56 protein-coding genes (1 of these 56 running past the window's edge) are annotated in these 57,671 nt (G+C 44.0%); 24 read left to right on the top strand and 32 right to left on the bottom strand.

Going from position 1 to position 57,671, the window contains the following annotated elements:
* Together AACU59_RS08030 and AACU59_RS08025 are read right to left on the bottom strand one after the other, a co-directional pair.
* Positions 1–385, bottom strand: partial view of a putative bifunctional diguanylate cyclase/phosphodiesterase gene (locus AACU59_RS08030; RefSeq protein WP_094145085.1) — the 5' end (the start) only. 1,448 nt of this gene lie to the left of the window's left edge; 385 of the gene's 1,833 nt are visible here — the first part of the coding sequence; it begins with the start codon at positions 383–385; its stop codon lies beyond the left edge, outside the window.
* Between the two features lie 215 nt (positions 386–600).
* On the bottom strand, positions 601–1,485 hold the full coding sequence (locus tag AACU59_RS08025) for a LysR family transcriptional regulator (RefSeq protein WP_176428532.1): 885 nt from the start codon (positions 1,483–1,485) through the stop codon (positions 601–603).
* 134 nt (positions 1,486–1,619) lie between these two features.
* On the opposite strand from AACU59_RS08025, the gene AACU59_RS08020 reads away from it, so the two are divergent.
* From AACU59_RS08020 to AACU59_RS08010, 3 genes are all read left to right on the top strand, one after another.
* Positions 1,620–2,816, top strand: a complete 1,197-nt coding sequence (locus AACU59_RS08020; protein WP_094145087.1) for a multidrug effflux MFS transporter — start codon at positions 1,620–1,622, stop codon at positions 2,814–2,816.
* Between the two features lie 124 nt (positions 2,817–2,940).
* Positions 2,941–3,291 carry a hypothetical protein gene (locus tag AACU59_RS08015; protein ID WP_094145088.1) on the top strand — a complete coding sequence of 117 codons (351 nt, stop codon included), beginning with the start codon at positions 2,941–2,943 and terminating at the stop codon, positions 3,289–3,291.
* 103 nt (positions 3,292–3,394) lie between these two features.
* Complete coding sequence (locus tag AACU59_RS08010; RefSeq protein ID WP_013868100.1) at positions 3,395–3,529, top strand: hypothetical protein; 135 nt, start codon at positions 3,395–3,397, stop codon at positions 3,527–3,529.
* A gap of 199 nt (positions 3,530–3,728) precedes the next feature.
* Here the strand turns inward: AACU59_RS08010 and AACU59_RS08005 are convergent, their stop codons facing one another.
* The 3 genes from AACU59_RS08005 to AACU59_RS07995 form a co-directional block, all read right to left on the bottom strand.
* Positions 3,729–4,298, bottom strand: a complete 570-nt coding sequence (locus AACU59_RS08005; protein WP_094145089.1) for a glutaredoxin domain-containing protein — start codon at positions 4,296–4,298, stop codon at positions 3,729–3,731.
* 59 nt (positions 4,299–4,357) lie between these two features.
* Complete coding sequence (locus AACU59_RS08000; RefSeq protein WP_094145090.1) at positions 4,358–5,242, bottom strand: DMT family transporter; 885 nt, start codon at positions 5,240–5,242, stop codon at positions 4,358–4,360.
* 462 nt (positions 5,243–5,704) lie between these two features.
* Positions 5,705–6,700 (bottom strand): porin, encoded by a 996-nt coding sequence (locus AACU59_RS07995; protein WP_026029056.1) that lies wholly within the window; start codon positions 6,698–6,700, stop codon positions 5,705–5,707.
* Between the two features lie 284 nt (positions 6,701–6,984).
* Between AACU59_RS07995 and AACU59_RS07990 the strand changes: the two genes are divergently transcribed.
* Positions 6,985–7,599 (top strand): fumarylacetoacetate hydrolase family protein, encoded by a 615-nt coding sequence (locus tag AACU59_RS07990; protein WP_094145091.1) that lies wholly within the window; start codon positions 6,985–6,987, stop codon positions 7,597–7,599.
* Positions 7,600–7,657: 58 nt separating this feature from the next.
* On the opposite strand, the gene AACU59_RS07985 is transcribed toward AACU59_RS07990, so the two are convergent.
* The 8 genes from AACU59_RS07985 to AACU59_RS07950 all read right to left on the bottom strand — a co-directional run bounded on the left by AACU59_RS07985 (position 7,658) and on the right by AACU59_RS07950 (position 15,023).
* A complete protein-coding gene (locus AACU59_RS07985; protein WP_094145092.1) occupies positions 7,658–7,978 on the bottom strand; it encodes an AzlD domain-containing protein in 321 nt (106 codons plus the stop codon).
* Positions 7,975–8,706, bottom strand: a complete 732-nt coding sequence (locus AACU59_RS07980) for an AzlC family ABC transporter permease (RefSeq protein ID WP_094145093.1) — start codon at positions 8,704–8,706, stop codon at positions 7,975–7,977. Before AACU59_RS07980 ends, AACU59_RS07985 begins: the two co-directional genes overlap by 4 nt.
* Positions 8,707–8,782: 76 nt before the next feature.
* A complete protein-coding gene (locus AACU59_RS07975; protein WP_029388160.1) occupies positions 8,783–9,616 on the bottom strand; it encodes an AraC family transcriptional regulator in 834 nt (277 codons plus the stop codon).
* 201 nt (positions 9,617–9,817) lie between these two features.
* Positions 9,818–11,521: a phospho-sugar mutase gene (locus AACU59_RS07970; RefSeq protein WP_094125384.1), complete on the bottom strand. Its 1,704-nt coding sequence runs from the start codon at positions 11,519–11,521 to the stop codon at positions 9,818–9,820.
* A gap of 158 nt (positions 11,522–11,679) precedes the next feature.
* The gene (locus AACU59_RS07965; RefSeq protein ID WP_176428533.1) at positions 11,680–12,594 is read right to left on the bottom strand and encodes an amino acid ABC transporter permease; all 915 of its coding nucleotides are present in this window, start codon (positions 12,592–12,594) and stop codon (positions 11,680–11,682) included.
* 32 nt (positions 12,595–12,626) lie between these two features.
* Entirely contained in the window at positions 12,627–13,409 is a 783-nt protein-coding gene (locus AACU59_RS07960) for a transporter substrate-binding domain-containing protein (RefSeq protein WP_088721593.1), read from the bottom strand.
* A 97-nt stretch (positions 13,410–13,506) separates the two neighbouring features.
* Positions 13,507–14,304: an amino acid ABC transporter permease gene (locus AACU59_RS07955; RefSeq protein ID WP_094145095.1), complete on the bottom strand. Its 798-nt coding sequence runs from the start codon at positions 14,302–14,304 to the stop codon at positions 13,507–13,509.
* Positions 14,304–15,023, bottom strand: a complete 720-nt coding sequence (locus AACU59_RS07950; protein WP_029189978.1) for an amino acid ABC transporter ATP-binding protein — start codon at positions 15,021–15,023, stop codon at positions 14,304–14,306. Before AACU59_RS07950 ends, AACU59_RS07955 begins: the two co-directional genes overlap by 1 nt.
* Before the next feature lie 299 nt (positions 15,024–15,322).
* Between AACU59_RS07950 and aroG the strand changes: the two genes are divergently transcribed.
* Positions 15,323–16,375: a 3-deoxy-7-phosphoheptulonate synthase AroG gene (aroG, locus tag AACU59_RS07945; protein ID WP_013868087.1), complete on the top strand. Its 1,053-nt coding sequence runs from the start codon at positions 15,323–15,325 to the stop codon at positions 16,373–16,375.
* A 94-nt stretch (positions 16,376–16,469) separates the two neighbouring features.
* Here the strand turns inward: aroG and AACU59_RS07940 are convergent, their stop codons facing one another.
* Entirely contained in the window at positions 16,470–16,913 is a 444-nt protein-coding gene (locus AACU59_RS07940; protein ID WP_026027942.1) for a DUF2850 domain-containing protein, read from the bottom strand.
* 369 nt (positions 16,914–17,282) lie between these two features.
* Between AACU59_RS07940 and ppnP the strand changes: the two genes are divergently transcribed.
* Entirely contained in the window at positions 17,283–17,564 is a 282-nt protein-coding gene (ppnP, locus tag AACU59_RS07935) for a pyrimidine/purine nucleoside phosphorylase (RefSeq protein ID WP_026027338.1), read from the top strand.
* A gap of 28 nt (positions 17,565–17,592) precedes the next feature.
* Here ppnP and AACU59_RS07930 read toward each other — a convergent pair whose 3' ends face one another.
* Positions 17,593–18,339: a substrate-binding periplasmic protein gene (locus AACU59_RS07930; RefSeq protein ID WP_013868084.1), complete on the bottom strand. Its 747-nt coding sequence runs from the start codon at positions 18,337–18,339 to the stop codon at positions 17,593–17,595.
* A 97-nt stretch (positions 18,340–18,436) separates the two neighbouring features.
* Positions 18,437–19,285: a pirin family protein gene (locus AACU59_RS07925; RefSeq protein ID WP_094144658.1), complete on the bottom strand. Its 849-nt coding sequence runs from the start codon at positions 19,283–19,285 to the stop codon at positions 18,437–18,439.
* Between the two features lie 148 nt (positions 19,286–19,433).
* Between AACU59_RS07925 and AACU59_RS07920 the strand changes: the two genes are divergently transcribed.
* Positions 19,434–19,724 carry a hypothetical protein gene (locus AACU59_RS07920; RefSeq protein WP_013868082.1) on the top strand — a complete coding sequence of 97 codons (291 nt, stop codon included), beginning with the start codon at positions 19,434–19,436 and terminating at the stop codon, positions 19,722–19,724.
* On the opposite strand, the gene AACU59_RS07915 is transcribed toward AACU59_RS07920, so the two are convergent.
* Positions 19,705–20,880 (bottom strand): GGDEF domain-containing protein, encoded by a 1,176-nt coding sequence (locus AACU59_RS07915; protein ID WP_013868081.1) that lies wholly within the window; start codon positions 20,878–20,880, stop codon positions 19,705–19,707. The two genes, AACU59_RS07920 and AACU59_RS07915, sit on opposite strands and share 20 nt — an antisense overlap.
* Before the next feature lie 325 nt (positions 20,881–21,205).
* A complete protein-coding gene (locus AACU59_RS07910; protein ID WP_088733514.1) occupies positions 21,206–22,114 on the bottom strand; it encodes a LysR substrate-binding domain-containing protein in 909 nt (302 codons plus the stop codon).
* A gap of 90 nt (positions 22,115–22,204) precedes the next feature.
* Here AACU59_RS07910 and AACU59_RS07905 point away from each other — a divergent pair, with 90 nt between their 5' ends.
* Positions 22,205–23,131 carry a DMT family transporter gene (locus tag AACU59_RS07905; protein ID WP_064626453.1) on the top strand — a complete coding sequence of 309 codons (927 nt, stop codon included), beginning with the start codon at positions 22,205–22,207 and terminating at the stop codon, positions 23,129–23,131.
* Between the two features lie 11 nt (positions 23,132–23,142).
* Here AACU59_RS07905 and AACU59_RS07900 read toward each other — a convergent pair whose 3' ends face one another.
* Positions 23,143–24,234, bottom strand: a complete 1,092-nt coding sequence (locus tag AACU59_RS07900; protein WP_161437804.1) for a DUF3541 domain-containing protein — start codon at positions 24,232–24,234, stop codon at positions 23,143–23,145.
* A gap of 328 nt (positions 24,235–24,562) precedes the next feature.
* Between AACU59_RS07900 and AACU59_RS07895 the strand changes: the two genes are divergently transcribed.
* Entirely contained in the window at positions 24,563–25,939 is a 1,377-nt protein-coding gene (locus tag AACU59_RS07895; RefSeq protein WP_161437803.1) for a diguanylate cyclase, read from the top strand.
* Positions 25,940–26,211: 272 nt separating this feature from the next.
* Here AACU59_RS07895 and AACU59_RS07890 read toward each other — a convergent pair whose 3' ends face one another.
* Positions 26,212–27,729: a DUF3612 domain-containing protein gene (locus AACU59_RS07890; RefSeq protein WP_161437802.1), complete on the bottom strand. Its 1,518-nt coding sequence runs from the start codon at positions 27,727–27,729 to the stop codon at positions 26,212–26,214.
* Between the two features lie 161 nt (positions 27,730–27,890).
* Between AACU59_RS07890 and AACU59_RS07885 the strand changes: the two genes are divergently transcribed.
* A complete protein-coding gene (locus AACU59_RS07885; protein WP_161437801.1) occupies positions 27,891–28,469 on the top strand; it encodes a hypothetical protein in 579 nt (192 codons plus the stop codon).
* Positions 28,470–28,587: 118 nt separating this feature from the next.
* Here the strand turns inward: AACU59_RS07885 and AACU59_RS07880 are convergent, their stop codons facing one another.
* Entirely contained in the window at positions 28,588–29,604 is a 1,017-nt protein-coding gene (locus AACU59_RS07880) for a GGDEF domain-containing protein (protein WP_161437800.1), read from the bottom strand.
* A gap of 236 nt (positions 29,605–29,840) precedes the next feature.
* Here AACU59_RS07880 and AACU59_RS07875 point away from each other — a divergent pair, with 236 nt between their 5' ends.
* Positions 29,841–30,218, top strand: a complete 378-nt coding sequence (locus AACU59_RS07875) for an MmcQ/YjbR family DNA-binding protein (protein ID WP_019281769.1) — start codon at positions 29,841–29,843, stop codon at positions 30,216–30,218.
* Here the strand turns inward: AACU59_RS07875 and AACU59_RS07870 are convergent.
* Complete coding sequence (locus AACU59_RS07870) at positions 30,215–31,132, bottom strand: chemotaxis protein (protein ID WP_094145671.1); 918 nt, start codon at positions 31,130–31,132, stop codon at positions 30,215–30,217. The genes AACU59_RS07875 and AACU59_RS07870 overlap by 4 nt on opposite strands.
* 185 nt (positions 31,133–31,317) lie before the next feature.
* Between AACU59_RS07870 and ppiC the strand changes: the two genes are divergently transcribed.
* A complete protein-coding gene (gene ppiC / locus AACU59_RS07865; protein ID WP_026027858.1) occupies positions 31,318–31,596 on the top strand; it encodes a peptidylprolyl isomerase PpiC in 279 nt (92 codons plus the stop codon).
* Positions 31,597–31,970: 374 nt separating this feature from the next.
* Positions 31,971–32,642 carry a LuxR C-terminal-related transcriptional regulator gene (locus tag AACU59_RS07860; RefSeq protein ID WP_094145458.1) on the top strand — a complete coding sequence of 224 codons (672 nt, stop codon included), beginning with the start codon at positions 31,971–31,973 and terminating at the stop codon, positions 32,640–32,642.
* Between the two features lie 56 nt (positions 32,643–32,698).
* On the opposite strand, the gene malK is transcribed toward AACU59_RS07860, so the two are convergent.
* Positions 32,699–33,817 (bottom strand): maltose/maltodextrin ABC transporter ATP-binding protein MalK, encoded by a 1,119-nt coding sequence (malK, locus tag AACU59_RS07855; RefSeq protein ID WP_017045996.1) that lies wholly within the window; start codon positions 33,815–33,817, stop codon positions 32,699–32,701.
* A gap of 657 nt (positions 33,818–34,474) precedes the next feature.
* On the opposite strand from malK, the gene malE reads away from it, so the two are divergent.
* The 3 genes from malE (at position 34,475) to malG (ending at position 38,210) form a co-directional block, all read left to right on the top strand.
* Positions 34,475–35,656 (top strand): maltose/maltodextrin ABC transporter substrate-binding protein MalE, encoded by a 1,182-nt coding sequence (malE, locus tag AACU59_RS07850; RefSeq protein WP_094145456.1) that lies wholly within the window; start codon positions 34,475–34,477, stop codon positions 35,654–35,656.
* 76 nt (positions 35,657–35,732) lie between these two features.
* On the top strand, positions 35,733–37,307 hold the full coding sequence (gene malF / locus AACU59_RS07845; RefSeq protein ID WP_094145455.1) for a maltose ABC transporter permease MalF: 1,575 nt from the start codon (positions 35,733–35,735) through the stop codon (positions 37,305–37,307).
* Positions 37,308–37,319: 12 nt separating this feature from the next.
* Positions 37,320–38,210, top strand: coding sequence for a maltose ABC transporter permease MalG (malG, locus tag AACU59_RS07840; RefSeq protein ID WP_010317575.1), 891 nt, complete (start codon positions 37,320–37,322; stop codon positions 38,208–38,210).
* Positions 38,211–38,530: 320 nt separating this feature from the next.
* Here the strand turns inward: malG and AACU59_RS07835 are convergent, their stop codons facing one another.
* Positions 38,531–38,776 (bottom strand): hypothetical protein, encoded by a 246-nt coding sequence (locus tag AACU59_RS07835; protein WP_094125098.1) that lies wholly within the window; start codon positions 38,774–38,776, stop codon positions 38,531–38,533.
* A 93-nt stretch (positions 38,777–38,869) separates the two neighbouring features.
* Positions 38,870–39,355, bottom strand: coding sequence for an acyl-CoA thioesterase (locus tag AACU59_RS07830; protein ID WP_010317579.1), 486 nt, complete (start codon positions 39,353–39,355; stop codon positions 38,870–38,872).
* A 300-nt stretch (positions 39,356–39,655) separates the two neighbouring features.
* On the opposite strand from AACU59_RS07830, the gene AACU59_RS07825 reads away from it, so the two are divergent.
* A complete protein-coding gene (locus AACU59_RS07825; protein WP_017046000.1) occupies positions 39,656–40,237 on the top strand; it encodes an acyl-homoserine-lactone synthase in 582 nt (193 codons plus the stop codon).
* A gap of 3 nt (positions 40,238–40,240) precedes the next feature.
* Here AACU59_RS07825 and AACU59_RS07820 read toward each other — a convergent pair whose 3' ends face one another.
* The 4 genes from AACU59_RS07820 to AACU59_RS07805 all read right to left on the bottom strand — a co-directional run bounded on the left by AACU59_RS07820 (position 40,241) and on the right by AACU59_RS07805 (position 44,007).
* On the bottom strand, positions 40,241–40,963 hold the full coding sequence (locus AACU59_RS07820; RefSeq protein ID WP_013868064.1) for a helix-turn-helix transcriptional regulator: 723 nt from the start codon (positions 40,961–40,963) through the stop codon (positions 40,241–40,243).
* Between the two features lie 139 nt (positions 40,964–41,102).
* The gene (locus AACU59_RS07815; protein ID WP_013868063.1) at positions 41,103–41,864 is read right to left on the bottom strand and encodes a DeoR/GlpR family transcriptional regulator; all 762 of its coding nucleotides are present in this window, start codon (positions 41,862–41,864) and stop codon (positions 41,103–41,105) included.
* A gap of 196 nt (positions 41,865–42,060) precedes the next feature.
* Positions 42,061–42,978, bottom strand: a complete 918-nt coding sequence (locus AACU59_RS07810) for a GGDEF domain-containing protein (RefSeq protein WP_017047195.1) — start codon at positions 42,976–42,978, stop codon at positions 42,061–42,063.
* A gap of 129 nt (positions 42,979–43,107) precedes the next feature.
* Positions 43,108–44,007, bottom strand: a complete 900-nt coding sequence (locus tag AACU59_RS07805; protein WP_013868061.1) for a DMT family transporter — start codon at positions 44,005–44,007, stop codon at positions 43,108–43,110.
* Between the two features lie 99 nt (positions 44,008–44,106).
* On the opposite strand from AACU59_RS07805, the gene AACU59_RS07800 reads away from it, so the two are divergent.
* The gene (locus AACU59_RS07800; RefSeq protein ID WP_026028665.1) at positions 44,107–44,895 is read left to right on the top strand and encodes an AraC family transcriptional regulator; all 789 of its coding nucleotides are present in this window, start codon (positions 44,107–44,109) and stop codon (positions 44,893–44,895) included.
* 133 nt (positions 44,896–45,028) lie between these two features.
* Here AACU59_RS07800 and AACU59_RS07795 read toward each other — a convergent pair whose 3' ends face one another.
* Complete coding sequence (locus AACU59_RS07795; protein ID WP_094144701.1) at positions 45,029–45,940, bottom strand: M14 family metallopeptidase; 912 nt, start codon at positions 45,938–45,940, stop codon at positions 45,029–45,031.
* Positions 45,941–46,257: 317 nt separating this feature from the next.
* On the opposite strand from AACU59_RS07795, the gene AACU59_RS07790 reads away from it, so the two are divergent.
* Positions 46,258–47,169, top strand: a complete 912-nt coding sequence (locus tag AACU59_RS07790; RefSeq protein WP_094144699.1) for a DUF808 domain-containing protein — start codon at positions 46,258–46,260, stop codon at positions 47,167–47,169.
* Between the two features lie 88 nt (positions 47,170–47,257).
* Complete coding sequence (rlmC, locus tag AACU59_RS07785; protein ID WP_176428510.1) at positions 47,258–48,406, top strand: 23S rRNA (uracil(747)-C(5))-methyltransferase RlmC; 1,149 nt, start codon at positions 47,258–47,260, stop codon at positions 48,404–48,406.
* Between the two features lie 73 nt (positions 48,407–48,479).
* Here rlmC and pyrC read toward each other — a convergent pair whose 3' ends face one another.
* Complete coding sequence (gene pyrC / locus AACU59_RS07780) at positions 48,480–49,508, bottom strand: dihydroorotase (RefSeq protein WP_094144697.1); 1,029 nt, start codon at positions 49,506–49,508, stop codon at positions 48,480–48,482.
* Positions 49,509–49,716: 208 nt separating this feature from the next.
* Here pyrC and AACU59_RS07775 point away from each other — a divergent pair, with 208 nt between their 5' ends.
* The 4 genes from AACU59_RS07775 (at position 49,717) to AACU59_RS07760 (ending at position 55,849) form a co-directional block, all read left to right on the top strand.
* A complete protein-coding gene (locus AACU59_RS07775) occupies positions 49,717–51,534 on the top strand; it encodes a hybrid-cluster NAD(P)-dependent oxidoreductase (RefSeq protein ID WP_094144696.1) in 1,818 nt (605 codons plus the stop codon).
* A gap of 586 nt (positions 51,535–52,120) precedes the next feature.
* Positions 52,121–53,329, top strand: coding sequence for a NupC/NupG family nucleoside CNT transporter (locus AACU59_RS07770; protein WP_094144695.1), 1,209 nt, complete (start codon positions 52,121–52,123; stop codon positions 53,327–53,329).
* Between the two features lie 198 nt (positions 53,330–53,527).
* The gene (gene pepT / locus AACU59_RS07765; protein WP_088729747.1) at positions 53,528–54,760 is read left to right on the top strand and encodes a peptidase T; all 1,233 of its coding nucleotides are present in this window, start codon (positions 53,528–53,530) and stop codon (positions 54,758–54,760) included.
* A gap of 210 nt (positions 54,761–54,970) precedes the next feature.
* Positions 54,971–55,849, top strand: coding sequence for a mechanosensitive ion channel family protein (locus AACU59_RS07760; protein ID WP_094144694.1), 879 nt, complete (start codon positions 54,971–54,973; stop codon positions 55,847–55,849).
* 93 nt (positions 55,850–55,942) lie between these two features.
* On the opposite strand, the gene norR is transcribed toward AACU59_RS07760, so the two are convergent.
* On the bottom strand, positions 55,943–57,529 hold the full coding sequence (gene norR / locus AACU59_RS07755; protein WP_176428509.1) for a nitric oxide reductase transcriptional regulator NorR: 1,587 nt from the start codon (positions 57,527–57,529) through the stop codon (positions 55,943–55,945).
* Positions 57,530–57,671: the final 142 nt, after the last annotated feature.

The following is a 57,671-nucleotide window of genomic DNA, read 5'->3' as shown; positions in this document are numbered from 1 at the left end:
CGAGTATTTCGCCATTCTTGGCACGTAGGGGAATACCGATATAGGCATCAATCTTATTTTCAATTAGAAACTTGTCATCAGGAAAAATTTTGGTCACTTGTGATGGAAACAGGCAGTATTCCTGTTTTGATTTCCACACTTGCTCACACGGTGTTCCCCTGAGCGGATAACCCGTGTCGTTGTTGTCTGGCGTCTCACCAGCATGAGATAAGGTGTGAGCTCTGTAATGCCATTTGTCTAACTCGACGATGCATGTACAGCAGGTTTGAAAATGTGTATGCAGCACCAATGTGGCTCGATCATGTAACTCAGAGCCATCGAGCAGCATGAGCTCGTTAATGGTGTTTAGACTAACTGCATCCCTAGCCAATGATGTTTTAGTCATATGTCGTACTCTGTTTTTTTAGAATATGCACTTAGTGACTATGGTCGACATTGCGCAGTTTTGCCACTCGCAATGATGAGTACTTGAGACGCAAAAAAATAAAATATTGGTTATTCAGCGGCTTAGTTGCAGAGTTTTATGAGTACTTTTTTGTCTAGGATAAATTTGCTCTGGTGGACAATTGTGTGATGGAAATAGACGTAATCCCAATTTAGTTACCTAGCTTCATTCGTTAATTTTTCTTTTAAGTAGTTGAGAAATAAATGAGTTCGAGTGTGTTGATAATCAAGTTTAGGGTAATAAGCGTAAACCGTTGCTTGATCAACGGTGATATCGGGTAGCAAACGTACCAGATTGCCCAAACGTAGCTCTTCTTTGACCATCACGTCGTTGGTGACAATCACTCCCATGCCATTTTTGCCTGCATAGAAAAGTGCTTCTGGATTGGTTGTCGCGAAATTACCCGATACGGATAGGCGTTTGCCCGTTGAGGTTTTTAATTCGCGCGTTGTGTGTTCTCCCCAAATCAAGACATTGTGCTGTTGAAGCTGTTCGGCATATTTGGGCATGCCATATTTCTCAATATAGTTGGGAGAAGCATAAAAGCCGGCTCTATGTTCAAACAGTGGCGTGGCTTTAAAACTGAGGGAGTTGAGTTGGTCAATTTCTCGGCTGATGAATAAATCAAGGTGAAGTTCGGGCAATTGCCCCGGAGTTGTTGTGGTCAGTTGGATTCGAATGTCAGGGTAGCGCTGTAGAAATTCATCTAAATACTGCACCAAAAATTTTGAGCCCACAGAGAGTGTCGCCCCAATTTTTAGCAGGCCAGCGGGAGTTTGGCTGACAGATCGTGTTTCATCAACCACCGATTGCCAACTTTCAAGTTGTGCTTTTGCTCGCTCATAAAAGAGAGCACCCGCTTCGGTTTGTGTCACCGTTCGTGTGGTGCGCTTAAGTAACTGCACGCCAATTTTCTCTTCCAGCCAATGTACTCGTTTACTGATGGCTGAGCTGGTGGTATTGAGCTTACGTGCCGCGCCGTTAAAGCTGCCTTCTTCAACCACACGCATGTATGTTTTAACATTTTGTATCCAATCCATTGTTACCCTACTCATTCCTCATTGGAACTAATTCATTTCCTGAGTGCTTTATTATCAAATCTGAGTTGCCAATATATACTGAAAACGTATTTTGACACCACATCTACCGACGATAAGAGCTCACTTAGCAACCCATGAAAACTCTCGCTAGCACACCATTTAAAAAGACGCCGATGTTATTGGCGATGATGATCATTGCCACGGGCCAAGTTGGGGTGAGCATCTATTTACCTGCACTGCCGTTGATCAGCCGAGACTTAATGGTTGACCAAGCCAGTATTCAATGGCTCGTCACGCTCTTTTTAGTGGCGTTTGGAATGTCACAGCTTTTTTACGGGCCATTGTCTGATGCGGTTGGTAGACGCCCGACATTTTTACTCGGGCAGGGGATCTACTTGGCCGGTACAGTATTGTGTGTCTGTTTTTCGGATAATTTTCATGCGTTGGCTGCTGGTCGCCTACTGCAAGGGCTTGGCGCGGGAAGTGCTTCTGTTCTTGGCCGCAGTGTGCTGCGTGACAGTTATGATGGTCTGCAATTAACAAAGGCGCTTTCTTACATCGCCATCACCGCCTCAATTATGCCAATTATTGCCCCTGTGCTCGGTGGGTGGCTTGCCTTTCATTTAAGTTGGCAGTCCGTGTTTGTGTTCGTATTAGTGTATATCTGTACCATTTTTATTTTAGGTTGGTGGATATTGCCAGAAACGTTGCCATATGCGAAACATCGGTTTCAACCGAAGGCCGTATTGCATAACTACTTGCTACTCTTGAAAAATTCCCAAGTGCTGACCAGCGCCAGTTACAACTGGATCAGCTATTTATCTAGCTTAGTGACTCTGTCGGTGCTGCCTTTTCTTTTGCAAAACAAGTTGGGGTTAACGGCCGCCGATTATGGAACCGTAATGATCGTCCCTTCCGCGGGTTTGATGATAGGCAGTGTTGCCGTTAACTTACTCAATGATCGTTTTTCATCCCAACGTTTACTTGCTTTGGCGATTGTCATTATGGCTTTTGCCGGTGTTTGGTTACTGATAACACCGATGAGCGTGTTCAATTTAGTGTGGGGATTTACTTGGTTAACGATTGCGCAAGGTATCTCATTTCCATTATCCACCAGCATGCTGCTCGGGCCACACAAAACTCAAGCGGGCTCCGTGGCGGCTTTATCCGGCTCTATTCAAATGTGTTTAGCTGGATTCTTAGGGGGATACTTGGTGGAAAGATGGATCACGAGTCAAATGTCGCTAGGCTGGTTCTATTTAGCCACCAGTTGCGCTATGTTTCTGGTGTTGTGTTCTTCCTATCGTTTACATCAAAGCAAATTCGCTTGATGCTGCTTATGCCCTTCCGGTTTGAAGCGGTTTAAGTCTAGTTGTGCATTTGCATCGTACATGTCGGCACAAGAGAAATAATTTGAGGTATAATCTCGGTGACATTAATTCGACGGAAAAATCAATGCAACAAGATGAATTTCAAGCATTAGTCAAAAGCTTGTGCGAGCAAAAAACACTTCCTCAAGCGTTAGACATGCTGAAAGTATTTGAAGATCAAGATATTGCTGAAGCAGCCTTATCGTTAGTGGGCCAGTTCGCTTTAGCCGAAGTGGATGGAGAGCAACGCATTTACCACGTCGTGTTGCAAGAAAATGAGCAAGGTGAAGAAGAAGAGTTTGTCGAACACATTATGAATGAAGGCGATGACGTTATTAAGTTTGTTGCTTGGTTTTTTGAAACCATGTTTGAAGTTAAGCAGAAAGAGACTTACTTGGCTGCCGGTAAAACCTATAAGCAGCCTAAACGCGATTAACTGAAAATTAATTACTTAATTTTGTGACTCAAATCTTGTTTTTGTTCTTTTTTGGACTAATATACACCTTGTCAGGTAAATAAATTACATGTTGAGGTGACTCATGGGTTATGAATTAGGTGGTGCTTACGTTGGTCAACTGATCGCAAAAAAAGCGATGTATGATGCAATGCATGGCAAACCACAAGCAAAGAAAAAGTCTTTCATTAAAACGCTAGTGAAGAAATTCAGCAAATAGTGAATGCCTAAGAATTAAAAAGCCCTAGCTTGGTAACAAGCTGGGGCTTTGCTTTATTTACTGGGGTAAAAATGGCTGTGCAAATTCGTCCACCATTCGTCCACAAAGAGCCCGTATACCATTACTGACTAAAGAGTCGGCGGTTTCTGAGGCGTCAGTACTTTTTCTTATAAAGTAACCAGATACTCAGGGGGGGGCACTACTGACTTTTTTTGGTTAGCCAATCTTCCAATTTATCACACCCGCCGATATAGCGGCTTTCTAGCCAAATTTGTGGCACGGTGACGGGCGTTTTTTGACCGATGATGGCTTTAACTTCTGGGATCATCCGGTACAGCGCCGCACTTTCTTTGACGACATCATGATAGGTGTATTGAATTCCCGCTTCATCCAGCAATTTCTTTGCTTTTACGCAGTACGGGCAAGTGGCTTTTCCATACACAATATTGCCAGTTAACTCGTCACGTTGTGCCCACTCTTTGATCACCGATTGAACCAAAACACCTCGATTTAACGCTTCTCCTTGGCTGATCACTTTACCTTCAACGACCAATATTGGGGCGTGCCATGCGCCAAGTTTCAAGGGTTCCCACCAGTACGATAGCCAGTCTTTGACTTCTAACTTGATGGGAATGCCCTCCAGTTCATTGTTGAAGGTGTCAGTCAAAATGTCCTTGGTGAGCGTACACTCGCCGCAAGGGATGGTGACTTTAAATGGGCCCCAACTTCCAGCCCATCGGTATAGTGTGATTTTTATCGGTTTTGCCATCGTGTTTTCCTCAAGAAGCATTGCTTAGAGAATAGGAAAGGTTTGAGTGACTTTTTATTTCAACGCGAAGATTTTTTTGTTTCCCAGTGAGTAATAAAGGCCACTGAAGCGATAATGATGGCAGCGCCAAGCCATAATCGCCCGGGTGGTGCCCAGCCAAACACTAACCAACCCGCCAAAACATTCAGTGGCAGCTTCGCGTGATCAAAAGGTTGCACAAAAGATGCATCTGCCACCGCATAGGCTTTAACTATCGCCCATTGAGCCAGTGCTGTCATCGCACCCGCAAAAAGCAATATGAGCCATAGAGTGCTCCCTTGAGGTGTTTGCCAATCTGGTAAAGCGAGCAGTAGATTGAACGGTGTGATCAGTACTAAAAGGTAGACCACCATAGTAGACGGTGAGTCATGGGCAGACAGTTTTTTCACCATCAAAGAGTAACAAGCCCAAAAAAATGCCGCGCCAACAGGCAGCAACGATGCCCAGTTGAAATCGTCAGCCCAAGGTTCAAGGATGATCATCGCCCCGATAAAGCCAGTTAATGTTGCTCCCCAGCGTGCTGTACCCACTTTCTCTTTTAAAAAAAGGCCTGAGCCAATCGTTGCAAACAAAGGAGAGGTCATCAGCAGTGCAATACCTTGCCAAATGGGTACGGGATAGGCGAGTGCCCATAACCAGAGTTGTATGCCAATCACAGATAAAAACACACGGAAAATATGCATGCTTAAATGCTCGGTGCGCAGCGAGTAGCGGATCCCTAACGTTGATAAATACGGCAAAATAACGACTAACGCGATGGCATATTGAACCAGCGCCACCGTGGTAGATGACAGGCCATAATTGATACTGGCGACTTGAGCAAGGCTATTGACTATCGCAAAGGCGAGGCCTGCGATTAGCATCCAACTTGCCCCTTGGATTGGGTGGTGAAGTATTTTGGTCATAGAGAAGAGGGTTATAGAAAAAGTCGTTGAATCATACTGACTTATCAGCGTTAAACCAATCTTTGAAATGAATGGAGTGGTTCAATAAATTTGAGCAAGTGTTATCCCTGCTGATTTCCACTTGTCTGAAACGCCAAAAAATTTTGCGTATGGGCTGTGGTGATGGGATAAAAAAAGCCCCCTAAAAAGAGGGCGAAAGAACATGAACGGCCAGTGCTCTGCCTTAGCACTGAAAAGAAGCACAAACGCTGCCATGCATTTGTACTTATTACATAGCAGGTTGTGTGCCACATTTAACTTATTGAAAAATAGTGAAATTATATTTTTGGCTCTATGAAGAATGGTCTAGCCTAGTGCAATGTGTTTTATCGTGGTGCAATGCCGTCAAATAAAAAAGGCCAAGCGAGTGCTTGGCCAAAAGGATGATATCCTTAGGGAGTATATGCGTTCGTATAATTAAAATTAGAAGTTGTAACGTAGGCCTAGGCGAATAGAGTCTTTTGCATCATACGCAGTGCCGAGGTCTTTTTTATCTAGGTTGTTCATTTTGTAGGCAACGTAAGTGTAGATTGATTTATTGAAATCATAACGCCCTGTCAACTCAGCAAAATCACTTTTCGTCGTTGTGACGTTTGCAGTTTCATTTTCCGTTTTTTGATACACACCAATCAAGCGGAAGTTACTTGTGATTTTGTATTGCGCAGCAAATTCAATCCCGTTGAATTCGCTCTTCGCTTTATCGTCCAAATCCCCTTGTGTATAGGTCAGGCCTAAGTACAAATCGTCCAACGTGTAATTCACACCGGCAATAATTTGATTCGCCGCACCTTGGCCTGTGCCATTATCGTTGCTTGCGTAGCCCAAGCCTAAACCAAGGCCGATAGGTAAGTTATAAATTGCAGAAAGACCGAAGCCATCGGTGTCTTTTTCTTCGCCTGCAATAAAGCTTGCTTTCACATTGAGGGCATCAAATGTACCTGCGTAGAGGAAAGTGTTGTTGATTTGCTCATTACCTGCGTTGATGAACTCTTTTTGAGCGCCAGTATAAGTACCGATGTCTGACATTTGAGAAATTTGCACGCCAGCCGTATCTTGGCGGCCGACAGAAATAGCACCAAAATCAGCTTGTAAACCTGCAAATAGGTAACGTTGGTTGAAATCAGAATTTTTATCGTTGCTGGCGGAGGAATTAACCGTTTGCTCTGCTTCATAGGTTGCAAAACCTTTCAAAGAGTCAGAGATTTCTGTTGAACCTGTAATGTTCAAACGCGCACGGCTTTTGTTTTTCATCGTGCCTTCAATTTCTTTGCCTTTGTCATCACCACCGAAATCGCCACGAAATTCTGCACGTCCACCAACTTTAAGCTCATTTCCATCCGCTTTGTAAACAGTCGCAGCAAAAGAAGAACCTGATACCAATGCTGTAAGAATTGCGGTTGCGATTGTTGCTTTTTTCATTTTATTTACCTTATCCATAATCAATGAGCTTCAGTGCTCGAACGGTTTGATGTGAGTAAAGTAGATGTTTTAAATGAATGTTTAATTACTGATTCATGATGTTTACATGTTGTTCTTATTGATGATTTATTAAAGAGAATGTTATGTAGTGATGTTCAAAATAATCAAGGTGCCATGAATTTTGAGTCGAAGATCTTACTTTTATCTAATGAAGATGCAAATCCATTCACTCGCGCTGTAGATGAGGTAAACTCGACGATCTTAGTCATCTCAAGGAAGAGTATATGTATTCGGTTCGTTTGGATAAACAGAAGATAACCCCGTCTAAAGTGTTGTGTGTTGGTCGGAACTATATTGAACATATTCAAGAGCTTAATAACACAATGCCAGAACAAATGGTGGTGTTTAATAAACCCAATACGAGCATTACAACCACTCTATCCTCGTTTCACCAAGAGACGCTTCACTATGAAGCTGAAATTTGTTTTTTGATCAAAAAAGGTCAATACAGCGCGGTTGGTTTGGGGTTAGATCTGACTAAGCGGGTACTGCAATCTCAGCTTAAAGCAAAAGGTTTACCTTGGGAGCGGGCGAAAGCATTTGATGGTTCAGCAGTACTTAGCCGATTTGTGCCACTGCATGGTATCGACATCAATAAGTTGCAGTTAGAGCTATTCATCAACTGTGTTCGGGTTCAGTGCGGCGGTGTCAACCAAATGATCTATTCACCCGCCACCATTTTAGAAGAGCTGAAATCTTACACATCGCTGCGTGATGGTGACGTTGTGATGACCGGAACGCCACAAGGCGTTGGAGAAGTGCATTGTGGCGATCTCTTTTTAGGGCGTCTTAAATGTGGAGAGCAGACCTTAATCGAGATTGAATGGCTAGCGCAATAAAACTGATTTGCGCGATTCGGGCTGCGGTTATTATCAGTATTCACCGCAGCCTCTGTCTTTAATGGGCTAAGAGCGTTAAATTTAGCAAAAAGAAAGTCGCCATGCTGATGATCGTGGTCAGCAGGACATTCTTGGTTTTCCATGCAATCAGTCCCGCTAATGCTGCGGCCCACAAGTAGGGATTATGGCGATCAAGCCAAAGTGTTTGCTCTGACAGGAACACAATCGGAGCCCAAATAGCAGTTAATACAGCAGGGCTAGAATAAGTGAGTAAGCGCTGGATAACTGGGTTGAGACGCAGCGGTAATTTAGGCTCTAAGAACAGATAACGGCTCATAAAGACCAAAGCGGTCATGGCGAGGATAGAAAGCAGAATCATCGTTGGTTCCTCCTGCTAGAACAGAGTAAAACTTCAGAAACATAACCTGCACACATTGCGCCAATGCTTGCTAGCATTAAGCTACCTTCAACTTGCCAAAGAGTCAGGCTTACCGATAACACTAGGGCACTGATGACAGCAACGAGTATCGGTATGCTTTTAATGTTCGGAATGACAATGGCGATAAAAGTAGCCGCGACTGCGAATTCCAACCCCAACTCGTTTAAAGCGGGAATGTAGCTGCCAGCAATAATACCGACCAGTGTGGCCAAATTCCAAACTAAATAGAAGCTTAAACCTGCACCAAGCGCGTACCAACGGTTAAACTGTTTTTCATTTTGTTGTCCGCAGACCGCAAACAGCTCATCAGTGAGCAGAAAACCCAGAATTAAACGCCAACGTGTCGGGAGTGGGCTGATTTTGCTGCGCATGGAAACGCTGTAGAGAAAATGGCGAGAAGTGATGAAAAATGTGGTGATCAGCAGAGTCAACAGCCCTGCACCTGTTTTAAACATCCCCGTGGCGACGAGTTGCGCTGAGCCTGCAAATAAAACCGCAGAGAGTGCTTGGCTCTCTAATATGGTCAGGCCACTTTCAATCGCAAATGATCCTGCCAATAAGCCCCATGGTAAAACGGCAATGCTCAGCGGTAGCATGGCCAGTGCGCCTTGCCCAAAGAGGCGACCTCTAGGTTCCAAATGTACGTGGTTCAATAGTGTGCTATCCATAGTAATTCCTTTGCTGGAAGTGATGAATCTATCAAGCCACAAGGTTGGGTCAAGCGATTGTACAAAATTGCGCTTGCTATTTGGCTAAGAACTGTTTTGGCGTTAAGCCCATTGCACGCTTAAAGTGGCGATGTAGATGACTTTGGTCATGAAACCCAGATTCTTGCGCAGCATCTGAAATGGGATGACCACTTCTCAATAGTGTTTTAGCATAACGCAACCGCGCTTGAATTTGATAGGCATGCGGTGGGAAGCCATACATTTTTTGAAATGAACGAACCAAATGATAGGGGCTAACTCCAGCTAGTTTTGATAAATCTTCTAATGAGACATCGGCCTGAGGGAAGTCATCTAAGAATTCTTTAACCGTATAGAGCGACTGCTGAATTTTAGTTTTAGGTAGTGAGATAGGAGGACTTTTGGCATGACGTGCTACCAGTTTGGTTAGGGTCGCGTAAACTAATGTTTCGCGTAATAGACGGTTACTCGACTGCTCTAACGTATCAAAAACTAAACGAAATTGGTTTGCTAATTCAGGATCGTAGACTACGGGTTCTGGAAAATAAGGAGCGCATGAGTTAGAAGAACCTAACTCTTGAAGCACGGTACTAAATTGTTCTGGAAGTGGGTACATGGCTTTATAGGCCCAACCACCTTCTACAGCAGAATGGCCATTATGGACTTCTTCGGCATTAACCAAAATAATGCTGTCTTGTGGAGCAATATGATGACCACCGGTGCGGTAAAATCGTTGAGCACCGCGTTCAATAACTCCCACCGTGTACCCTTCGTGGCTGTGGCGCGAAAAGTTTTGTGTTTCGTATTGTGCATCGAGAAGCTCAATTCCGCCAAGTTCATTAGCGATATGAAACTTGGCTAGTTCTCTCTTTTTGCTTTTCTGCTTGGGCATTTCATATCCTACCTTTTTGCAACAACCAGTGTAGCCGATTTATTCAGAATGGTTTTGTACAAAATTGCGCATATCAGTGTTATCCACTGAAGGCAAAAGAGTGTCGCGATAGTGCGCAACCTAAACAGATGAAATAAAAATGCCGCCAACAATGAACTGAAGACGGCCTGTTATTTCGCTGTGCTTGTCCGGCAATCAGCGCTACAAGCTGTGTTGGTGTTCTGCGATGAGCATCGCCATTTGCTCGTCGGCTTTTTTCTCGGCGCTGGCGAAATCTTCTTCTGCTTCGAAGGCTCCGACGACCTCGTAATAGCATTTCAATTTAGGCTCAGTGCCCGACGGGCGCACAATCACTCTCGCTCCGCCTTCCAAGTGATAGGTCAATACATCGCTAGCAGGAAGTTGAATCGCTTGCGTTGTTCCATCGGCAATATAACGTGTGAGTGATTTGAGATCGTCGGTCATGAGCACTTTTCTAGCGGCGATTTCCGTTGGTGGTGTGGCGCGAAGCTTGTCACCGATCGGCGGTGAGTTAGGGTCTAACTTAATGCTACGTTGTGCATTAATGTAAAAACCGTGCTGACGGTAAATGGTTTCGAGTTGATCCCAAATAGTCTTACCTTGGCTGTATAATTCGGCCGCTAGTTGTGCAAATGCCACCATGGCCGAAAGGCCATCTTTATCCCAAACGGTTTGCCCTATGGTGTAACCCAATGCTTCTTCATAGGCGAATAAGAACTGCTGTTCATCGCTTTGTTGTTGCATCGCCACGTTGGTCAACCATTTAAAGCCAGTCAAGGTTTGGTAGTATTTTGCACCTTTCGCCTGCGCAATATTACCGAGTAAACTGGATGAGACGATGGTGTTGCCAACCAACTGCTTTGAGGCATCGGTTTTGGAGAGCAAATAGTCCCCAAATAGTGTGCCAACTTGATCGCCAGTCAGCATTTGGTATTGACCATCCGCGCGTTGTACGGCAACGGCAAATCGGTCGGCATCTGGGTCGTTGGCGCAGGCCAACTGGGCATTTTGGGCATGGGCTAACGCGATAACCATATCCATCGCCCCCGGCTCTTCAGGGTTCGGGAAGTTGACGGTCGGGAAACGGCCATCCGGCTCTCGTTGTTCCTTTACACTGATGACATGGGTAAACCCAGCGTCATGCAGCAAAGTCTCAGCCATCTCAGCGCCGACACCATGCATCGCGGTATACGCAATGGTAAGGCATTGCGGATCAGTGTGGTGGTTTAACAATGGGCTTTGATTGAGGGTACGACGGTAAGTTTGGTAATACTCTTCTGTTAGCCATTGCAAAAGGCCTTGTTGGTGCGCGTTATCTAACGGCATCAGAGAAATAGCTCGCGTTGCCGCTAAGTCGATTTCTGCTGCAATGCCTGAATCGTGAGGAGGAATAATTTGTGCGCCATTTTCCCAGTACACCTTAAAGCCATTATATTCGGGTGGGTTGTGACTGGCGGTGACTACGACAGCGGCGGCGGCATTAAAGTGTTTTACCCCAAAAGCGACTACTGGGGTCGGTGCCACTTTATGCGTGAGATACACTTTGATCCCCAGCGCGGCGAGTACTGAGGCGGTATCGTGTGCAAATTGCTGAGAATCTGGCCGGCCATCATAGCCAATCACCACCCCACGTGTTTTGGCATTGCTGACTTGTTGAATGAGGTAGTGCCCTAAACCCGTCGCCGTTTCTTGAATTACCAGGCGGTTCATACGATTAGGGCCGCATCCCACCATGCCGCGTAAACCCGCGGTGCCGAACTCAAGACGTGATTGAAAGCGAGCTTTTATCTCATCTAACTGATGCTGATCGACTAGTGCTTGTAGTTCTTGGCGAGTTTTAGGATCGGGATCTTTTTCTAACCATTCGGAAACGTGTTGCATCATGGTTTCACCTTCTTACATTCATGTTGAATTAATTCTAACTGATATTCATTCTCAATAATGGGGGCGCAATCGCTAAACATCGTTCTTATTTTGTTTCTCATCACGTGTTGCTTCTCTTTGATTGGTTGCGCAACTGACGCTGACAAATTCAGTGTTATCTAGTTAGAGTGATGAAGCGAGAGATGGCGTAAACTGCGTAGCTCGAGCCGCCTAAACAGTAAAGAGAGGCTTAAACATAAACCCAAGTATGCACCGCCCACTAACAACCATATTTCAAAAATAAGCCCAGAAGAGTTAGCGATTTCTGTGCCAACAAACGTCATTTCTTGAATTGAAATTAGCGATACAATCGAAGAATCTTTGACCAAAGAAATCGCTTGCCCAGCTAAAGCCGGCGTGATCGCCGCCAATACTTGAGGGGCAATGACGTATCGGTATTTTACCCATCGAGACAGCCCTAAAGAGTGCGCTGCTTCCCACTGACCTTGAGCGATTCCGGCCAAACCTGAACGAACAACTTCAGCGATGTAGGCCGATGAAAGCATCCCAATACACACAATTCCAGAGAACAAATTTTCCCATAGATGAGAAGGACCAAACAGCCAATGCTGAATGACATTGGTTGGCTCATGGTGTTCCCGTAGTAGGTTTTCTAGGCCCAACAACGGGATCAGTTGATTGGAGACAAAAAAATAAAAAATGAACACGAAAACCAGCGGCGGAATGTTCCTAACTAATTGCACAAAAGCGTTAGCCGGAATTCTGAACCACGAAAACTGAGAGTGGCGTGCTATGCCAAGCAGTGTGCCTAACACAAGGGCCAGCACCATCGCCCAGACACTTAAGCGCAAAGTAGCAACTAACCCCTGAAAGAAATAAGGGATAGCACCATGGCTCGTTGGGGTGAAAATCAGAGCAAAAGCTTCTTGCCAACGCCAATTATAATTCACCCCAAGCTCGGCTCGGTGTGTTAACCAAATAACAAAGCCTAACAGTACTACGAGTAACGCATAATCGAGCTTATTGAGCGATAATCGTAGCCATGGTTTAAGGTTCCGTTTTTCATACAGCATGGTTTTTGTTCTATTCACATCCGCCCCTCAGGCTATTGCCCTGAGACGATTTGGTTTTGCCAATCTAGCGTTGAGAACCAATATTCGTAGCGTTCACTTAACCAGCCGTCATTGGTTCGTTCAATAATCCATTGATCAAAAAAGGCTTTTTTATCCTCTTCACCTAAGCGAACGGCGAATGCTTCGTTCCCTTTGGATAACCGTTCATTAAAAGGAATGAACAGTTTGTCACTGTGTTTCACTGTTTCATGCTCAGGTTTAGGGCTTGATGCAATCACGGCGTGTGCTTGGCCGTTTAATACTTCTTGAAAGGCTTGTGCATCGTCATCAAATTGCAGAATTTTGGCTTTGGGGAAGGTTTCACGGGCGACTTGTACGGTGAATGCTCCGCGTCGCGCTGCGATAGTCACTCGACGAGAGTTGAAGTCTTCAATGGTGGAAAATCCTTTAGCGAGGGACTGATTAGCGGCAAGTTGTACTCCTGAATGTGAATAGGGAGCAGTGAACAGGACACTTTTCGAGCGCTCAGGAGTGATGGACATGCCACCGATAATGACATCAAATTTCTGTGCTAAGAGTGCTGGAATAATGCCATCCCACGCGGTCGGTACAAATTCCACTTTCCAACCTGAATCTTCAGCAAGACGTTTGGCAACATCAATTTCAAAGCCAATTAGGTCGCCTTGCTTGTCGCGCATTGCCCAAGGCACAAACGTAGACATACCCACACGCAATGTGCCTCGTTCAGTGATTTTATCAAGGCTAGGCGTTTCACTGGCAAAGGCGGGTATGGAAATGGTTATCCCTAGTAACATAGTCAACCCGAGCGATAGAGCGGCGATAGCCTTCAATCCAGCGCGTTGCCACGTTTTTGGTGCAGATTGCTGCATGATGTTCTCCTTTTAAGGATGATTATTGAGTGCGCCATTGCGCCCCGAGTTTGTGTTCTAACCATGCTGAAAACCCTGATAAAGACAGAGTTAACAGTAAATAAATTGCAGCGACGGTAAACCATATTTCAAATGGCATCGCCGTTTCTGAGACAATATTTCTACCTTGAGTGGTTAAGTCAAAAATAGCCATCACACTGACGATAGACGAGTTTTTAATTAATGACACGACTTCATTGGTCAGTGGAGGTAATGTACGTTGGATAAGTTGCGGTAAGATCACATCAACATAGGTATAAAAACGAGAAAGCCCTAATGTTCGTGCCGCTTCAAACTGTCCCTTCGGAATGCTGTTTAAACCACCACGAAACACTTCGGCAGTATAAGCGCCTTGAAACAGTGCCAAAGCTAAAATGGCAGTAGAGAAGCGATCTAAGCCCAGCACTGGGCCAAACACAAAATAGAGCAGGTATATCTGCACCAGTAGCGGCGTGTTGCGGATAAGCTCAATATAAATATTGGCCAGCCAACGCCCTACCACTGAATTGGAAAGCTTCAACAAAGCGGTTGTTAAGCCAATGACCAGCGTAAAAAATAGGCTGACCGTTGAGATTTGCACCGTAACGGCTAACCCTTCGAGCAGTTCCGCGGGCCACCATTCACCCTCGTCGTAAAAAGCGATGAAATCAGGCACACGATACCATTGCCACTGGTAACCCATAGCATGTGCGCCAGAATCAAGTAGCCATACCATCCCCGCAAGCAATAGAACTATCTGTACTAGAGCGGAGAAGATCGGTTTTATCATTACTTTTATCATCAATGGCTCAATATTTGGTTGAGAAACTGTTGAGTTCTTGGGTGTTTTGGTTGGCGAAATATCTCTTCCGGCGTAGCGATCTCGAGAATTCTTCCTTCATCCATAAAAATGACGCGATCCGCTACTTTTCGGGCAAAACCCATTTCATGAGTGACGCACATCATGGTGATGCCATCTTGAGCAAGATCTACCATGACATCCAGCACCTCCTGGATGGTTTCAGGATCGAGAGCTGAAGTGGGTTCATCAAACAATAAAATTTCTGGTTGCATACAGAGTGAGCGTGCAATGGCAACACGCTGTTGCTGACCGCCAGATAATTGCACTGGATATTTGTCAGCTTGGTCAAGAATATTCACTCGCTGTAAAAAATGGCTCGCTCTTTGTCTTGCGGCTTGCTTACTCAATTTCAGTGTACGAATTGGAGCTAAAATAAGGTTTTCAATCACCGTCAAGTGAGGGAAAAGGTTGAAATGCTGGAAAACCATACCGATTTTTCCCGCAGGCTGTGTGATGTCGGAATGGTTGGATTTCAGGGTGATCTTGCCCGCGGTGATAGCTTCTAACCCATTGACCGTTCGGATTAATGTTGATTTCCCTGAGCCTGAAGGGCCACAAACGACTAAAATTTCCCCTCGACGAACCTGAAGAGTAATGTCTTTCAAAGCGTGAAAATTATTGTACCACTTGTTTACTTTTTCAAACTCTATCGCATTCATGGTTGAATATCTTGTTGCTATTTTGTTATCACCTACCTTAGCAATATCAACGAGATAATGCACCTACGAAGCTCATATTAGCGTTAATTTGTGGGTTCCAGCATAAAGGTGTAACTATTTTTTTACGCAATGATAATTCTGTAAAAAAGTAGCCAATATTGCCTTTTGTTGAAAATAATGATTGAAGTTGTGGTTTTTAGTAGATAAGTTACAGGGGAGAGCCGAAAGCAAGGCTGCGTATAGATCCAACCTGTCCGTTGTTCGGTAGGCAGTAGAAAAGAATAAGGAAGAAGTAAGCAATGTTTCAGACTGATGATGTAAAAATTAAACGAGTTAAAGAGTTATTACCCCCTGTTGCGGTTCTAGAGAAGTTTCCAGCAACAGAAGTTGCTTCTTCAACCACATTTCAGGCTCGTGAAGCCATTCACAATATTCTACAAGATAAAGATGACCGTTTATTGGTGATCATTGGCCCATGTTCAATTCATGATCCTCAAGCGGCTGTTGAATATGGAAAACGTCTTAAAGTGTTACGTGATGAACTAGGTGATCGCCTTGAAATTGTCATGCGTGTCTATTTTGAAAAACCTCGTACGACCGTCGGATGGAAAGGGCTCATTAACGACCCTTATTTAAATGATACCTATAAAATTAACGATGGTTTACGCATGGCGCGTAAGTTACTGCTTGATTTGACCGATATGGGGATGCCAACAGCGAGCGAATTTTTGGATATGATCACACCGCAGTATGTGGCTGACCTTATCAGTTGGGGTGCTATTGGTGCTCGTACAACAGAATCTCAAGTTCACCGTGAGCTCGCATCGGGTCTATCTTGTCCGGTTGGGTTCAAAAATGGGACAGATGGCAATATCAAAATCGCTTCTGATGCGATTCGCTCTGCCAGTGCATCGCACCATTTCTTGTCGGTCACTAAGTATGGTCATTCGGCCATCATTCAAACGGCAGGCAACCCTGATTGCCATATCATTCTACGAGGTGGTAAAGAGCCAAACTACAACGCTCAACATGTCGCGGCTATCAAGCAGGAACTAGAAATCTCCGGTTTACCACAAAAAGTGATGATTGACTTTAGCCACGCAAACAGCTCTAAACAGTACCAGCGTCAACTGGTGGTATCACAAGATGTGAGTGAGCAGATTGCATCGGGTGAACATGCTATTTTTGGTGTGATGATTGAGTCTCATCTCGTTGAAGGACGTCAGGATCTCGTGGATGGTTGTGCGGCCACTTATGGTCAATCGATTACGGATGCATGTATTGGCTGGGATGACACTGAAGTGGTATTGCGTCAGTTGGCTGGTGCGGTAGAGGCGCGTCGCGCACGCTAAATATGGCGTCACTCTATAATATAAAGTATCAACAGAGCTCCCGATTCGGGGGCTTTTCTATTTAGACTCAGCTCTGATCGCGTCACTTTAAGCGCTATGGTTGTGAAAAGTGCTCAGATAATGCTGAACGACGATTTTTACTTGGGTCGCCGTTTTCATCGTTTTCTACCGTGCTTTCATAGCCTTGTTTGATAAAGCGTTGTAAAGGCATGACAGGTTCAATGCGCTTGAGTTGAGGGGAGTTTGTTGTCCCAGCAAGTTGGTAAATGGTCACGCCACTACCAGTGTTAATCACAATTTTATCCCCATCATATTCAAACTGAGTGCTGACTAAGCGATTATTTCGAAACACGCCATTTGAATTGAGAGTGAGAACCTCAGTGCTATAACTGGGTGTACCGATTTCGATCCATGAACCATAGACATTTTTGGGGCTTGTATACTCTTGATAGCTCACTAAAAGTAAAGTGGCAAAACTAGCTGCGATAGTGAACAGCACTATCCAAAAAAGACTTTTTAATACCCACTTTTTTTTCATAGGGTGACCTGAAGAGGCTTTATTTGCATGCGTGAAACCCTTAACTGCCATTCCCACTCCATAACGTAAGCAATCAGCGACTAGTACCGGTAAGGCTAACCAATTAAAACAAGGTTAGAGAGTGGAATATGTCGTGTGGTTTAGCAAATGTCACACTGGAAAATATGATCTTTTTTCCAAAACTAGTACTAATGGATGACAAGATGAACATTGCATCATGAATTTTGTTGACTTACCGATCAGTATAGGTCGCGTTTCACTATTTGTTTAATCCCAATTGCCACTTGTGTATTTTTACGATTTCAGATAAAACGGCTTACAAACGTGTTATTCACCATATTTTGGTGGTTTATTTTACAAGGAAGAGAAATGATCAAAGAAAACACATACTTCGATGGGGCTGTTAAATCTTTAGGTTTTGCTCACCAAAGTGGTGACAGTTCGGTGGGCGTAATGGCTCCTGGCGAATACACCTTTGGCACGGCCGCTCCTGAGCGTATGACAGTCATCAAAGGTTCGTTAACGATAAAGCGTTTAGGGGATGAACATTGGTCTACATTTAAAGCGAATGAATCTTTTGAAGTCGCTGAGAATTCGTCCTTTGATTTGAAAGTTGCCGAAGCAACAGCTTATTTGTGCGAATATTTGTAGTTGAAATAGGGCTTAAAAGCCCTATTTCTTATTGAGCTGTTAAGCCAAATTTTGCATAGATGGCTTCGATCCTTCCACTTTTTACCATTTCAGACAGAGCGTTTTGTAATGCATCCGCTTGTGGATGGCTTTTAGGCATACCGTAATAGTTGCCGATAGTGTTTGGATAGTAGTAGGTTGCTACTTGGTAGTTACTAAAATTGATTGTTTTTAATTCCACTTCTAGCGCAGGTAAATCCAATACGATAACGGTATCTATTCTCTTTGCCTCTAGCATTCTTGCTAGGTTGAAGTCATCATTAACAACCGTTCTATTTATCTCTTTGTCTTGATCAAACGCTTCGAAATAAGCGGTACCTCTTTTCACACCGACATTCAGCTCTCGTAAATCTTGATAATTGTTGATTGCTGGCCCATCACTGCGAGTGACAAAAACAATATTCCGTGTTTGCTCACTTATAGGACCGATAAAGCGAACAAATGCTTCTCTGTCTGCTGTTCGTATGACACGTGGAACAATGTCAACAGTACCATTTTCTAAAGTAGCAAGGCTGCGAGGAAATGGAATGTTTCGCCACTCGATATCGAAGCCTATATTTTTTGCTGCTTCTTCAATGATTTCCTTTAATGGACCGCTGATTTTTTGACCATCTGGACTGATCACCATTTCTGGTGGTCGATGCCTAAAATCAGCTTTAAGGGTGTTAGCAAAAAGCGTTGAGCTGATCAGCACTGCTGCCAATGAAATGAGAATATTTCTAGTCAATACCCACATATTTCGTGCCTCTCGTCAAATTTACTACTTGAGTATAGGCAAACTTTCTGAGAACCCCAAAATGACACTTAAGATCAGCCGGATGGCTACCCTATGATTAATACTGTTCAAACAGACCTGAGTTGTAGTCTTTAATTGCTTGTTCTATCTCAGAAAATGAGTTCATTACAAACGGCCCATAATGCACTACAGGTTCATCAATGGGTTGCCCCATTAGCAACAATACTCCGCTCGTATCATTGGCTTTTAATGTTAAGAACTCACCTTTTGAGAGCAACGCTAGCTCGCCTTGCTTCAACACTTTACTGCCTAGCTGTGCATTGCCTTTGTAGGTAAATGCCATGACATTAAAGTGATTTGGAGTGGCGATCTCTAATTGGCTACCCGGTGTTGCTCGCCAGTCGGCCACGCTCAATTTAACGCCCGTTTTTGTTAATGGGCCTGTTACTATCTGGTTGCCACAAGTGACATCACCTGCAAGTACTCTCAGCAGGCCTGCCTCTTGGGAGTGGTATTCGGTAATGGTTTCGGGTTGAAAGTCGTGGTATTGCGCTGGCGCCATTTTTTGGCTAGCAGGCTGATTGATCCAAATCTGAAAACCGTGCAACTGACCTTCATTCATGATTGGCATCTCGCTGTGAATAACACCTCTTCCTGCGGCCATCCATTGGGCACCACCAGAGCGTAATTCACCGACATTACCCATATGATCTTGATGTTGGAAATGCCCATTTAGCATATAAGTGAGGGTTTCGATTCCTCGGTGTGGATGAGGAGGGAATCCGCCAATATAATCGGCTTTTTGATCAGATTCAAATTCATCGAGCATTAAAAATGGTGAAAAATTAGCGTTGTTAAAGCCAGCAACGCGGCTAATTTTTACGCCATCTCCATCCGAAGTGGGTTGTGCGGGGATTATCTGTTTTATTTCACGTTGCGTTAGCATAATGATTCTCCTTGTCGGTATAACATCAGTCTAAGACAAGGTGCTGATAAAGAAGAGCGCTGTGTTTTGAAGGTCTTCATCGAGAAATTCGAACATATCTTGAGGGGGGCTATAATTAAAGTAGGTTGGATCACGAGGAGGATGCCCAATGTCTATGTTGCCCAAACATGAAGATCAGAATCCGCATTATGATCCCAAAGAGGATTTTACGCTTGAGCAGATGCACCGATTTACCAAGGTGGCTAATCAAGCGCAGAAAAATCGCGATACGCTTGAACAGCTCAGTGATAAAGACGTTTCCATTGTTGAAGCAGCAAGGCGTGCGGCAATGAGGCCGGTGATTCACCCTAAACCAAATAAACCTAATACAGCACGCTACGCCGCATGGATGGTGGTGGTATGTGCAGTAGGTTTGTGGATTATGTATATGACTCGCTAGCTTTCTTTATTGGTGTCACTGTTGCTGAATGGGTTGCAGTAGATGCTTCAGTATGGTCAAGTGAAATATGTTGGTAATACTGATATTGATTTTTGCCGTTGTGTTTTGCTGCGTACATCGCTTTGTCTGCGCACCGAGTCAGCTCGGCCAAGTTATCAGCATCGGAAGGAAACAAAGCAGCGCCGATGCTGACGGTGAGGTTATTGATCATTTCTGACCCTTGATATTTATCCTCAAACAGATAACAAATCCGGTTGAGAACGCCATCCAAATCCTTAACCGTTTTGATATCGTAAAGTAGTAGCACGAACTCATCTCCGGCAAATCTCGCGATGGAGTAATCGTGTTTATCGGTCTTCCGGTCTTTATTTCGGACGTTGTTTTTTAAACGATTGGCGAAATATTGCAAGACTCGATCCCCGACCTCATGTCCGTAGCTGTCATTAATGGATTTGAAATTATCAATGTCTAGAAAAACGAGTGCGGTGATGGTCTTTTTATCAGTCTGCTGGGAGAGCTTTTCCCGTGCCCAAGTTTCGAAACTCCAACGATTGGCGAGCCCAGTCAGTTGGTCGGTGTAGGCAAGGTCTTCAATTCCCTCTTGATAAAGATGCTGGATATAGCAAACCGCTTTGTTGTAGTAGTAAGAGGAAATATGACACATGCAACAGAGTGCGATGAGACTGAGAAAGAACCGATCTATGGGGAGATATTGAGGAAGAATATCGGCTCCGGAGAGTTGTACTGATACGCCAATCAGCATAAAGAAACTGCAGCTAAAAACTAAGCCTATACGAAAGTCATTAATGAAGATCACCGCCGCAATAATTGGAAACAACCACAGCACATTGCCGACCATATGCTGTCCATATAGTAGTAATATGACCCCTTTTGTTAACAAGATGGCACTGAGGAATAAATCGGCATAGGAGGTGTTATCAGAGTGATGGTAGAAATAAAGGTAATTAGAGGCAATGGCGATCAAGCATAATAAATTAAAAGTGCTCAGGTAATATTGCTGTTCAAGAAAATGAAGAATGCCATAAAAGGCGAAAAGTAGCACAGACACAAACGAGCATAAGGCAACGACCCTACGCTTGCGTGACGCTCGCATATTGGCCATCTCTTCTAAATGTCTACCTACCAGTTCAGTCATACTCGATCTCGATGCTATCCTAAAGTATTAGATACCGAGTTAAGTCTAGAATAAATAACAGAGTTTTGCGGACGAAGTGCATGTAGTAAGTTGAAAAATACAATGGCTAATCATTTGGCGTTTTCGTTAAGTCATTAGGCTATTAATAATCGGTGATCAATGGTCTTATAACTTATTGTATTATCAGCATGTTTTGTCGATTATTTTAACGTTGTCCAAATAAGCCATTATTTAAGCCATTATTTTTTTATAAAAAAATGAATATAAGCAAATGTGGATATAGCAAAAAAATCTAAGCCGTCCTGTCGTTACATTACAAATTTAGTTACATCGCAAATTCTTTTTTGATCCAACTTCTTAGCACTAAGATACTCTCTTGTTTCAGTTGCTCTTTGGCACAAACGAAGTAGTAGTCTTGATAGGGATTAGTCACTGCGGAACCGAGTTCTTGTAGTAGGCCTAACTTGATGTCATCTTTTACAAAGAGGCGATGGGTAACGAAAATACCTAATTGGCGGATAGTTGCTTGTACGGCTTGTGCTGAAGAAACAAATGATAGGTTTTTGCGACTTTCTGGCATGCTAAGTTGATAAGCATCGCACCAAATTTGCCAGTCTTTTTTGCGGCGCTCGTTCACAGCGATAATCGCTGGGTGGCATTTAAGTATGGATGAAAGCGTCTGCTTATCACCTTGCTTTATGAGGTCAGGTTTTATGAGTTCAGGGCTGCATACCAGCACCAATTCATCTTCGGCAAGTTTCTCACAATAGTAGTCTTGCCACTCATCTTGTTTACCATGAACAATCGCGATATCAACGTTCTCTGATGTTAGAGAAAAAGTGCCTGTTAAACTCGATATTCTCACGTCTATATGTGGCGCATGCTCTTGAAAGCGGTTAACTCGTGGTATCCACCAGTGCAGCGCTAATGAGTTGACCATGTTGAGTGTCAGTCGGTTATGGCGCTCATCTCTCATAAGCACTTCAGTTGCTTCAACGATTTGCTCCAAAGCAGGCGCAATTCTCCGATAGTATTTTTGACCAGCATTATTGAGTACGACGTGACGCCCAACGCGATTGAATAGCGGCTGGTTTAGCTGGTTCTCTAATGCTTTTATTGATTGACTGACGGCTGAATGACTAACATTAAGGTGCTTTGCTGCATCCGTCATGCTGCCTGTTTCTGCTACGGCAATAAATGAGTAGAGTGACTTGAGCGGAGGTAGTTTTCGCATTGGTAAGTTTCTCTTACAGGTTTGGTTAATATTACTCGTTATTTTTCCTTTCGTCATTGTTCTATGATGGCTGTACTAGAGGAGAGTTGTATGAACCCACGAATTTTAGCCCCATTATTTATGTTGTCCTCCACATTTAGCTTGTCATTGACAGGGCTACTGTCTAAGTTTCTTGCACATGAGATACCGCTACAAAGTCTCAGTTTTCTCCGATTTTTACTCCCCGCGCTTATATTGTTGGGAGTAATGAGCTTGACTCATTTCCGTTTTCCTCCCAAAGGTATGAAACGGGCTCTGTGGGTTCGCTCAGTATGCATTGCAGGCTGTCAGCTCTGTTTTATTTACTCACTTCAGCACCTTTCTTTGGTGGAAAGTGTCGTATTGTTCAGCACTGGTCCACTGTTTATTCCTTTGTTAGAAAAATTAATATTTGGTGTAGTGATGAAAGCAGGCACGGTTGTGAGCTTGGCCATTACATTTATCGGGGTGTTACTGCTGGCTGGTGATGTTTCGGGCATCCATTTACGAATGGAGTTATTGGTCGGTTTACTTGCGGGAGCGCTGAATGCGGGATCGCAGTTAAGCTTGTATCGAGCGACGAAAAGTGATATGCGATCTATTGATATCAATGCTTGGACGTTTGTGTGTGCATCAATCTTATTACTGCCTTTGTTATTGCTTCCTACCGCGGACGCGAATGTACTTCAACAAACCTGGGGCAGCTTGCAGCAGTTAGTCGTGGTTACTGCCTTGAGCGGAGTTTCTATATTAGTCATCAACACTCAAATTTTTCGAGCCAAAGCCTACCGTCTGGCACACTCTGGCTCGCAGCTCGCTCCGTTGATTTTTACCAATTTGCTTTTTACCGCATTATGGCAACAGTTGTTTTTTAATGTGCAGTACTTGCCAACACAAATGGTAGGGTTGGGCTTGATTGTGATGGCAACTTTTACTGGAATTCTTATCCCGAAGCTATTTAAATCCTCAGTATCGTCAAACCAGCTTAAATCAGCTTAACCCGCTTATTGCTACTGTCTGATGAGCCCATAAGGCAGGCTAGAAAATACCTTAGGATTATTTTTCACTGTGGGCGCTTGGTTGGTTTTCTGCCAGTCAAGTAACATAATGGCAAGTACATTGCGGTGCTCTCCGTCGGCAAGGTCAAACACACCTGAGGTAGAGGGGATCATCCCTTTCTTTTTATCAATCGCTTGTTGAATTGCGAGACGAGTTTTTTCTACAACAGGATCTTTTTCTAAACCTGCGAGTAGAAAAGTGATCCCAACTTCAGCAACCACATCTTCCTTCGCTCTTAGCAAGATAGTATCGATGTTATTGCGAAAGTAGTCGAAGATCCATTGATGCTGCTGCTCTTTAATGGGATTTTGATAGTATTCTGAATCGGCAAAAATAATGTGTGTCATGCCATACAGCTTATTGTCATATTGTTGCGCGGAGAGTGCTTTATCAGCAGAATCTGGGTATGTTTTCCTAAAGCTATCAATGAATGGTTGTACGACATCTTGTTCACCTAACTGGCGTAACCAATAGACTTGGTTAGCAAGTTGTGCGGCCCACGCTTTAATCATTTCTTCATCAGTGGCGTACTTAGTAAAATCATAACGGCGGATCACTTGGCGCAAAAGCTGATCTTCTTTATGTTTCAAACCATATTCGTTGGCACGGGCCATAGAGCCTAATAGGTCGACGCCTAAGTAGAGGTATTCTGGCATATGTTTAGTGGCGATATAGCGTAATTGGCTGCGTTCATCTTCGTCATCGAGGTATCCAGCCAAACGTTGCTCAGAGTAGAGAAAAACCTGTTCAGCAGTTGAAACTTCTGCGGAAAATTGATTAAGTCGGCTCGCCACGCGAGCAAGATCACTCCACACCGCTGCTGAATATTTAGGGTCTAGAGTTTGGCGATACATCCGTAACCCATAGTGCCCCTCTTTGAATGCCGGCAATGTGAAAAGTTGCTCTTCATAGGTTTGACGAATAAGCTCCGCAGATTCAGAAAAAGTGTTATTCGTTGTTGATGCTGGCTCTGCATAGCCAGAGGCAGGCAACCATAATCCAATGGCTAATCCCAGAAATAGGCCACTCTTTTTTAATAACATGATGAAAATACACCTCTAAGCTAATATTCATAATAATATTAGCATTTCATAGATTTATTATTGTTGGTGATATGTCAGGTGTGCGTAAAATGACCGCTTTGAGCCGTCATTAGGATAATGCGTTTAGCTGATTGTGCTTTTTACGCTATGCAAATTGATGAACTAAAATCTTACTATGTTAGCAAAAAGATACGAATTCATTTGATTATATCAACAAATTTGTAATTAATTTGGGTATTCCCTCATTGATTACGTTAATCTTAAGTAAGAAGCACTATTCTAAATAGAGCAAGTAAAACCATACACATGTAGTGATCGCTACAGGCTAGTGAGGGAGAGTTGCATGAGATATATCTCAGGCAAACAGTGGTCTGTCAATTTGCTTCTCGTTGCCTTCATCATTTTTTGTGGAGGGTTGATCGAAATTATCAATTTCAATCAACGAAGTTTTATCCGAGATAATCTTCAAACCAGAGCAAAAGAAGAGCTTTCGATTATTCGAGCTCAGTTAGAAGCTGCCATTTTGTCTGACATCTATGTAGCAAATGGGTTAACCAGTTTAATTGCGATTAACGCCCATTCTCAGTTCGAAGATTGGGAGAAAATTGCCGCTAATATTTTACGTGAAGGTAAACACTTACGTGTCATTGGACTTGCACCCAATGATGTGATTCGTTACATCTATCCATTAGCTGGTAATCATCAAGCTATAGGCCTTGACTACCGCACTATTCCTGAACAATGGAATGCAATTGTGAAAGCGAGAGAGATCCAAGAAATCTTCATCGCTGGTCCAGTGGACTTAATCCAAGGTGGTCGAGGCCTTGTGGCTCGGATTCCTATATTTACTGACCCTCCTGATAACCAGCAATATTGGGGAGTATGCAGTGTCGTGATCGATTTAGATTCGCTATTACTTTCCACTGGCGTTGAACGTTTTACTCACCGCTTTAATTTGGCGATACGCGGAGTAGACAGTACTGGTTCGGAAGGCGAGGTATTTTTTGGTGAACAAGAGGTGTTTACGAAAGCTTTTGCAAAACAAAGTGTTCATTTTCCCTATGGCGGCTGGGAAATTGCTGTCGCGCAGAAAAGCGATGTTTTAGGTCAAGTGCCTTGGTACCAGGTCCACATTGTACGGCTGTTAGGCTATCCGATCTTAATCTTGTTGGTTGCGGCGTTTATTACGATATATCGCTTGTACTCTATTGCTAATGAAAGAGCACTTCATGATGAATTAACTCAGCTTCCCAACCGTCGTTATTTCATGTATACGCTTGATCGATATTTTGAACAGGCTATCAAAATGGACCAATCGGCTGGTTTTGTGATCCTCAACATTGATATTGATAAGTTCAAATCGATCAATGACACCTATGGGCATGCGGCGGGTGACAAGGTGTTGATTGCTTGTGCGGAGCGAGTGAAAAGCGTATTGCGTTCTTCGGATTTAGTTGCACGTATTGGCGGTGATGAGTTTCTGGTTTTGCTGTCTCGAGTATCGAGTAACGATGATATTGAGCGGATCAGTCTCAAAATAAAAAGTGCGTTGTGTAATGCGCCAGTCATTTATGAGCAGCACTTAATTAACCTACATGTCAGTGTAGGCGCAGCCGCATTTAGCCCAGAATTTGATAATGTGGATGCGATGTTGAAACTGGCTGATGAGCGGATGTATCAAGAAAAGAGGCAGCAGTACTACTAAATTATTTATTCATATTTGCATTTTGAAATTTAATTGCAAAATGCAAATTTATTATGCGACACGTTGTAATGAAACCGCTCATAAAGTAGACAGATAAGGTGTTTTTTGGCAGTTTTAAAGTTGGCATGCATTCTGCTATATAGTAAGTGACCCTTCTAAGCCGAGGGTCACCTAGCCAACTGACGTTGTTAGTGAACCTTATTTTTGTTCACACTTATTAATAGCCAATCATACTTTTTGTGATTGGCTTTTTTTATTTTTATGCTCTGCAACTAGCCAGCACATTTCTCATAGCAGCTTGGTTTTCTTGGACAGACAGCACCGCGTGAGCAGATTAAGCGCGCATTATTTTCAATTCCGCGTTCAATCCAATTAATATTAAGAATTTTAGCAATAGTCGTGAGATCTTTTTTAATATGTCTTGGAATAAGAGAGCTTCCGCCGTTGCTGACGCATAACGCTTTGAGCTCCTCAGCAATTGAGTGAGCATCCCCACCTTGTGCATTGATGGCTGGATTCAAATCTATCCCAGCGCATAGCACTCGATTATTGCCTGCTGGATCGGTCATATTGACGGATTCACAGCAATATATTCTCGGCTCATCACCTACATTCAAAATCGAAATTTGCGCAGAGCTGCCACTTTGCGGCTCTGAAAGACGTCTAAACACGGCCCAATGCTGGCAAGGATCATTCACTTTACGCATATTTCCCCACGGTAGAGGGATCCCATTGCCACGATAAACCGCTTTTAATTTGCCTTCACCATAAGCATCGAAATAGTGCCAATGCGGATAGGGTGACACGACCGTCATGCGCCTCATCGCAACAGAAGGAGAAACCCCCGCTTTCAAATGTACATCGATTTCGTAACCGCTGCGATCAAGAAGTTGTCGATAAGGCACTTTGGGGCACAGCAGTGCGCCAGCAAAAAAACTCGATTCAAAATCTCGCCATGCCTGAAGGATATCTTGGGAATTTAATTCACAGGTGGCGGTGGCATCAGGCGTTTCTTCCCAACTGTTTGTGTGGCCAACCGTTAAGACACTTTTTAGTCCCTCTTTGCTGTGCAGAATATTGTGGCCAATATACACCGCGAGGTCGTACTTTAGGCGAGTTGGGTACTCACGTAGAATTTCATTGAGGTAGATCGTGCATGGTGGTTCAAAAAAAGAGGTAATAAGTTGTTTGGCGCTAACACCAAGCTCATCAACAACATCTTGCGGGGTTCTCGTGACCCAGCGGATAACCAAACCAAGGCTTTTGGCGATGTCGATAAGATCTTCAACAGCTAAGTTTAAGCGTTTTAAACCCACTTCTTCTGCTGCTCGCTCAAGATCTGGGAAGTGGTTTTGTAAACTCTCTTGGTGAGCGCGGATCAATAGATGAGCAAACTGTTTGCCAGTGATCCCAGTTTGGGAAAGCATCTCTGGGATCGCGATTTGTAAAATATCATTTGAGAATAAAAAGCTAGGTTCAAGAGCCATACCGCTGATCCCACCTCTGTTACCCTTGTCAGGAGTAATATCCGTTTGACCTGGTTCATCATCTAAAAACCAAGCGGGATCTTTTTGGAAAACTTGGGCAATGACCTCCAACATATCAACACTAGGCACCCGTTTTCCACGCTCAATCATCGAAAGGTATGAAACGGAGGGGGCGTATTCTGGGTTGATACGAATACAGCGTGCCGATAAGTCTTCCATCGTTAGGTGATTGCGCTTTCTTAAGTTTCTGACTTTTGTCCCTAAGAAATGTGACTGACGAACTAAGCTTTTTGATAAGGCCATTTTGTAAAATTCACACTGTAAAATTTTTGTTGTGAAATTGTAGTAAAAAATTGGTTAATCTACCAAGTAAGCAAGGTCACAAATTTGCACAAAGGTTAAACGCAAGTTTGGAATAATTGCTCTAGAACACAAAATGTTGAGTTACCTATAAGGAAAAGACGATGAATATGCTGACATTCGATAAAACAGAAATCCAAAAACTAGATAAACCCTTTATCGCTGAAGCCGTCTTCGCCGTCGAGACTATCAGTGCTAATCAACAAAATGAAAAGCAGAGTAGAGCGAAGCAACTACTCGATAGATTGTTCCCTTTGGCGATGGGCTCTCATCAAGATGTGACCAGTTATGTGATCGATTACCGCCATGTGTTGGCTTATTTCAAGGATGGGCGTCATAGTGGTTTGAAGCATCCAAAACATTTTGTTGCCTTCAATGGTGAAAAGGAGTCACCATGTTCGATCTTGTTCCGTGATGGAAGTGGTAGCCATGTTGAAGTGATGTTAGGCTGCACTAAAGGGACTGGGCGCGTTGAACTGATAGAGATTAATGATATTCAGTTAGAAACGTGTACCACATTTACCCAATCGGTGGAAGAAATGCCCTTCGCTGCAATGCGCCACTGGGTAAGCCTAGTCAAAGGTGATGAAAAGGGTAAGCCTCAAGCTTGTAGCGAAGATAAGGAGTACACCGCAAAAGATGGTGAAGACTATTACTTAAACTACAGTTTTAACCTTGCTTAGGTTATAGATGCGTATTGGGATTAAATGGGGCGTGGCGCCCCTTTTACTTTTCTATCCATAAATTGAGGTTTATGGAAATTGTGATTGCTTTTCAGCTACCCATAAGAGGTTGAAGCGATTAAAGCGGCATAACACGGTTGCGGCCTAATTGTTTTGCTTCATAGAGCAGTTTATCTGCTCTTTCTATCAAAGACTCGGACGTATCACCTAGTTGTAATTCTGTCACACCAAAAGAGGCAGTAATATTACCAACTTGGTTTCCTGAGCGGCGATCCTTCACACTCATTTTTTCTATCGAACGGCGCAGTGATTCTGCAAACTGTCTGGCAATGCGCAGTGTTTTATTTGGAACAATTAAAACAAACTCTTCGCCGCCAAATCGGTAGGCGGTAATGCCATCTCGACAGCTACTCTGAAGCTTTTTAGCGATGCCTTTGATCACGGTGTCACCAAATAGGTGGCCATAATTGTCATTAAAAGATTTGAAGTGATCGATATCTAATAAGATCAGGCTTATTGGTTGCTGCGCGCTTATTAGGGTAAAGAGATCATCATTGAACGAACGGCGGTTATATAAACCGGACAATCCATCGAATAAAGCCTCTTTTTGCACCTCGGCAAGCTGCTCTTTCAGTCGATGAATTTCTTTACTGGCACTATTAAGTTGACCATTTAAAAACTGAGTTGAATGGCGAATATCTCGCGATTCAGTGACCAATTGGCGAACCACTTTCATCACCTCTTCGATCGATAAATCATCGTTTTCGACTCGTTCTAATTCACTAAAACTTTTATCAATCACTCTGGCAAATTCGCTGGTATCGGTTAGGGTATCTGACATTGAACTTGCGACTTCATTGACTAACACTTCAATGTTGTTGCGTAGCGTGCTTAAACTGGTTTCAGAGCGCGATGCGACATAGCTATTATAGAGTTGAGAGCTTGCCGCGGGAGGACAAAGGCCAAAGTTTTCCAATACAGAATCGAGTTCTTGATTGAGTTGAGGTATGGCGTTGTCAACATAGGTATACCAAAGTGCATAGTTAGCAGGTGTCGCCGCCACATGATTTTTCATCATCAACGGTACTGCTTTTTTTAAATTGGCTGTAGATCTCTTAAAGTCGTCGCTGGTCATTATCGTAAAATTAATAGACAGTCACAGATATTCATACCGCTAAGATTAGCGGATATCCCAAAGTTATGCGCTAAAAAAATGCAACTAAAGTTTGAAGTTGAATTTTTATTTACAGTGCACGATCGATTCTTGATGTAGATCAAACACAACAGACAGACAGACATAGTAGGGGGTTTTTTATATATTGAATCGCTGAATGATTAAAATAAGTTGGTTACTGAATCAAGGAGTAATAGATGGAGATGCATGATATTGAATCGTTTTTGGAGATTTTACCTCAGGTAGAAAGTAGCTATCCGTTTGGTCCTGACGCGTTGGTTTTCAAAATTCGCGGTAAAATGTTTGCCTATACTTCTCAGTCGAGAGAAGAGCCGTTTGTAACATTGAAGTGCACTCCCGAAGATGGTGAAGTTCTGACCAGTGCCTTTTCCGCTATTCGTCCTGGTTATCATATGAATAAAAGACACTGGATCTCCGTTAAGTTAAACGGAGATGTTGACCAGATGATGTTAGAGGAATTATGTGAACGCTCTTATCAGCTTGTGGTGAGTAAACTGAAAAAATCAGATAGAGAAGCGCTTCAGGCTCTGTTTGTGCAAGCAAAACTTGATTAAGCGGTATCCTTACGTTGTTCCAGTTTTTTTGCGCCACGCAGCATCGCTTCTATCAATTCTGTCGCGTTAAATTTTTCCAAAGCTTCGTGGGCTCCGACTTGGTGAGCTCTATCCAAACAGATCTCACTGGAAAGCGAGGTGTGAAGAATACAATAAGCATGGCTCAGCATTGGATCATTTTGAACCTCAAAGGCCAGTTCATATCCATCGAGGCCCGGCATTTCAATATCACTGACCAGCAAATCGATCGCACGTTGATGTTGAGCGTCTTGACGCATCAGCTCAATGGCATCAAGCCCATTTTTACAGATTTGGTAAGGTATGTTGATACTGTCTAAGGCATCTGACAATTGTTTACGTGCAATAGATGAATCATCCACCAGTAAAATACGCAGTGCTTTTAATCGCTCACGTTCAATATCAGTCAGCATCGGGATCTTAGTTGATTCATACTGTGGATAAATTTTTGAAAGTAATAATTCGACGTCAAGTAACTGCACAATCTGTTTTTGATAGCGGGTTATGCCAGTGACAAAAACATCTTTTCCCGCCACTGCAGGTGAAGACTCGATTGTTCGCCAGTCACACTCGATGATTTTTTCAATACTACGTACCATAAACGCAACTACGGTTCGCAGGCAGTCCGTCACGATTAAGTAGCATTGTTTATATTCGCTAGGTTGAATTGCTCTAAAGCCAATGGCGGCAGCCATATCAATGACAGGTACCGTCAAGTTACGGATAGTCACGGTTCCGATCACATGGTGATGAGAATATGGGATTTGTGTCATTGGCATGTAAGGGACAATCTCTCGTACTTTCAGAGTCCCGATAGCAAAAAGCTGTTTCTGAGTGTTCAATGTGAACATCAACATGCCTTGGGATTGGTTTGCCTTACTGGGGGTTTTAACCATAACACCTTACTCAACGTTGTTTCTTATGCTTAATACTAAACGATCTCTTACTGACGGCAATGCGTTAAATGCAAATAAACAGTATAACCGTATGTTTATTGATCTTTTGCACTCTTACATTGGGGTTGGACTCTTGAAAAGCATCCGTTACACTATTTGCAGTAGCAAATTTATTGAGAAAAATGATGGCAAGAACGGCAGCGGCTCTTCACATTTTAGTGAAGCATAAAGAACAAGCTGAAGATATTATCGCTCAGTTAAAAAAGGGAGCGAAATTTCAAACATTAGCCAGAAAATATTCTACCTGCCCTTCGGGTAAAAAAGGGGGTGATCTGGGTGAGTTTCGTCAGGGGCAGATGGTACCTCAATTTGATAAAATCTGTTTCACTGGAGAGGTACTGACACCCCATTTGGTGAAAACCAAGTTTGGTTGGCATGTTGTAAAAGTTCTATATCGGACCTAGCCCCAATGGGGTGATTTTCTCATCGACGTTGATTTTTAAAGTAATAGCCAATGAACAGTGAGTGCCACGCTTTTTCTCAAAACCATAAGTGCGTGGTGCTTTTCATTCGTTAGGAATGACTCTCGATTCTTTATTTTTTTATTCCATTACCTTTCGTAGAATGGCCTACTACACCCAAACCACGTTAAGTAGTAAGGTATATAAATAAAACAGTCATTTGTTCTCATAAATAAGAATGCACAATAACTTCATGAATTAAATGGATTTATTCATGAGGTTTTTTATTAAAATGAGAGCAGGTTATTTTGAGATATTGACTTATAGTCGCTTAACGTTAGTTTTATCAAGTGAGCGGTATGATCTAGGAGTTTAAAATGAGTGAAGAAAAAAAAATTAATGTTCGATTGCTTTCTGATGTTTGTATGCAGTCTCGCTTACTTAAAGATTCGCTAGAGTCAAAGTTGCCGATTAGTATTGATATCTCTCCGCTTTGCGATACGTGGATGAATGATAACAGTCTATCATCCTATAAAATTCAATTAGTTATCATTGACTATGCTCGCGTTGATGAGAATAATTTTGCTGATTACTCAGCATTTAAACGCTTATCCTGCCCTGATGCAAAAGAAGTGCTTATTAATTGCCCGCTAGATATTGAACCTAAAATGCTCTTTAAATGGCAAAATCTTGTGGGTGTATTTTATACCAATGATCAGCTTGAATCTTTAGTTAAGGGCATGGAAAAAGTGCTTGATGATGAAATGTGGTTTAATCGAAAATTGGCTCAGGAATATATACAGCATTATCGCGCAGGTAATTCATCTATTACCTCTCAAGCTTATGCTAAATTAACGAAAAGAGAGCAGCAAATAATTAAGTTACTTGGCTGTGGTGCATCTAATATGCAAATTGCAGATGAGTTGTTTGTAAGTGAAAATACAGTAAAAACACATTTACATAATGTATTTAAAAAGATAAATGCTAAAAATAGACTTCAGGCTTTATTATGGGCAAAAGATAATATTGGTATTGAAGAGTTTAATTAAATTTTATTATTTTTAAATCAGACAGCTCCTTTGATAGGGGCTGTCTGATTTTCTTTTTATTCGGCTTCGATGCCTTTTTCTTTGTAAAGGCGGCGGCATGCACGTCCATCGCTGTGGAAGAGGTGGCAGCGATGCCCTGGAATACCAATTGTCAATGTATCACCTGTTTCAACGCCCAAAGTATCAGGCTGGCGGTAAATTACATCAGAATCAGAGCCTTTCAAGTTCATGTAGACTTGTGTTTCATTGCCGAGTTTCTCAACCATCATCACCTTGCCTTCAATTTTCGCATCACCATCTTCAGCGCTCAGCAAGTGCTCTGGACGCACACCTAATGACATACGCTCGCCGCGAGTGATCGTGGTGCCATCGACCAAAATCCAAAATGAGGTTCCATTAGAGAGTTGAACTTTCACACGTTCGGCTTCAACATCTTCGATGAATACGCTCATGAAGTTCATTTTAGGAGAGCCGATGAAACCTGCGACGAAACGGTTTTCTGGGTAATGATACAACTCAAGTGGTTTACCTACTTGTGATACGAAACCAGCATCTAAGACCACGATTTTGTCAGCCATTGTCATTGCTTCGACTTGGTCATGGGTAACGTAAATCATAGTGCAGCCCAATTTGCGTTGCAGTTTGGTTATCTCTGAACGCATCTGTACGCGCAGCGCTGCATCTAGGTTAGACAGCGGCTCATCAAGCAAAAAGACATTCGGTTGTGAGACTAAAGTACGCCCAATCGCGACACGCTGACGTTGGCCACCTGAAAGAGACTTAGGTTGACGTTCAAGCAAATGGCTGAGCTGGAGAATATCGGCGGCGTGCTCAACACGTTGCTCGATCTCCTTTTTATCGGCTTTGGCCAACTTTAGGCCAAAAGACATGTTGTCGAAAAGATTAAGGTGCGGGTAGAGCGCATAGGATTGAAATACCATGCCGACGCCACGTTTAGAAGGTTCAACATCATTCATTCGCTTATCGCCAATAAACAAGTCACCCGAGGTGATATCTTCTAGGCCTGCTATGCAACGCAGTAGGGTGGATTTCCCACAACCTGACGGACCGACAAAGACGACAAATTCGCCTTCTTGAATTTCTAAGTCGACATTTTTAGAAATTAATACATCACCGTATGCTTTACATACATTTTTTAACGTGACACTCGCCATAGAGCTCGTCCTCGATCAATATTTTTTATAAATCACTGCCCATCATTATATGAGTTTTCTTGCAGGCAATGACAGCAGGAATTGGGTAAGGTGGTTAATAATGTAAGAAAAAGGGTGATGTCTTCAAATTAAGGGAGTTTGAAGAAAGCATCACCCATCCATGCCAATGATTTAGTTCACTTCCCCTGCACATTGAGCGTCTCCCCCGTTATAAAATCAATTACCACGAACGCTCATTTATGACAGCAAACCAATCTAGCGATGTAAGCCAGTAAACGATGAGTTACTGGAAAAGGCTCTTACTATCCACTCTGGGATGACTGTATTTTGTGTGATGTGTGTGTTTGATACATCCTCCTAATTGAGTTTTTTATAGGGGGGAGTAGCGATGGATGCGATGGAGGAGGGGTTTAAGGGCTGAGTTAGATCCAGTTCAAATAATTAATGGCTGTTAAGTGGAAGCATGTCACAAAAAGGTATTTTTTTGTGATTGAGCTCTCTAACCTTGAGCGATGATGATCACGAAAATAGTCCATAATATCGAGGGCGTAGGGCGTAGGAGGATGAGTCAAGTCAGGTTTTCTCTGATGATATATGACGAAATACGGCGAAACCTCTTGGTAAGCCCTACAACACAAAAATAAAAAGGATATGAACATGAAAAACGCCCTAAGCACAGTCGCGCTAAGTACTCTAGTTGCTCTTGGTTCGTTTGGTGCACATGCTGCTATTGAAGAAGGACAACTCACCATTTGGATTAATGGTGATAAAGGCTATAACGGTTTAGCTGAAGTGGGTAAGAAATTTGAGGCGGACACGGGTATCAAAGTGACCGTGGCTCACCCTGATGCACTTCAAGATAAATTCCCACAAACCGCAGCAACGGGTGATGGACCTGATATTGTGTTCTGGGCTCATGATCGCTTTGGTGGTTATGCAGAAGCTGGCTTGCTGGCTGAAATTAAACCTTCAAAAGCGGTTCAAGAGGGCATCGTGGATTTTGCCTGGGATGCGGTGAAATACAACGGTAAAATCATCGGCTACCCAGTCGCGGTAGAATCATTGTCGCTCATCTATAACAAAGATCTTGTGCCAAACCCACCAAAAAGTTGGGAAGAAGTGGAAGCGCTGAACGGCAAACTGAAGAAAGAGGGCAAAACGGCCATCATGTGGAACTTGAAAGAACCGTATTTCACATGGCCTCTTATGGCGGCTGATAGCGGCTACGCATTCAAATACACGATTGATGGTTATGATGTGAAAGATGCGGGTATCGCGAATAAAGGCGTAAAAGATGCGATGAATTTCGTGAAAGGTTTGGTGGACAAAGGCGTGATCTCTCCGGATATGGATTACTCTGTTTCTGAAGCGGCGTTTAACCAGGGCAAAACGGCAATGACGATCAACGGTCCGTGGGCTTGGGGCAACATTGAAAAATCAGGTATTAATTACGGAGTGACGACATTACCGAAATTTAACGGGCAATCTTCCAAGCCGTTTGTAGGCGTATTGACGGCAGGTATCAGCACTGCTTCTCCAAATAAAGATCTTGCGATTGAGTTTATCGAAAACTACTTACTCACCAATGATGGTCTGCGCATGGTCAATAATGACAAACCTCTTGGCGCGGTGGCTCTTAACTCTTTCCAACGTGAGCTTGATGCAGATACACGCATCGCCGCGACAATGGATAACGCAATGAATGGCGAAATTATGCCGAACATCCCTCAGATGAATGCATTTTGGGGCAGCGCGAAAAGTGCAATTATCAATATTGTAGATGGCCGCCAAACTGTCGATGCCGCACTGGCTGATGCAGAAAAACAAATGACTAAATAATTCGGTTTTGGTCAAGCCCTTAAGGAGAGGGTAACCTCTCCTTCATTTTACGTTTATATCGCTAGCAGGTTCTTCTATGCAGTCAGTTCAAGGTACAGATGCTTTGTCAGCACCCGAAACGGCACTTCCTTCCAGTAAAAATGTGCTCATTAAATGGGTATTATTAGGTACGGTTGGTATCGTTAACGGTTACGCCACTATTCTTATGTATTCTCGCGGTGAGCTCGCCTTTGCGCTGCTTACTCTCATTCTTACCGCTCTGGCCCTTTATATTTTCGGCAGTAAACATACTTACGCACACCGCTATATTTATCCGGGTATCGCGGGAATGATCTTATTCATCCTCTTTCCTTTGGCCTACACCGTTGGTCTGGCTTTTACTAACTACAGTGCTAAAAACCAACTCTCTTTAGAACGTGCACAGACCGTGCTGTTGGATCGAACTTATCAGGGCGGGGAAAGCTATCCTTTCACTCTATACAAAACGGAAAGTGGCTATCGAATTGCAATCGAAGATGGAGAGCAGACGCTCGCTACCGACGTGTTTTCCTTAAATGGCTTATCGGTGACCGATATGGACCTTCAACCTATTGAGGGTATTGAGGGCACCAAAGAGCCGATTAAAACCATTATTAATCACCGTGCTACGTTGAGCTCAATTGATCTGCATTTCCCTAGTGGTGAAGATGTACGTATGAGTGGCTTGCGCAAGTTTGCCGCCGTATCGCCGCTTTACACCATGCAAGATGATGGCGAAACGCTGGTCAATAATCAAACAGGCGAAATACTACGGCCGAATATGGATGTTGGCTTTTATCAACCAGTGGACGAAAGTGGTCAATTTATCGGTGCGACAGTATCGCCTGGTTTTGTGGTGAAAATTGGCACACATAACTTTGAGCGTGTATGGAAAGATGACGGTATTAAAGAGCCTTTCATCAATATCTTTATCTGGACGGTCGTTTTCTCAACCTTAACCGTGATTTTCACTCTTATGATAGGGCTAGTGTTGGCTAGTGTTGTGCAATGGGAAGAGCTTAAAGGTCGCGCCGTTTACCGAGTGCTATTAATCCTGCCTTATGCTGTTCCTGCCTTTATTTCTATTTTGATCTTCAAAGGCTTGTTCAACCAAAGCTTTGGTGAGATCAATATGGTGCTCAACAGTATTTTTGGCATTAGTCCTAGCTGGTTCTCAGACCCCTTTCTCGCTAAAAGTATGGTGCTGATCGTCAATACTTGGCTTGGTTTTCCTTACATGATGATTTTGTGTATGGGTCTTTTGAAAGCGATTCCAGAGGATTTATATGAAGCATCGGCGATTGATGGTGCAGGTTTTTTACACAACTTCACCCGTATCACATTGCCGCTCATGATCAAACCAATGACTCCGTTACTTATTGCGAGCTTTGCGTTTAACTTTAACAACTTTGTGATGATTCAACTTCTGACACAAGGTGGCCCGAATATGATTGGTACTTCAGAGCCAGCCGGCTACACCGATTTACTCGTAAGCTATACCTATCGTATTGCGTTTGAAGGAGCTGGTGGTCAAGACTTCGGTTTGGCTAGTGCCATCGCAACCTTGATCTTCTTACTGGTTGGTGGGTTAGCACTACTCAACTTACGTTTTACGAAGCTGTCACAGAATTAAGGAGTAATCGTTATGGCGATGGTACAAGGTCAATCTCTCAAATATCGCTTATGGGCGACTCATGTTGCTCTGTGGGCATTTTTATCGCTGATCATTTTCCCACTATTGATGGTCATTGCGATTTCATTTCGTGAAGGGAACTTTGCCACAGGCAGTTTGATCCCAGATAACCCATCTCTAGAACACTGGAAATTGGCATTAGGTTTTGCTGTCACTAATGCTGATGGCTCTGTTACACCGCCGCCATTTCCGGTTCTGACTTGGTTATGGAATTCAGTGAAAGTAGCAGGCATTACTTCAGTGCTCATTGTGGCCCTATCGACAACATCTGCTTATGCCTTTGCGCGCATGCGTTTTAAAGGTAAAGACACCATCCTAAAAGCGATGATGATTTTTCAAATGTTCCCAGCGGTACTGGCACTGGTTGCGATGTATGCACTGTTTGACAAATTAGGTCAATACATCCCATTTCTTGGCTTAAATACGCATGGTGGTTTGATTTTCTCCTACCTAGGTGGTATCGCACTGCACGTATGGACGATCAAAGGCTATTTTGAAACGATAGATAACTCATTAGAAGAAGCTGCTGCTTTAGATGGAGCTACACCATGGCAAGCCTTTAGACTGGTGCTGCTACCACTCTCTGTGCCGATTCTTGCGGTTGTGTTTATTCTCTCGTTTATTGGGGTGGTTGGTGAAGTACCAGTGGCATCTTTGCTACTTTCTGATGTAAACTCATATACATTAGCGGTGGGTATGCAGCAGTATCTTTATCCTCAGAACTATTTGTGGGGAGATTTTGCAGCAGCAGCAGTGTTGTCTGCTTTACCTATCACTGTCGTATTTTTGCTTGCACAGCGCTGGTTAGTCGGAGGACTTACGGCTGGCGGTGTGAAAGGATAATAACGATAGGGCGACCGTGAGGTCGCCCATATTGTATTAGCTTAACGTATTTGGTTTGGCCGCCGATCAGTTAAGTAATATGCAAATCTGGCGTTACGCATAGCTGGCTGTTAGCTTTATTTCCTTACTATCCAACAAACTAACAGTTTTTGTAACCAAGACCCGAGCATTGCTTGGGTTTTTTTATATCTGTATTAAAGGGTGCTATTGGTAACGCGCATGCATTATATGATGAATTGAATGTCTCAAAAGTGAAATGATGTTTGGATGCGACTCACATCTGAAATCTTTGTGTAACGTCGTAAAGGAAGGCTAAAAAGTTAGAACTCACGGCTAGAAGGGGCGCAGCCTAAGTATTGTAAAAGGACATACAAGCTCTCTTGCTGCAGCGCAACGCGGCGAAACAAATCGGCGAAGGTATCATCTCCGCCAAAGCAGGTACGGATATAGTGGTTAATTTCTTGGGGCTGGTAGCCTTCAACGTAAAGCGTTCGGACCCAGTGATACTCAATTGACTTTGGGTCGACTAACGTCGATTCGCTCAAGGTAATCTCTTTGAGAGTCAAAGTATTTTCCTACCATCGATGCAAAATGTCAGAGAGCTCGATTTAAGCAAATAAAGATGAAGGAAAAATGACAACTGAGTGCATCATGTGTAGCTATTTTAAGTACTTAACGTGAGCTTCCATCTCTTCCCCTATCTCTTTACGCATGTTCATTAAGCGTATCGCTGATTGGCGTAGGGCAATATCTTCTGCCGTTTGTGGTACCCATTCTGGGATGGGGGTTGGCTTGCCTTGCTCATCGACAGCCACCATGATGACAATACAATGGGTAGTCAGTTGGTTTTTCAACTCTTTTGGATCGCTTGCTTGCACATCAATGGCGATATGCATTGAGCTTGTTCCGGTATAAATGACTTTTGCGCTGACTTCAACGAGGTTCCCTACGTGGATAGGAGCGACAAAGCGGATCCCTCCAGCATAAGCGGTGATGCAATATTTACCGCTCCAGCCTGCTGAGCATGCATAGGCCGCTAGATCTATCCATTTCATGACAGCGCCACCGTGGACTTTACCACCAAAATTCACATCACCGGGCTCTGCTAAAAAACGCAAAGTTATTGCACGTTGGCCACTACTCATTGGGGAATCCTTGTTTTTTATTAACGGAATCATAAATAACAAAGCGTTAACCAAACTGCAATATTATTTTGAATGCAGCAGATATAAAAAATCCTCTTAGTTGCCTAAGAGGATTTTTAAAGCCGAGCGGTACGAGTTATTTACTTTATGTTGTACCTTATTGAGCCAACTGAGCGTTAGTTATTCAGTTGCGTTAATAATAGTTTAAACAGTATTTCGACGTAACTGTTCGATCGAACAGGTTCTATCTCTGATGAGATTGTTTAGCGTGATTTCTCCAATAACCTAAGGAGAAGTCACATGACTATTTCAATTTATTCACATACCTTTCAAAGTGTCCCTCAAGCTGATTATGTGTCATTGCTGAAGTTACGCTATAAGGTTTTTTCGCAACGCTTGCAGTGGGAGCTAAAAACAAATCGAGAAATGGAGACTGATGAGTACGACGTTCCAGAAGCACACTATTTGTATGCCAAAGAGGAACAGGGTCATTTAGTGGGGTGTTGGCGAATTTTGCCAACGACGTCGCGTTATATGCTTAAAGATACTTTTTCGGAATTACTCGGTGTGCAGCAAGCACCCAAAGCAAAGGAGATTTATGAGCTGAGTCGTTTTGCGGTCGATAAAGATCATTCGGCGCAATTGGGCGGCGTGAGTAATGTTACGCTGCAGATGTTTCAGTCGCTGTATCATCACGCCCAGCAATATCACATCAATGCCTATGTAACGGTCACATCGGCCAGTGTGGAAAAATTGATTAAGCGGATGGGGATCCCATGCGAAAGACTCGGTGATAAAAAAGTGCATCTTTTGGGAAGTACACGTTCTGTCGCTTTGCATATTCCAATGAATGAAGCATATCGTGCAAGTGTCAATGCATAAGCCTTATAAATAGGGATTGATATAGCCACCTAAAATAGCTTTAGTGATCGCTTGGTAGCGATTCGTCGCGCCAAGCTTTTTACAAGCATTACTGAAATGGAACTTCACGGTACGTTCTGACGTATTAATAATCGTGGCAATTTCCCATGCGCTTTTGCCTTCGGCCGCCCAAGCTAAGCATTGTACTTCACGTGCGGTGAGCACCGCTCTCGGTTTTGCGTCTTTATGGTAACGGGTGATGTTGCCAATATTATGAGCCAGTAACGGTACAATGAGCTGTGAGGTATGGATACTTTGTTGATTCAAATCGTAAGACTTGGTATCTGAGGTTGCAAAACTTATCATGCCAAATTCCCCCCTAAGTCCATGGATTGGAATGCTAAATCCCGCTTTGAGTCCATTGCAACGCGCCTCTTCGAAAATGACTCGTCCATCATTATTGACTCGTTTAGCGTCATCCCAGCGAATGGGCAAAAAATTGGTAATGCTGTATTTGACAATCGGATCGATATGCATGAAGCCTGATTCATCATATTGCTGTCGCCAGCTATTGGGGTAATTGTCCGTGACAAGCGTTTCACTGGTTTTTAACGTGGGTTGAAAAGAGAGGCCAAAGAGGAAAAATTCATGACCAATTAAGTTATTGAGCCCATTGAGTACATTTTCCAAATCATCGTGGCTAGTGATTTGTTGGTTCTCTTGGATCAGTCTCAGAATTTTGTACATAAGCCGAAAGTTCTAAATTGCGTCGTACTATATTGGCACTTATATCAAAAAAAACCGTAACAGTACGAGCAAATAATGAAATAGTTTATTTATTTGGCGGGAAAATCTAGTTCAAATGTCGGTTTTGGCCTCAATCTATCTATACCACCTGAATGGTTACTTCATTTTCACGAGCGAATGCATCAATTTCTTCTGGTGGTTGAGCATTGGTAATGATCAAATCTACGTCGGCAATTGTGCCTAGCTTAACCATGGCATTACGTCCGAATTTGCTGTGGTCGACACCGAGATAAACACAGCGACTATTTTCGATGATCGCCCGTTTGACTCTCACTTCGTGATAATCGAAATCTAAAAGTGAGCCATCATAGTCAATGCCGCTAATCCCTAAAATACCGAAATCGAGACGAAATTGTGAAATGAAATCCAAAGTGGCTTCACCCGTCACGCCACCGTCTTTATTACGCACTTCACCGCCCGCTAAGATGACATTGAAATCCGGTTTGGCCATTAAAATCGTCGCCACGTTAATGTTGTTGGTGACAATGCGCAGATTTTCGTGATTGAGCATTAATGCCCGAGCGATAGCTTCAGGTGTCGTACCTATGTCGATAAAGAGCGTTGCGCCATCGGGAATGTGTTTGACTAGCTCGGCAGCCACTTTCTCTTTTTCTTGCTGATAAGTTACTTGGCGAGTGTGGTAAGAGGAGTTTTCAGAACTAGACGCGATGGTAGCGCCGCCGTGATTGCGTCGTAACTTATTGGCATCTGCAAGTTCGTTGAGATCTCGGCGGATGGTTTGTGGGCTAACATTGAATCGCTCGACTAAATCATCGGTACTCACAAATCCGTGTGTTTGAACTAATTCGATAATTTCTTGATGGCGTTTAACTGCTTTCACCTTAAATATCCTTATTCATTGAAGCTTAAATAGGTCAATACCTTGAATGCTTACTTTGCGTAAGGCACTACGACTTTGTGAGTGTACGGTTTAATCGACCAAATTCAATCATTAGTGAATGGGATACACGAGTATTTGCTCGTTTTAAGTGATAATTCACATTAAACGAACATTATAGGCCCTTTATGGAACATAGTTATGTTTCTTGGAATGTGGCACATTGATTCCGTCCAGCGAGCTTGGCTTTATAAAGTGCTTTGTCTGAGCGGCGATAAATTTCGAAAAAATCGGCATCGTTGCCCGCAATTTCAGAGATACCGCAACTGATACTAAAGTGTGCGCCGTTGTCAAAAAATGCGTATGCATAAAATTCTTTACGTAAACGATCTGCCACTTGAAAGGCCTCATGCGCATTCGCCTTATGCAGAACAATCAGAAACTCTTCACCACCAATTCTACCGCAGGCATCGCCATGGCGTGTGTGCTTTCTCGCTATCTCTGCTAACTGCCAAATCACATCATCTCCTCGCTGGTGGCCATAGGTATCGTTTACTAACTTGAAGTTGTCGATATCAATCGCGATACAACTTATCGGATAATGATCACGCTGAGCCAACGTAAATTCATTACACGCTTCTCGCCACAACTTGCGGCGATTGTAGAGCTGCGTTAAGTCATCGGTATTGGCCAGAGTGTGAAGCTGTTCTCGCAGTTCAACAATATCGGTAATCTCAGTAGAAACACCGATAAGGCCAATCACTTCACCGGTTTGTGTACTTAGAATAGGTTTCTTTATTGCGCGGTAGACGCGTACTTTGGTATCGAATTTTGCTTGTGCACGTTCTTCACTGATGAAAGGCTGTTTGGTATCAAATACCATTTGATCGCTGTGTAAAATATCGGCGAGTAGGTCATCTTGAAAAAAATCATGATCAGTTTTGCCTCTGAGTTCTTCCAAAGTTGTGCCAAACAGTTTAAGTGTTAGCTGATTTGCATACAGATACTCACCTTGACGGTTTTTTACGAATACGTATGAACCGAGTTCGTTGAGAACAAGCTCATGCAAGGCAAACAAATTATTGCTATACACATCTTCGATGTTATCAAGAATCATTATCTGGCCACCAAATTTGCTAGGTTGCCTAACGGATCTGACGTAAAGGATCCCTCAATACATTTCATTTTTGTTTATTTTTATTCTTCTTCCATAAACATAGCTCGAATCGATGCTAGATGCTCAATTTTATGGTTGTATTGCGCCCTCGATAGCTGTTGTACGGCTTTTTGTCAGTTTTATTTGGGATAAAATAACCCCGGAAATTACCATCGTTCCACCTAAAAGATGGTAGTTTTGCACTGTTTCACCTAACAGGGTTGTGGCAAGCGAAACCGCCACCACAGGTAACAAATTCATAAACATCGCACTAGAGTCTGCACCAATTAAATCGATCGCTTTTACCCACATCCATGGAGCCAATAAGGATGCAGCGACAGAAGCGTAAGCGATTAGGGGCAGCGAGCCTTCCGTGGGTAGGAGATGTTCACTGGTCAACCATAATGGTGTCAGCATTAAGACAGCAAATAACCCTTGCATATAAATAAGCGTCCAATTGCTTAGCGGCATTTTCCACCGTTTAAGTAACACACAATAAAGTGCGTAAACGGTTGCAGCCACCACCATTAATGCATCACCATGTGTAATATCTTGATGCAAGAAGAAGCTCATATCGCCTTGACCTAGCATAAAAGCAAGCCCTGCGAGAGAGAGGACTCCTCCGACAACACTCAAAGCTGAAATGCGCTTATGGAGCAGAGGAACGCTGATGAACACACTGAGCAGTGGTACCAGCGAAGTGATCAACGACATATTTGATGCAGTAGTCGTTAGCCCTGCGTAATAGCCAAGAGACTGATTCAGTACCATGCCTAACATGGCTAAAAAAGCCAGTTTAGTTAAATGGGGCTTGATGATTACCCATTGGCGGATCACGGTAGGTAAGCAAAAGGGGGTTAGCAACAGCATCGCGACAAACCAGCGATAAAAACTCATCGCACTTGGTTCAATGGTTTCTGCGGCGAGCTTGTTGATGATAGAGTTACCACCCCAAATTAGAACCGTGAATAGTGGAAGAAGATATACCATGTGAGCCTCGTCGCAAATTGTGCTTTGAAGTATAGTGTGGCAGGTCTCTATAATTATATATATCTCCAAAACGACATTGCGAGCGATAGGAAGACAAGTTTGAAAAAAGCGCCTAGAAATCTTCACCCTTCACTATCGATTGACAGTGCGCCATCGGATGTCTTTATGAATTTCGATGCGTTTTTGTCAAACACAGAAACGCGAACTCATAGCCATCCATGGGGACAAGTGCAGCTAATTTCCGGCGGGATTTTGGAAATGGAAGCGCAAGAAACGCGATTTCTCGCACCGCCTCATCTCGCGATTTGGGTTCCTGCGGGGGTGAAACACTGCAGCTATAATCGTAAGCCAATTGAATATTGTTCGCTCAATATTGATCGGGCTCTCACCCATGGTTTTCCCAAGCACACCAGTTTGATAAAAGTGACGCCCATCGTTTCTGCCATCATTGAGGATTTTCGATCGCGTGAAATCAGTGTGGCTCAAAACGCGCAAGATAAACGTTTAGTTCAAGTATTGCTCGATCAATTGGCAACGCAAGAAACACAGCATCATTTTTTGCCTTCCACTAATCACAAATATTTAGCCCCGATTTTAGCGGCGGTAGAAGAAAACCCGACCGATGATACGACATTGGCTTTGTGGGCTGAAAAAGTACATACCACAGAGCGAACATTAGCGCGTCATTGCCAAACGGAACTCGGGATGAGTTTTACCGAATGGCGATTAAGAGTACGCTATCTCTATTCCATGGATTTACTGCGCACAGGACATTCAGTGAAAGAGGTAGCATTAACTCTTGGCTACAACCAAGCCAGTCCTTTTATTACTATGTTTAAAAAATACTCCGGCCAAACGCCGGAACAGTATAAAAATCGTTTGTTATAATATTGCTTAAGCGTATGTAAGCACTTTGTCGCTGATCAAACCATAAAGAAGAGCCTTAGACTTGATGTGGTGACTTTTTACAACGTCTATTATTCATGAATCCATGACATAGGGGGTTGGGTGTTTTATCGTTTTAGCGGCACACGTAGTCCAAAGCACCAACAATGGCGGCGACTTGTGCGTCATTACACTCTTGCGCTGTGACTTTTGGGCTATCTGGATACACTTCGGTGGTGGTGCCGAAGTAGCAATTTGTGATGCCACCGCATAACCCTAATGCTTTCATTGAGTAATTAATTACTCCCTCTTGAGTGATCGGAGAGCCGATGATCTCGCCTTTACTATCGGCAGGTGCAATGTGCGTGACTTTGCGTACCGATTCAATAATGGCTGCTTGGAATTCTGGCTGCGGATTTTCCGTATCGCCGACAGTATAAAACCCATCGGGAATCGTATCGGCTTCATATCTAATCCCATCGCGCGCTGCGAGTGCAGGGCGAAACTCGCTTTCATCACTGTCTGTAGTTTCATGTAAATCAATATGCACCAACACGTCACCTAAGCTTGCGACCCAGCGCATTAAGCTTGCCGACTCTTCGGCTGGGCTATTGGCGTAAAATGAGCGATTAGGGTCAAGCGCTGATGGGTTCCAACGATTGATCGTTTCATAGCCCCAAGGGCTTACGCACGGGGCAACGGCAATGTTGAAATGAGATTGGTACTGCGGTGCTTGAGTCGCTAAAAACTGCAACGCGCCGTGCACTCCGCTGGTTTCGTAACCGTGTACACCACCTGTGATCAACACCGTTGGTTTGTCAGGGTTCCATGAGCGACTTTTTAAGGCAAATAATGGGTAGCGATCTTTGTCTATTGATAGTGCACCGTATTGCTCTACCTCAAAATCCGTTGCCAAAGCGTTAATCTTCGGCACGACTTCTTGCTGATATTCTCGTTTAATCGTCGTTTGCGCGAGCCACGCTTCGCGTTCGGTTTGCGTCCATTTTTGTCCGGGAGTACCTATAGGGTAATAGTGAGAGTGCTGCATGACATTCCTTCAAATCTCGGTGTAATGGACCAGAAGCTTAATGCGCAGATTAACCTGATGCAACACTCTTACCTTGATACAAGAGCATATATACCCTTCCTACTTGAAGCCGCAGCGGTGTTGGCTACGTTCGTTCACCCCAATCACATAGTTTGCCTATGCTCATGGGGACTCACTCACTTGCCGCCTACCTGCAACTCCAAGTTGTTTGGGTATAGCTAGCAAAGAGAGACGTGAAACTTTTCATTACACTTGTTTATTGCTTGCTATTGTTGGTGTTACAGTTCTGCTCTTCGAAATAGCGAATGGAGAAAATGATGGCAGGCGCGAGCTTACTTACCCTTCTTGATGATATTGCAACCGTGCTCGATGATGTGGCGTTGATGTCAAAAATGGCCGCGAAAAAAACGGCAGGCGTATTGGGGGATGACTTGGCGCTCAATGCTCAGCAGGTGTCTGGTGTTGCCGCTGAACGAGAGATCCCAGTGGTGTGGGCAGTGGCTAAAGGCTCATTTCGCAACAAATTAATTTTGGTTCCCGCTGCCTTGCTGATGAGCTCATTAGCCCCTTGGCTGATAATGCCGCTCTTGTTAGTCGGTGGACTTTTTCTCTGCTTTGAAGGGGCAGAAAAAATCTTAGAAAAAGTGTTTCATACCAACCATCACAGCACCGCTGACGCAGATGAGCGCATGCTCACTGACGTATCGATTGATGACTATGAAAAACGTAAAGTCGCTGGGGCGATTCGGACCGATTTTATTTTATCGGCCGAGATCATCGTGATTGCGTTGGGGACAGTGCAAGGCCATAGCATGGTGACACAAATTTTGGTGGTGAGTTTGATTGCAGTGGTCATGACCATCGGTGTTTATGGTTTGGTAGCAGGCATTGTGAAATTGGACGATTTAGGTTTCTACCTAGAGCGCACTTCAGATGGCGCAGGGCTGCGTGCTCGCTTTGGTAAAGGGTTGATCAGTTTCGCGCCTAAGCTCATGAAAGCATTAACTGTAGTGGGTACCGCCGCGATGTTTTTAGTGGGCGGTGGCATTGTGGTGCACAACGTCCCTTTTATTCACCACGTGCTTGAACCTGTGATTGCAGCCGTTGCTGAACTCTCTTTATTAGCAGTAGTGATGCCAACCTTGCTTAATGGTTTCGTTGGCTTACTCGCCGGGCTGGCTGTGGTTGCAGTGTGGGGGATGGTGAGTAAATTGAAACCGTCCCATTAATTTTTTTTATGGTGATGATAATCATATTGAATGGTGATTTGCCCGCAGACGAATAGACTAGCGCTTTTCGTTTTTGGCAGTTCCCATTATGCAGTGTGCGTTTTTTGATCAACAGCTGTGCCGTTCTTGTACTCATTGCGCGGTTTCTTATTCAGAGCAGGTGAAGCGCAAAGATTTGGCACTAAAAGCGCTGTTTTCAACGCAGATGCCACAGCAGTGGCTAGAACCTGTCATAAGTGAAGAGACGGGTTTTCGTAACAAAGCGAAAATGGTGGCTCTTGGCGCGGCTCATGCACCGATCTTGGGTGTTGAATCCATGGTTGATGGGCAATCAACGCCCGTGTCGTTAGTGCAATGTGCTCTCTACCCACAAGAGACACAAGCGCTATTAACTTATCTACAAGATTGGATCCGTAGCTCGGGTATTCCTCCCTATAATAAAGCCAAGAAGAAAGGCGAACTCAAATACATATTGCTCACACGCAGCGAATATTCAGGTGAGTTTATGCTGCGTTTCGTACTGAGAAGCCGCGAAGCTTTAGGCCGAGTTGAGCAAAACCTCGCGCGGCTTCAGGCGCAGTTTCCAACCATTCGCGTCGTCTCAGTTAACCTTCAACCCATCCATATGGCGCGCCTAGAAGGTGAAGAAGAGATTTTTTTAACCGAGTGTGAGTATTTGATTGAGCAGTTTAATCAGGTGCCTATGGTTATCCGCCCGAAAAGTTTTTTCCAAACCAACCCGCATGTAGCGAAGCAGTTGTACGCGGCGGCGCGTGATTGGGTGAGAGAGATAAACCCAAGTCACATGTGGGATCTGTTTTGTGGCGTGGGCGGTTTTGCCCTACATTGTGCCAGTCCAACTACGACAGTCACAGGCATTGAAATTGAACCAGAAGCGATCGCCAGTGCTAAACGCTCTGCCAAGACGATGGGCATTACCAATTTAGACTTTGCTGCGCTGGATTCTGCCCAATTCTCACAGGCTCAATCAATCGCTCCTGAGTTGGTGCTAGTCAACCCTCCGCGTCGTGGTTTAGGAGCTGAATTAGTTGAGCGATTGGTGGCTTTATCACCCAAACACATCATTTACTCAAGCTGTAACCCGCAAACGCTGATCACTGATATGCAAGGTATGGTGGGCTACTTACCCAAAAAACTGCAATGGTTTGATATGTTTCCACATACCGATCATAGCGAAGTGATGGTGCTGTTAGAGCGTCAGCCTAAGCTGAGATAAGCGCTGTGTGGTGCAAAAATGATAATGATAAAGAGAGGGAAGCCGCGGCTTCCCTTTTTGATGCATTAATGAGCTATTTTACTGCCCACGCGACCGTTTCACCGGCGCGGATCGGCACCACAATATCTGAGCCAAATGATATACTTTCAGCAACTGGCCACTCTTCTTTGACCAAAGTAACGGTGTCGTTATTACGAGGTAGGCCGTAAAAATCAGGGCCATTGTGACTGGCAAACGCTTCAAGGTTGCCAATTTTACCAACTTGCTCAAACACCTCTGCGTATAACTCCAAGGCTGCGTGCGCTGTGTACGATCCAGCGCAGCCGCAAGCGGCTTCTTTTTTGTCTTTGGCATGAGGCGCAGAATCAGTACCCAAGAAAAATTTCTTATTGCCCGATGTCGCTGCCTGAATCAGCGCAAGCTGGTGGGTGTTGCGCTTAAGGATTGGCAAACAGTAAAAATGAGGGCGAATACCACCAGCGAGCATGTGATTACGGTTATACAGTAGATGATGCGCCGTGATCGTTGCCGCTACATTCTGGTTCGCATTTTTTACAAACTCGGCAGCATCGGCGGTGGTGATGTGTTCTAACACTATTTTCAGATTTGGGAAATCATTAACAATGGGAGCAAGCACTGTATCGAGGAAGGCTTTTTCTCGGTCAAAAATATCCACATCGTGAGCGGTTACTTCGCCATGAATCAGCAGCAGCATGCCAACCTCTTGCATCGCTTCTAATACTGGGTAAATATTTTGAGCGCAGGTTACGCCAGAATCTGAATTGGTGGTCGCCCCAGCCGGATAAAGTTTGGCTGCCACGACAGCGCCAGAAGCTTTGGCTTTGCGGATCTCATCAGGTGTCGTGTTATCGGTGAGATAAAGCGCCATGAGTGGCTTGAAAGAATCACGTGGTTTTTGCGCCATGATGCGCTGTTGGTACGCTAATGCTAATTCTGTGGTGGTGATCGGCGGGACCGTATTGGGCATGATCAGGGCGCGGCCGTTGTAGCGACTGATGTCTCGTACTGTATCGGCCAACACATCACCATCACGTAAGTGAACATGCCAGTCGTCTGGACGAGTAATTGTTAATGTTTTCATTGGTTGCTCCCACCGGAAAATAAATTGATTGGAGCTTAAACGGGCTTCGCTTTTAATGTGCGCGCAATCGCTTACGTTTAAGCGACAGGATGATAGAGGAAACAGGGGGGAATTTCATCCTTTTATTTTCCATAGAGTTAGCCAGCTTTGGCGATTTCCATTATCATCGCGTTATAAAAATACCTTCAAAAAAGCATAAGGATAGGCCATGTCGTCAGCTCAACTCTCACAAATTAACGTTTACCCAGTCAAATCGATAGGTGGCCTCTCGCAGTCCACCGCTTGGGTTGAAAAACAGGGGCTGGCTTTTGATCGGCGCTTTATGATCGCGTTAGCTGATGGTTCAATGGTCACTGCACGTAAGTATCCAAATATGGTTAAGGTGAATTCAATACTGGTTGCGGATGGTTTGATCTTCACGGCGGTGAACCAATCTCCGTTAAAACTGCGTTATGCAGATTTCAAAATGCAACCTTCTCCAGCGCAAGTGTGGGACGATAACTTTACCGCTTACACCACAACCGATGAAGCGGATGATTGGTTTAGCCAAGTGTTAGGCCAGCGTGTTGAGTTGCTGTTTACCGGAGAGCAATCAAACCGAATGCGTGAAAAAGTGGGTCACAATGTCAGTTTTGCTGATGGCTATCCAGTGCTGGTCATCAGCCAAGCTTCACTTGATGAACTTAATCGCCGCAGCCCTGAAGTGCACAGCATGGATCAATTTCGTACCAATCTAGTGGTACGAACCGATGAGCCTTTCGCTGAAGACAGCTGGAAGCGGATCCGAATTGGTGAGGTAGAATTTGAAGCGGTAAAACCTTGCGAACGTTGTATTCTCACTACTGTTGATGTGAATAAAGGGGCTTTTCGTCCAACCAAAGAGCCGCTAAGAACCTTGTCACAATTTCGCGCTAACGAAAGAGGTGGGGTGTTTTTTGGGCAAAATTTAGTCGCAAAAAATGAGGGGATGATTCGAGTTGGCGACAGCGTTGATGTGCTTGAGTACAAAGAGAAAGAGTTTTATCGAGATTTGGGCATGAGTCACCATGTGATGACCTGTGTTGAGCGTGAAGCGATTGCGCGTGATTTTGTCACGTTCTGGCTAGAGCCGAAAAAGGGTGAAATGCCAAATTATCAACCTGGGCAGCACCTACCAATCGAAGTTGTGATCGATGGCGAGAACGTGGCGCGCCGCTACACTTTGTCATCTAGCCCATCGCGCCCGGGTCGGTTAGCGATTTCAGTCAAACGTATTGATGGTGGTAGAGTTTCTAACTGGTTGCTTGATCACTTGCAGGTAGGAAGTACATTGACCACGCAATCACCGGATGGCTCGTTTCATCTGTCGACTCAGCACCAGCAACCGTTGTTACTGTTGTCGGCTGGAAGTGGCGTGACGCCTATGTTATCGATGTTGCGCTATCTTGCCGATAATCAACAAATTCAAGATGTGGTCTTTTATCATCAATGCCGCAGCGTTGAGGATATTCCTTGCCGTGTTGAACTTGAAGCGCTTAAGCAGCGGCATTCGGGGTTGAAAGTCTTCATTTCTCTGACTCAAGCTCCAGTAGATTGGTTTGGGCTGAAAGGCCGGCTCTCTTTATCCCATCTTAAGCAAATCCAACATGTGACTGCTCGCCAAGTGTTTGTGTGTGGGCCTGGTGGTTTTATGCAGAAAGCAAAAAGCTTATTGTTGAAAAAAGGGCTTGCGGAAGAATCTTACCACCAAGAAGCATTTGGTGTGGCGCACACCGTCGCAGCTGAGCTGAAAACGTTACAACTGAGCGTCAATGGCCATGTATTTGAGGGTAATAACCAAACGACCTTATTAGATCAAGCCGAAGCCGCTGGCATTGCGATTGCCAACAGTTGCCGAGCAGGGTTCTGTGGTGCGTGCAAGGTGACTGTGCAGTCGGGCAAAGTGCATCAACCTGACGTGCCAGCACTGCCTGAGCATGAACGTCATCTTGGTTTCGCTTTAGCGTGTTGTTGTATTCCTGAAACCGATATTGAGGTTGTAAACTAGTTTTCGCCTCACGCTGTTGCACTACAGTGACTTTGTCCAATAAAAATGCCTCTTGGGTCAGTGTTGACCGCAAGAGGCGTGACGTTGCTAGTGATTTTTATTCGAAACCGTTTCAGTCTCTTCAAAGTGACTCTCTTAAAGCTAGTTGGCAAAGTACAGAAATACCAATTATTCGTTTTTATATAGTTAAATTAGTTTAAATTTGTGATGAAAATTCCATATTTTTTTGTTTGTTTTCCATCCAATCTTGCCTGTGTTTGATGTTTTTTTAGAATATCTGTCGAATAAATGAGCGCTTGAACGTTTGCGTAAAAATATGTGATGAAACTCTCATTTTGTTCGCTATACTTTCCGCCCGGTTATGAGCCGGTGCTCAACCCATACAAGCCGTCACACGGAAATGTGAATGACCCCAAGGACTGGACCAGCTAAGTTCCTCTGCTTGTATAAGGTGATCTTAGATGAACAATATGTTCGCATACCCCTCTTTTTGTCATGCTTTTGTTGTGCAAAAGGGCAATGATTCCTCCTTTGCCAAGTTTTTTGGTTCTACCCTTATTTCCAAATTTCAAACTAGGTAAATACAATGAATATTCTTTTTGGCCTCGTCGGCATTTTAGCGCTGATCGCTTGCGCCTACCTGCTCTCTGAAAATCGATCTTTCATCAATTGGAAAACCGTATCACGTGCTTTATTGCTGCAAGTTGGTTTTGCCGCACTGGTGCTCTACTTCCCATGGGGACAAAGCGCACTAGCCAGCATCAGCGGCGGTGTGTCGAGTTTGCTGGGTTTCGCCGATGCAGGAATCCGCTTTCTATTCGGTGATTTAGCCGATTCCGGATTTATTTTTGCTGTTCGTGTTCTGCCTATCATCATTTTCTTCAGCGCTCTTATCTCTGCCCTTTATTACCTTGGTATCATGCAAAAAGTCATCGAGTTTATTGGTGGTAGTATTCAAAAATTTTTAGGTACGAGCAAAGCAGAATCTCTGGTTGCTACGGGTAACATTTTCCTTTCACAAGGCGAATCACCACTGCTTGTGCGTCCCTTTTTGTCGCGCATGACACGTTCAGAACTGTTTGCCGTCATGGCCGGAGGCATGGCCTCTGTCGCAGGTAGCGTGTTGGGTGGCTATGCCGGTCTAGGTGTTGAGCTTAAATACCTTATTGCAGCCAGTTTTATGGCGGCACCCGGCAGTTTAATGATGGCAAAAATCATCGTACCAGAGCGCGATGTTCCACTTGATCAAACCAATATTGAGATGGATAAAGCGCAAGAAAGTAATGTGATTGACGCACTGGCGAGCGGGGCGATGAATGGCATGAAAGTGGCGGTGGCCGTCGGTACAATGCTGGTTGCATTTGTGAGCGTGATTGCGATGGTTAACACTGGGCTTGAAAGTTTCGGTGAGTTATTGGGTTTGAACGGCATTACCTTACAACTGCTGTTCGGTTATCTATTTTCACCACTGGCGTGGTTGATTGGTGTACCAAGCCATGAAGTCTTGATGGCGGGCTCTTACATTGGGCAAAAAGTGGTGATGAACGAATTTGTGGCTTTCATTGATTTTGTTGACCACAAAGCGCTGTTGTCGGAACACACCCAAGTTATTATTACTTTTGCTTTGTGCGGCTTTGCCAATATTGGTTCTATCGCGATCCAATTAGGCTCTATCGGGGTTATCGCTCCTGAACGCCGTGCAGAAGTCGCGAATTTAGGTATTAAAGCGGTGATTGCAGGTACGCTAGCTAACTTAATGAGTGCATGTCTAGCGGGCATTTTCATTCTGCTTTAAACGCCCTGTTTGCTTATCTTAATGCTCACTGCGGTGGGCATTTTTGATCCCTTTTTTGAATGATTGACACCTCAGTAATTGCTGAAAAGCTGATTTATAGCAAATTCCGTTTCTGATGAGCGCGTAGTATAGCTTGCAATTAACTGCGTATCCCAACATAGGCGATACGCTGACATGCTAACTTATTGAGTGCTTGCTATGGAAAATCTTGTTGAACGCTTTTTGCGTTATGTCTCTTTTGATACTCAATCTCACCCTGCCAGCCGCCGTTGCCCGAGTTCAGTAGGGCAAATGACGTTTGCCCATACACTGCATGAAGAATTAATCGCATTAGGCTTAACCGATGCTACGGTTGATGAACACGGCTATGTTATGGCGAAGTTGCAATCGAATGTTGATTACCCTGTTCCTGCGATTGGTTTTATTGCACATATGGATACCGCGCCAGACGCGTCAGGCAAACACGTTAAGCCGCAAATTGTGGAGAATTATCAAGGCGGAGATATTGCTTTAGGTAAAGGGGATGAGGTGCTGTCACCTATTCAATACCCGGATTTGCATCAACTGCATGGTTACAATCTGATCACGACTGACGGCACCACACTGCTTGGTGCCGATAATAAGGCAGGCATCGCTGAAATTATGACGGCCATTGAGAGGTTAATTGCCGACCCAAGTATCGCACATGGTGATATTTGTATCGGTTTCACTCCCGATGAAGAGATCGGCCGGGGCGCGGACTTATTTGATGTGGAGAAGTTTGGTGCACAGTGGGCTTATACCATTGATGGTGGCCCGGTGGGCGAATTGGAGTATGAAAACTTCAATGCGGCGAGCGCCGATGTCATTTGCTATGGCGTGAATGTTCACCCTGGGACCGCGAAAGATAAAATGGTGAATGCCATCAACATCGCCGCACAATTTCAGCTTATGATGCCAGCCGATCAAACCCCAGAGACCACGCAGGGCTATCAAGGCTTTTACCATTTAAAATCCGCAGAGATGAGTGTGGCTCGCTCAACCTTGGGTTACATTATTAGAGACTTTGAACGAGAAGGCTTGGAAGCTCGTAAAGCGTTTATGCAGCAGCAAGTGGACCAGTTAAATGCCCGTCTTGAGAAAGGACGAGTTGAGTTGGTTGTGACGGACAGCTATTTCAATATGAAAGAGATGGTCGAGCCTCATCCACAAGTCATTGAACTGGCTAAACAAGCCATGATTGCTTGTGATGTTGAACCGCTGATCAAACCTATTCGAGGTGGTACGGATGGTGCAAGGCTCTCCTTCATGGGCCTGCCATGCCCTAATATTTTCACTGGCGGTTATAATTTTCATGGTATTCATGAGTTCATTACCATTGAAGGGATGGAACAAGCGGTAAACGTGATTGTAAAACTGGCTGAAAAGACAGCGTTGGCGAATCAACACTGATAACAAACCTTTCCTTTCGCCAATCTCAAAGGGAGTTTCTCTTTCAAAGCTATGACAGGGCGCATAATAATTGCGCCTTATGCCGACGTTAACTATTCACTCAGTTACAATACCTTTCTAAAATTTCTAACACGATCTCAATCTGCTGCTCTTTAGTGGCTTAGATGTGTTGCTGCTCATTATGCATAAAAATAAAAGAAGGGGATTGATATGGAGAAAGTGGTCGCGGTGTGGGACTTTCTTATCACTCATAAATTGGTGTTTAGTATTTTAATCATGACGTTGATTATTTTGACGCGGCGAGTTGTGCTTTCTCAAATTCGTGGCGATGTCGCACTGATTACCGAAAAGCAGCGTAAATGGATGTCACGCACCAAGAATGGCACCTTTGCCTTTACTTTGGTCATCCTCTTCGTATTGTGGCAATCAGAGATCAACGAATTTGCACTGTCAGTGACTGCGATAGCGGTCGCCATTGTAGTCGCATCAAAAGAGATCATCTTGTGTTTTACGGGTTCAATTCAGCGAGCGAGCTCTCGCTCATTTCGTATCGGGGATTGGATTGAAGTCGGAAAACTGAGCGGTGAAGTGATCGAACACAACTTGATGGCAACCGTGATCCAAGAAATCGATTTGCATCATGGTCAATATCACTACACTGGAAAAACCGCGACCTTGCCAAACAGTATGTTCTTCTCGTTTCCGGTAAAAAACCTTAACTTTATGAAGCGTTATGTGTTTCATAATTTTTCGATAGTAGTGCCTGAATTTGTAAATTTGTACCCTTTATTGCCGATTATGCATGAAAAGATTGAGAGACACTTTGCCCATTTTATCGATGTTGCAAGGCGTTATAACAGCATGATTGAAAAACATGCGGGTGTAGATTTGCCTAGTGCTGAGCCGCACATTCAGATCAGCAGCGCAGCCGCAGGAGAACAGATCGTGCATTTCATGATTTTTTGCCCAACAGAGCGGGCCAACCATTTAGAGCAATTGATCCGCCAAGACTTTATGCAAGCGTATGAAAACGCATTTCCACGCGCTTTAGTTGCAACAGAAGTGCTGCCGAGTGAAGTGGGTAGCTAACCGCCGAATAATGAGCGCTCACACAGTATGGTGAGCGTCTTACCTGTAATTACTGTCGGGGTGAGAAAAGATATATTAGTGATGAAAGTGATATTAACGCTCAATTGCGTGTGTTTTTTTCACCGAAATCCCTAAGCGTTTTGAAAGCCGAGTGAGATTCGCGCGATCCACTTGCAATAATCTTCCCGCTTTTGCCCAATTGAAATCGGATTGGGTCAATGCTTCACTGATCAATTTACGCTGATATTCATCCGTTGCTTCTCGCAGCCCACGTTGCCACACCTTCGCTGTGACCTCTTTGTCGCTCAACGTACTTGGCGTGTTAACCAGAGGTAGGCTGAAATCTAACTCACCTATGTCGTAGCTGTTGACTGTGATCAACGCTTGTAAGCCTTGTCTGGCTCGTGCTTTCAGCGCTGCGCGGTTGATCACGTGTTCTAATTCGCGAACATTACCGGGCCATGAGTAGTTGAGTAACCCAGCCAGTGCGTTGGGATCGATTTTGAGCTGTGTGATACCGAGCTTGCGACGCGCTTGCTCTAAAAAATAACCTGCCAACAAGGTAACGTCACCATTTCGCTCTCTTAGCGGAGGGATATGAACAGGGTATACGCTGAGTCGATGGTAAAGATCGGCTCGGAATCTTCCCGCTTCCACCTCTTGCTTTAAATCTCGATTTGTCGCTGCCAATATCCGTACATCAATAGTTTGGACATGATCTTGTCCTACGGGCTGAATTTCATTGTTCTGTAATGCACGTAAAATCTTGCTTTGGGCAGCCAGTGGCAGTTCACCGATTTCATCGAGAAATAAGGTTCCACCGTCGGCTAATGCAAACTTGCCTAAGCGATGCCGTTCTGCTCCAGTAAAAGCTCCTTTGACATGCCCAAATAGTTCACTTTCGACCAAGTTTTCTGGAATTGCGGCGCAGTTGACATAAATAAGAGGTTGGCGTTTACGCGCTGATAGTTGGTGCAGTGTTCGTGCGACCAGCTCTTTACCGACACCTGTTTCACCATGGATTAAAATGTTGAAATTAGAAGGGGCGACCACTTCCAAATCGGCTTTCATGGCCAGCATCGACGCACTTGAACCGATGATCTCTCCACCTTCTCTGTCCCATGCTTCTTCATTCAGCTCTTCTAAGCGTTGCTGGGATTGTTTGGCCTGTGCTTCAAGTTGAGAAAAGGTCAGTGCCATTTTCAAGGTAGAGGCCGCGATTGCCGACAACGCTTCTAGGCTGCGTTTGGGAATATGCTCAAACATGTTGGGATTAAGGCTATCAAGCGTCAAGATACCGAGTAGTTTGTCACCAAACAAAAGGGGCAGGCCCATACAAGAGTGCATGGGAAGGTCGCCATCATGATCCATTAATAAACCATCGAAAGGATCGGGTAGTGATGAATTTGCATCGAAAATAACCGGCCCATCAGCGTGGCAAATCTCACGAAAGCGGGGATGTTCATCAATTAAAAAGCGTCGGCCTAAGGTATCGCGAGTCAAGCCTTGCATCGCAAGGGGGATTAACAAATCACCTTGGCGTGAAAGCAGCATCACACAGTCGCATTGAATGGTTTTACGAATCGCATCAAGCAGGCGATTGAATCTATCTTGATCATTCAAACCACTTGCGAGTCCTATGGTCATTTCAATCAAGGTAGAGATGGAAAAATCTTGCATGGTAAGCACTCAGGTGATGTTTTTGGATATTGTAGTGTCATAATGACATTTTTTGAAGTGTTATTTTGACCTGATTATTTAATGATTTTTTATTTTTTATTTAAAAATCAATAGATTAATATTGGTATGCTTTGTGCTATAC

This window comes from Vibrio sp. V23_P3S9T160 (assembly GCF_963886625.1).
Classification (GTDB): Bacteria; Pseudomonadota; Gammaproteobacteria; order Enterobacterales; family Vibrionaceae; genus Vibrio; species Vibrio anguillarum.
The sequence above is the reverse complement of the archived record's forward strand: the minus strand, read 5'-3'. Positions and strand labels throughout refer to the sequence as shown.

Bases quoted from the DNA above. Each gene is read 5' to 3' on its own strand.
- AACU59_RS07805 (WP_013868061.1), bottom strand. From the start codon at position 44,007: ATGGTATATCTTCTTCCACTATTCACGGTTCTAATTTGGGGTGGTAAC.
- AACU59_RS08005 (WP_094145089.1), bottom strand. From the start codon at position 4,298: ATGGCAAAACCGATAAAAATCACACTATACCGATGGGCTGGAAGTTGG.
- AACU59_RS07830 (WP_010317579.1), bottom strand. From the start codon at position 39,355: ATGAGTAGTGGCCAACGTGCAATAACTTTGCGTTTTTTAGCAGAGCCC.
- AACU59_RS07990 (WP_094145091.1), top strand. From the start codon at position 6,985: ATGTATTCGGTTCGTTTGGATAAACAGAAGATAACCCCGTCTAAAGTG.
- AACU59_RS07775 (WP_094144696.1), top strand. From the start codon at position 49,717: ATGTCGTCAGCTCAACTCTCACAAATTAACGTTTACCCAGTCAAATCG.
- AACU59_RS07980 (WP_094145093.1), bottom strand. From the start codon at position 8,706: ATGGATAGCACACTATTGAACCACGTACATTTGGAACCTAGAGGTCGC.
- AACU59_RS07975 (WP_029388160.1), bottom strand. From the start codon at position 9,616: ATGCCCAAGCAGAAAAGCAAAAAGAGAGAACTAGCCAAGTTTCATATC.
- AACU59_RS07925 (WP_094144658.1), bottom strand. From the start codon at position 19,285: ATGCTAACGCAACGTGAAATAAAACAGATAATCCCCGCACAACCCACT.
- norR (WP_176428509.1), bottom strand. From the start codon at position 57,529: ATGCAAGATTTTTCCATCTCTACCTTGATTGAAATGACCATAGGACTC.
- pepT (WP_088729747.1), top strand. From the start codon at position 53,528: ATGGAAAATCTTGTTGAACGCTTTTTGCGTTATGTCTCTTTTGATACT.
- malK (WP_017045996.1), bottom strand. From the start codon at position 33,817: ATGGCGAGTGTCACGTTAAAAAATGTATGTAAAGCATACGGTGATGTA.
- AACU59_RS07955 (WP_094145095.1), bottom strand. From the start codon at position 14,304: ATGATAAAAGTAATGATAAAACCGATCTTCTCCGCTCTAGTACAGATA.
- malE (WP_094145456.1), top strand. From the start codon at position 34,475: ATGAAAAACGCCCTAAGCACAGTCGCGCTAAGTACTCTAGTTGCTCTT.
- AACU59_RS07985 (WP_094145092.1), bottom strand. From the start codon at position 7,978: ATGATTCTGCTTTCTATCCTCGCCATGACCGCTTTGGTCTTTATGAGC.
- AACU59_RS07825 (WP_017046000.1), top strand. From the start codon at position 39,656: ATGACTATTTCAATTTATTCACATACCTTTCAAAGTGTCCCTCAAGCT.
- AACU59_RS08025 (WP_176428532.1), bottom strand. From the start codon at position 1,485: ATGGATTGGATACAAAATGTTAAAACATACATGCGTGTGGTTGAAGAA.
- pyrC (WP_094144697.1), bottom strand. From the start codon at position 49,508: ATGAAAACATTAACAATTACTCGTCCAGACGACTGGCATGTTCACTTA.
- AACU59_RS07795 (WP_094144701.1), bottom strand. From the start codon at position 45,940: ATGCAGCACTCTCACTATTACCCTATAGGTACTCCCGGACAAAAATGG.
- AACU59_RS07910 (WP_088733514.1), bottom strand. From the start codon at position 22,114: ATGCGAAAACTACCTCCGCTCAAGTCACTCTACTCATTTATTGCCGTA.
- AACU59_RS07915 (WP_013868081.1), bottom strand. From the start codon at position 20,880: ATGACTGAACTGGTAGGTAGACATTTAGAAGAGATGGCCAATATGCGA.
- ppnP (WP_026027338.1), top strand. From the start codon at position 17,283: ATGATCAAAGAAAACACATACTTCGATGGGGCTGTTAAATCTTTAGGT.
- AACU59_RS07880 (WP_161437800.1), bottom strand. From the start codon at position 29,604: ATGACCAGCGACGACTTTAAGAGATCTACAGCCAATTTAAAAAAAGCA.
- AACU59_RS08015 (WP_094145088.1), top strand. From the start codon at position 2,941: ATGCAACAAGATGAATTTCAAGCATTAGTCAAAAGCTTGTGCGAGCAA.
- AACU59_RS07860 (WP_094145458.1), top strand. From the start codon at position 31,971: ATGAGTGAAGAAAAAAAAATTAATGTTCGATTGCTTTCTGATGTTTGT.
- AACU59_RS07810 (WP_017047195.1), bottom strand. From the start codon at position 42,978: ATGATTCTTGATAACATCGAAGATGTGTATAGCAATAATTTGTTTGCC.
- aroG (WP_013868087.1), top strand. From the start codon at position 15,323: ATGTTTCAGACTGATGATGTAAAAATTAAACGAGTTAAAGAGTTATTA.
- AACU59_RS07890 (WP_161437802.1), bottom strand. From the start codon at position 27,729: ATGGCCTTATCAAAAAGCTTAGTTCGTCAGTCACATTTCTTAGGGACA.
- AACU59_RS08010 (WP_013868100.1), top strand. From the start codon at position 3,395: ATGGGTTATGAATTAGGTGGTGCTTACGTTGGTCAACTGATCGCAAAA.
- AACU59_RS08000 (WP_094145090.1), bottom strand. From the start codon at position 5,242: ATGACCAAAATACTTCACCACCCAATCCAAGGGGCAAGTTGGATGCTA.
- AACU59_RS07885 (WP_161437801.1), top strand. From the start codon at position 27,891: ATGAATATGCTGACATTCGATAAAACAGAAATCCAAAAACTAGATAAA.
- AACU59_RS07875 (WP_019281769.1), top strand. From the start codon at position 29,841: ATGGAGATGCATGATATTGAATCGTTTTTGGAGATTTTACCTCAGGTA.
- AACU59_RS08020 (WP_094145087.1), top strand. From the start codon at position 1,620: ATGAAAACTCTCGCTAGCACACCATTTAAAAAGACGCCGATGTTATTG.
- AACU59_RS07820 (WP_013868064.1), bottom strand. From the start codon at position 40,963: ATGTACAAAATTCTGAGACTGATCCAAGAGAACCAACAAATCACTAGC.
- AACU59_RS07770 (WP_094144695.1), top strand. From the start codon at position 52,121: ATGAATATTCTTTTTGGCCTCGTCGGCATTTTAGCGCTGATCGCTTGC.
- AACU59_RS07950 (WP_029189978.1), bottom strand. From the start codon at position 15,023: ATGAATGCGATAGAGTTTGAAAAAGTAAACAAGTGGTACAATAATTTT.
- AACU59_RS07965 (WP_176428533.1), bottom strand. From the start codon at position 12,594: ATGCTGTATGAAAAACGGAACCTTAAACCATGGCTACGATTATCGCTC.
- AACU59_RS07760 (WP_094144694.1), top strand. From the start codon at position 54,971: ATGGAGAAAGTGGTCGCGGTGTGGGACTTTCTTATCACTCATAAATTG.
- AACU59_RS07960 (WP_088721593.1), bottom strand. From the start codon at position 13,409: ATGTTACTAGGGATAACCATTTCCATACCCGCCTTTGCCAGTGAAACG.
- AACU59_RS07930 (WP_013868084.1), bottom strand. From the start codon at position 18,339: ATGTGGGTATTGACTAGAAATATTCTCATTTCATTGGCAGCAGTGCTG.
- AACU59_RS07790 (WP_094144699.1), top strand. From the start codon at position 46,258: ATGGCAGGCGCGAGCTTACTTACCCTTCTTGATGATATTGCAACCGTG.
- AACU59_RS07905 (WP_064626453.1), top strand. From the start codon at position 22,205: ATGAACCCACGAATTTTAGCCCCATTATTTATGTTGTCCTCCACATTT.
- AACU59_RS07920 (WP_013868082.1), top strand. From the start codon at position 19,434: ATGTCTATGTTGCCCAAACATGAAGATCAGAATCCGCATTATGATCCC.
- malG (WP_010317575.1), top strand. From the start codon at position 37,320: ATGGCGATGGTACAAGGTCAATCTCTCAAATATCGCTTATGGGCGACT.
- AACU59_RS07995 (WP_026029056.1), bottom strand. From the start codon at position 6,700: ATGAAAAAAGCAACAATCGCAACCGCAATTCTTACAGCATTGGTATCA.
- AACU59_RS07900 (WP_161437804.1), bottom strand. From the start codon at position 24,234: ATGTTATTAAAAAAGAGTGGCCTATTTCTGGGATTAGCCATTGGATTA.
- AACU59_RS07940 (WP_026027942.1), bottom strand. From the start codon at position 16,913: ATGAAAAAAAAGTGGGTATTAAAAAGTCTTTTTTGGATAGTGCTGTTC.
- AACU59_RS07970 (WP_094125384.1), bottom strand. From the start codon at position 11,521: ATGATGCAACACGTTTCCGAATGGTTAGAAAAAGATCCCGATCCTAAA.
- AACU59_RS07870 (WP_094145671.1), bottom strand. From the start codon at position 31,132: ATGGTTAAAACCCCCAGTAAGGCAAACCAATCCCAAGGCATGTTGATG.
- rlmC (WP_176428510.1), top strand. From the start codon at position 47,258: ATGCAGTGTGCGTTTTTTGATCAACAGCTGTGCCGTTCTTGTACTCAT.
- ppiC (WP_026027858.1), top strand. From the start codon at position 31,318: ATGGCAAGAACGGCAGCGGCTCTTCACATTTTAGTGAAGCATAAAGAA.
- malF (WP_094145455.1), top strand. From the start codon at position 35,733: ATGCAGTCAGTTCAAGGTACAGATGCTTTGTCAGCACCCGAAACGGCA.